The 56731-nt window shown below is 39.4% G+C and carries 63 protein-coding genes and 1 tRNA gene (2 of these 64 only partly in view); 27 read left to right on the top strand and 37 right to left on the bottom strand.

Features of this window, described 5'->3' with window-relative positions; all coding sequences use genetic code 11:
• The 6 genes from A9500_RS08380 to A9500_RS08355 form a co-directional block, all read left to right on the top strand.
• Positions 1-88, top strand: partial view of a hypothetical protein gene (locus A9500_RS08380; RefSeq protein WP_065244577.1) — the 3' portion only. It extends 359 nt beyond the left edge of the window; the window shows 88 of its 447 coding nt (coding positions 360-447); its start codon lies beyond the left edge, outside the window; the stop codon is at positions 86-88.
• 9 nt (positions 89-97) lie between these two features.
• Entirely contained in the window at positions 98-1363 is a 1266-nt protein-coding gene (locus A9500_RS08375; RefSeq protein WP_065244576.1) for a histidine-type phosphatase, read from the top strand.
• A gap of 5 nt (positions 1364-1368) precedes the next feature.
• Positions 1369-1734 carry an endonuclease domain-containing protein gene (locus A9500_RS08370; RefSeq protein WP_007523755.1) on the top strand — a complete coding sequence of 122 codons (366 nt, stop codon included), beginning with the start codon at positions 1369-1371 and terminating at the stop codon, positions 1732-1734.
• Between the two features lie 260 nt (positions 1735-1994).
• Positions 1995-2438, top strand: a complete 444-nt coding sequence (locus tag A9500_RS08365) for a hypothetical protein (RefSeq protein ID WP_065244575.1) — start codon at positions 1995-1997, stop codon at positions 2436-2438.
• Positions 2439-2456: 18 nt separating this feature from the next.
• Positions 2457-4523 carry a glycine--tRNA ligase subunit beta gene (glyS, locus tag A9500_RS08360; protein WP_065244574.1) on the top strand — a complete coding sequence of 689 codons (2067 nt, stop codon included), beginning with the start codon at positions 2457-2459 and terminating at the stop codon, positions 4521-4523.
• Between the two features lie 90 nt (positions 4524-4613).
• Positions 4614-4690, top strand: a tRNA-Ile gene (locus A9500_RS08355).
• 52 nt (positions 4691-4742) lie between these two features.
• On the opposite strand, the gene A9500_RS08350 is transcribed toward A9500_RS08355, so the two are convergent.
• Positions 4743-5468 carry a 3-deoxy-D-manno-octulosonic acid kinase gene (locus tag A9500_RS08350; RefSeq protein WP_065244573.1) on the bottom strand — a complete coding sequence of 242 codons (726 nt, stop codon included), beginning with the start codon at positions 5466-5468 and terminating at the stop codon, positions 4743-4745.
• 77 nt (positions 5469-5545) lie between these two features.
• Here A9500_RS08350 and A9500_RS08345 point away from each other — a divergent pair, with 77 nt between their 5' ends.
• Positions 5546-6601, top strand: a complete 1056-nt coding sequence (locus A9500_RS08345; RefSeq protein WP_065244572.1) for a glycosyltransferase family 9 protein — start codon at positions 5546-5548, stop codon at positions 6599-6601.
• Between the two features lie 72 nt (positions 6602-6673).
• Here the strand turns inward: A9500_RS08345 and A9500_RS08340 are convergent, their stop codons facing one another.
• Complete coding sequence (locus A9500_RS08340) at positions 6674-7018, bottom strand: carboxymuconolactone decarboxylase family protein (protein WP_005698020.1); 345 nt, start codon at positions 7016-7018, stop codon at positions 6674-6676.
• A 103-nt stretch (positions 7019-7121) separates the two neighbouring features.
• Here A9500_RS08340 and A9500_RS08335 point away from each other — a divergent pair, with 103 nt between their 5' ends.
• The 10 genes from A9500_RS08335 to A9500_RS08290 all read left to right on the top strand — a co-directional run bounded on the left by A9500_RS08335 (position 7122) and on the right by A9500_RS08290 (position 16962).
• Positions 7122-8012 (top strand): AraC family transcriptional regulator, encoded by an 891-nt coding sequence (locus A9500_RS08335; protein WP_065244625.1) that lies wholly within the window; start codon positions 7122-7124, stop codon positions 8010-8012.
• A 76-nt stretch (positions 8013-8088) separates the two neighbouring features.
• Positions 8089-9933: an ABC transporter ATP-binding protein gene (locus A9500_RS08330; protein WP_049367329.1), complete on the top strand. Its 1845-nt coding sequence runs from the start codon at positions 8089-8091 to the stop codon at positions 9931-9933.
• A gap of 133 nt (positions 9934-10066) precedes the next feature.
• On the top strand, positions 10067-10591 hold the full coding sequence (gene yceD, locus A9500_RS08325; RefSeq protein WP_005695312.1) for a 23S rRNA accumulation protein YceD: 525 nt from the start codon (positions 10067-10069) through the stop codon (positions 10589-10591).
• Positions 10592-10613: 22 nt separating this feature from the next.
• Entirely contained in the window at positions 10614-10784 is a 171-nt protein-coding gene (gene rpmF / locus A9500_RS08320) for a 50S ribosomal protein L32 (RefSeq protein WP_005544470.1), read from the top strand.
• 21 nt (positions 10785-10805) lie between these two features.
• On the top strand, positions 10806-11825 hold the full coding sequence (gene plsX / locus A9500_RS08315; RefSeq protein ID WP_065244571.1) for a phosphate acyltransferase PlsX: 1020 nt from the start codon (positions 10806-10808) through the stop codon (positions 11823-11825).
• An 18-nt stretch (positions 11826-11843) separates the two neighbouring features.
• Positions 11844-12794: a beta-ketoacyl-ACP synthase III gene (locus A9500_RS08310; RefSeq protein ID WP_065244570.1), complete on the top strand. Its 951-nt coding sequence runs from the start codon at positions 11844-11846 to the stop codon at positions 12792-12794.
• 92 nt (positions 12795-12886) lie between these two features.
• Positions 12887-13825 carry an ACP S-malonyltransferase gene (fabD, locus tag A9500_RS08305; protein WP_005699605.1) on the top strand — a complete coding sequence of 313 codons (939 nt, stop codon included), beginning with the start codon at positions 12887-12889 and terminating at the stop codon, positions 13823-13825.
• A 13-nt stretch (positions 13826-13838) separates the two neighbouring features.
• Complete coding sequence (fabG, locus tag A9500_RS08300) at positions 13839-14567, top strand: 3-oxoacyl-ACP reductase FabG (RefSeq protein WP_005695317.1); 729 nt, start codon at positions 13839-13841, stop codon at positions 14565-14567.
• A gap of 218 nt (positions 14568-14785) precedes the next feature.
• A complete protein-coding gene (gene acpP / locus A9500_RS08295; protein WP_005544465.1) occupies positions 14786-15016 on the top strand; it encodes an acyl carrier protein in 231 nt (76 codons plus the stop codon).
• Between the two features lie 278 nt (positions 15017-15294).
• Complete coding sequence (locus tag A9500_RS08290) at positions 15295-16962, top strand: anaerobic C4-dicarboxylate transporter (protein ID WP_005699616.1); 1668 nt, start codon at positions 15295-15297, stop codon at positions 16960-16962.
• Positions 16963-17010: 48 nt separating this feature from the next.
• Here the strand turns inward: A9500_RS08290 and A9500_RS08285 are convergent, their stop codons facing one another.
• Genes A9500_RS08285 through A9500_RS08200 form a run of 18 tightly spaced genes read right to left on the bottom strand, consistent with a single transcriptional unit; the run spans position 17011 to position 32199 of the window.
• Positions 17011-18255, bottom strand: coding sequence for a beta-ketoacyl-ACP synthase (locus A9500_RS08285; protein ID WP_065244569.1), 1245 nt, complete (start codon positions 18253-18255; stop codon positions 17011-17013).
• 60 nt (positions 18256-18315) lie between these two features.
• Positions 18316-19044: a 3-oxoacyl-ACP reductase FabG gene (fabG, locus tag A9500_RS08280; RefSeq protein ID WP_065244568.1), complete on the bottom strand. Its 729-nt coding sequence runs from the start codon at positions 19042-19044 to the stop codon at positions 18316-18318.
• Positions 19045-19047: 3 nt separating this feature from the next.
• The gene (locus tag A9500_RS08275) at positions 19048-19500 is read right to left on the bottom strand and encodes a dehydratase (RefSeq protein WP_065244567.1); all 453 of its coding nucleotides are present in this window, start codon (positions 19498-19500) and stop codon (positions 19048-19050) included.
• Positions 19493-20713: a beta-ketoacyl-ACP synthase gene (locus tag A9500_RS08270; RefSeq protein WP_179854569.1), complete on the bottom strand. Its 1221-nt coding sequence runs from the start codon at positions 20711-20713 to the stop codon at positions 19493-19495. The genes A9500_RS08275 and A9500_RS08270 overlap by 8 nt, the downstream gene beginning before the upstream one ends.
• Before the next feature lie 8 nt (positions 20714-20721).
• On the bottom strand, positions 20722-21222 hold the full coding sequence (locus tag A9500_RS08265) for a hypothetical protein (protein ID WP_065244565.1): 501 nt from the start codon (positions 21220-21222) through the stop codon (positions 20722-20724).
• A gap of 26 nt (positions 21223-21248) precedes the next feature.
• Positions 21249-23525, bottom strand: coding sequence for an MMPL family transporter (locus A9500_RS08260; RefSeq protein ID WP_065244564.1), 2277 nt, complete (start codon positions 23523-23525; stop codon positions 21249-21251).
• Positions 23526-23538: 13 nt separating this feature from the next.
• Positions 23539-24123 (bottom strand): outer membrane lipoprotein carrier protein LolA, encoded by a 585-nt coding sequence (locus A9500_RS08255; RefSeq protein ID WP_065244563.1) that lies wholly within the window; start codon positions 24121-24123, stop codon positions 23539-23541.
• 2 nt (positions 24124-24125) lie between these two features.
• Positions 24126-24569, bottom strand: a complete 444-nt coding sequence (locus A9500_RS08250; protein ID WP_005695327.1) for a thioesterase family protein — start codon at positions 24567-24569, stop codon at positions 24126-24128.
• Positions 24566-25504 carry a glycosyl transferase family 2 gene (locus A9500_RS08245; RefSeq protein ID WP_065244562.1) on the bottom strand — a complete coding sequence of 313 codons (939 nt, stop codon included), beginning with the start codon at positions 25502-25504 and terminating at the stop codon, positions 24566-24568. The genes A9500_RS08250 and A9500_RS08245 overlap by 4 nt, the downstream gene beginning before the upstream one ends.
• On the bottom strand, positions 25501-26229 hold the full coding sequence (locus A9500_RS08240) for a glycosyltransferase family 2 protein (protein WP_065244561.1): 729 nt from the start codon (positions 26227-26229) through the stop codon (positions 25501-25503). Before A9500_RS08240 ends, A9500_RS08245 begins: the two co-directional genes overlap by 4 nt.
• Positions 26230-26235: 6 nt before the next feature.
• A complete protein-coding gene (locus tag A9500_RS08235; protein ID WP_065244560.1) occupies positions 26236-27543 on the bottom strand; it encodes an AMP-binding protein in 1308 nt (435 codons plus the stop codon).
• Entirely contained in the window at positions 27536-28093 is a 558-nt protein-coding gene (locus A9500_RS08230; RefSeq protein ID WP_065244559.1) for a hypothetical protein, read from the bottom strand. Before A9500_RS08230 ends, A9500_RS08235 begins: the two co-directional genes overlap by 8 nt.
• Positions 28068-29753: an AMP-binding protein gene (locus A9500_RS08225; RefSeq protein WP_373554056.1), complete on the bottom strand. Its 1686-nt coding sequence runs from the start codon at positions 29751-29753 to the stop codon at positions 28068-28070. The genes A9500_RS08230 and A9500_RS08225 overlap by 26 nt, the downstream gene beginning before the upstream one ends.
• On the bottom strand, positions 29750-30001 hold the full coding sequence (locus tag A9500_RS08220; RefSeq protein WP_005695334.1) for an acyl carrier protein: 252 nt from the start codon (positions 29999-30001) through the stop codon (positions 29750-29752). Before A9500_RS08220 ends, A9500_RS08225 begins: the two co-directional genes overlap by 4 nt.
• A gap of 3 nt (positions 30002-30004) precedes the next feature.
• A complete protein-coding gene (locus tag A9500_RS08215; RefSeq protein WP_065244557.1) occupies positions 30005-30268 on the bottom strand; it encodes a phosphopantetheine-binding protein in 264 nt (87 codons plus the stop codon).
• On the bottom strand, positions 30268-31041 hold the full coding sequence (locus A9500_RS08210) for a 1-acyl-sn-glycerol-3-phosphate acyltransferase (protein WP_065244556.1): 774 nt from the start codon (positions 31039-31041) through the stop codon (positions 30268-30270). The genes A9500_RS08215 and A9500_RS08210 overlap by 1 nt, the downstream gene beginning before the upstream one ends.
• The gene (locus A9500_RS08205) at positions 31026-31763 is read right to left on the bottom strand and encodes a beta-ketoacyl synthase chain length factor (protein WP_065244555.1); all 738 of its coding nucleotides are present in this window, start codon (positions 31761-31763) and stop codon (positions 31026-31028) included. The genes A9500_RS08210 and A9500_RS08205 overlap by 16 nt, the downstream gene beginning before the upstream one ends.
• 16 nt (positions 31764-31779) lie before the next feature.
• Entirely contained in the window at positions 31780-32199 is a 420-nt protein-coding gene (locus tag A9500_RS08200; protein ID WP_065244554.1) for a hypothetical protein, read from the bottom strand.
• 155 nt (positions 32200-32354) lie between these two features.
• Between A9500_RS08200 and A9500_RS08195 the strand changes: the two genes are divergently transcribed.
• Positions 32355-32780, top strand: coding sequence for an excinuclease ABC subunit A (locus A9500_RS08195; protein WP_065244553.1), 426 nt, complete (start codon positions 32355-32357; stop codon positions 32778-32780).
• Between the two features lie 33 nt (positions 32781-32813).
• Here A9500_RS08195 and A9500_RS08190 read toward each other — a convergent pair whose 3' ends face one another.
• From A9500_RS08190 to A9500_RS08150, 9 genes are read right to left on the bottom strand one after another with little or no spacing between them, the layout of a single operon-like run.
• On the bottom strand, positions 32814-33410 hold the full coding sequence (locus A9500_RS08190) for a hypothetical protein (protein WP_065244552.1): 597 nt from the start codon (positions 33408-33410) through the stop codon (positions 32814-32816).
• Complete coding sequence (locus A9500_RS08185) at positions 33407-34393, bottom strand: beta-ketoacyl synthase N-terminal-like domain-containing protein (RefSeq protein WP_065244551.1); 987 nt, start codon at positions 34391-34393, stop codon at positions 33407-33409. Before A9500_RS08185 ends, A9500_RS08190 begins: the two co-directional genes overlap by 4 nt.
• Complete coding sequence (locus A9500_RS08180) at positions 34393-34683, bottom strand: phosphopantetheine-binding protein (RefSeq protein ID WP_065244550.1); 291 nt, start codon at positions 34681-34683, stop codon at positions 34393-34395. The genes A9500_RS08185 and A9500_RS08180 overlap by 1 nt, the downstream gene beginning before the upstream one ends.
• On the bottom strand, positions 34683-35924 hold the full coding sequence (locus A9500_RS08175; RefSeq protein ID WP_065244549.1) for an ABC transporter permease: 1242 nt from the start codon (positions 35922-35924) through the stop codon (positions 34683-34685). The genes A9500_RS08180 and A9500_RS08175 overlap by 1 nt, the downstream gene beginning before the upstream one ends.
• Complete coding sequence (locus A9500_RS08170) at positions 35918-36640, bottom strand: ABC transporter ATP-binding protein (protein ID WP_065244548.1); 723 nt, start codon at positions 36638-36640, stop codon at positions 35918-35920. Before A9500_RS08170 ends, A9500_RS08175 begins: the two co-directional genes overlap by 7 nt.
• Positions 36637-37626, bottom strand: coding sequence for a BtrH N-terminal domain-containing protein (locus tag A9500_RS08165; RefSeq protein ID WP_065244547.1), 990 nt, complete (start codon positions 37624-37626; stop codon positions 36637-36639). The genes A9500_RS08170 and A9500_RS08165 overlap by 4 nt, the downstream gene beginning before the upstream one ends.
• Positions 37627-37655: 29 nt before the next feature.
• Positions 37656-38045 carry a hypothetical protein gene (locus A9500_RS08160; RefSeq protein WP_065244546.1) on the bottom strand — a complete coding sequence of 130 codons (390 nt, stop codon included), beginning with the start codon at positions 38043-38045 and terminating at the stop codon, positions 37656-37658.
• On the bottom strand, positions 38035-39195 hold the full coding sequence (locus A9500_RS08155; RefSeq protein WP_065244545.1) for a beta-ketoacyl-ACP synthase III: 1161 nt from the start codon (positions 39193-39195) through the stop codon (positions 38035-38037). The genes A9500_RS08160 and A9500_RS08155 overlap by 11 nt, the downstream gene beginning before the upstream one ends.
• A 2-nt stretch (positions 39196-39197) precedes the next feature.
• Positions 39198-40118 (bottom strand): hypothetical protein, encoded by a 921-nt coding sequence (locus A9500_RS08150; RefSeq protein ID WP_065244544.1) that lies wholly within the window; start codon positions 40116-40118, stop codon positions 39198-39200.
• Positions 40119-40480: 362 nt separating this feature from the next.
• Between A9500_RS08150 and aroK the strand changes: the two genes are divergently transcribed.
• The 3 genes from aroK to A9500_RS08135 are packed head-to-tail and all read left to right on the top strand — an operon-like array spanning position 40481 to position 42990.
• Positions 40481-41023, top strand: coding sequence for a shikimate kinase AroK (aroK, locus tag A9500_RS08145; RefSeq protein WP_005698062.1), 543 nt, complete (start codon positions 40481-40483; stop codon positions 41021-41023).
• Between the two features lie 9 nt (positions 41024-41032).
• On the top strand, positions 41033-42121 hold the full coding sequence (aroB, locus tag A9500_RS08140; RefSeq protein ID WP_065244543.1) for a 3-dehydroquinate synthase: 1089 nt from the start codon (positions 41033-41035) through the stop codon (positions 42119-42121).
• Between the two features lie 14 nt (positions 42122-42135).
• Complete coding sequence (locus tag A9500_RS08135; protein ID WP_065244542.1) at positions 42136-42990, top strand: Dam family site-specific DNA-(adenine-N6)-methyltransferase; 855 nt, start codon at positions 42136-42138, stop codon at positions 42988-42990.
• 1 nt (position 42991) lies between these two features.
• Here A9500_RS08135 and A9500_RS08130 read toward each other — a convergent pair whose 3' ends face one another.
• Complete coding sequence (locus A9500_RS08130) at positions 42992-43312, bottom strand: DciA family protein (RefSeq protein ID WP_065244541.1); 321 nt, start codon at positions 43310-43312, stop codon at positions 42992-42994.
• A 72-nt stretch (positions 43313-43384) separates the two neighbouring features.
• On the opposite strand from A9500_RS08130, the gene secM reads away from it, so the two are divergent.
• The 4 genes from secM to A9500_RS08110 all read left to right on the top strand — a co-directional run bounded on the left by secM (position 43385) and on the right by A9500_RS08110 (position 48666).
• On the top strand, positions 43385-43702 hold the full coding sequence (gene secM / locus A9500_RS08125; protein ID WP_014064170.1) for a secA translation cis-regulator SecM: 318 nt from the start codon (positions 43385-43387) through the stop codon (positions 43700-43702).
• A 73-nt stretch (positions 43703-43775) separates the two neighbouring features.
• A complete protein-coding gene (gene secA / locus A9500_RS08120; protein WP_065244540.1) occupies positions 43776-46472 on the top strand; it encodes a preprotein translocase subunit SecA in 2697 nt (898 codons plus the stop codon).
• 87 nt (positions 46473-46559) lie between these two features.
• Complete coding sequence (gene mutT, locus A9500_RS08115; protein ID WP_065244539.1) at positions 46560-46964, top strand: 8-oxo-dGTP diphosphatase MutT; 405 nt, start codon at positions 46560-46562, stop codon at positions 46962-46964.
• Between the two features lie 22 nt (positions 46965-46986).
• Complete coding sequence (locus A9500_RS08110; RefSeq protein WP_065244538.1) at positions 46987-48666, top strand: sulfatase-like hydrolase/transferase; 1680 nt, start codon at positions 46987-46989, stop codon at positions 48664-48666.
• 30 nt (positions 48667-48696) lie between these two features.
• Here A9500_RS08110 and holA read toward each other — a convergent pair whose 3' ends face one another.
• The 7 genes from holA to A9500_RS08075 all read right to left on the bottom strand — a co-directional run bounded on the left by holA (position 48697) and on the right by A9500_RS08075 (position 55802).
• Positions 48697-49734, bottom strand: a complete 1038-nt coding sequence (gene holA, locus A9500_RS08105) for a DNA polymerase III subunit delta (protein WP_065244537.1) — start codon at positions 49732-49734, stop codon at positions 48697-48699.
• Positions 49734-50237 carry an LPS assembly lipoprotein LptE gene (gene lptE / locus A9500_RS08100; protein WP_065244536.1) on the bottom strand — a complete coding sequence of 168 codons (504 nt, stop codon included), beginning with the start codon at positions 50235-50237 and terminating at the stop codon, positions 49734-49736. Before lptE ends, holA begins: the two co-directional genes overlap by 1 nt.
• Before the next feature lie 87 nt (positions 50238-50324).
• Complete coding sequence (gene leuS / locus A9500_RS08095; protein ID WP_065244535.1) at positions 50325-52913, bottom strand: leucine--tRNA ligase; 2589 nt, start codon at positions 52911-52913, stop codon at positions 50325-50327.
• 118 nt (positions 52914-53031) lie between these two features.
• A complete protein-coding gene (gene yggU / locus A9500_RS08090; RefSeq protein ID WP_049367348.1) occupies positions 53032-53319 on the bottom strand; it encodes a DUF167 family protein YggU in 288 nt (95 codons plus the stop codon).
• A gap of 78 nt (positions 53320-53397) precedes the next feature.
• Positions 53398-53943, bottom strand: a complete 546-nt coding sequence (locus tag A9500_RS08085; protein ID WP_049367349.1) for a YggT family protein — start codon at positions 53941-53943, stop codon at positions 53398-53400.
• On the bottom strand, positions 53943-54890 hold the full coding sequence (gene corA, locus A9500_RS08080; protein WP_065244534.1) for a magnesium/cobalt transporter CorA: 948 nt from the start codon (positions 54888-54890) through the stop codon (positions 53943-53945). Before corA ends, A9500_RS08085 begins: the two co-directional genes overlap by 1 nt.
• A 312-nt stretch (positions 54891-55202) precedes the next feature.
• The gene (locus tag A9500_RS08075) at positions 55203-55802 is read right to left on the bottom strand and encodes a YajG family lipoprotein (protein WP_049364852.1); all 600 of its coding nucleotides are present in this window, start codon (positions 55800-55802) and stop codon (positions 55203-55205) included.
• Positions 55803-55886: 84 nt separating this feature from the next.
• On the opposite strand from A9500_RS08075, the gene A9500_RS08070 reads away from it, so the two are divergent.
• A complete protein-coding gene (locus tag A9500_RS08070) occupies positions 55887-56198 on the top strand; it encodes a BolA family transcriptional regulator (RefSeq protein ID WP_065244533.1) in 312 nt (103 codons plus the stop codon).
• 397 nt (positions 56199-56595) lie between these two features.
• Positions 56596-56731 carry the 5' portion of a Na(+)-translocating NADH-quinone reductase subunit A gene (locus tag A9500_RS08065; protein ID WP_065244532.1) on the top strand. The gene runs 1208 nt beyond the window's last position, so only the first 136 of its 1344 coding nucleotides appear in the window; it begins with the start codon at positions 56596-56598; its stop codon lies off the right edge, out of view.

Here is a 56731-nt window from a genome sequence, read left to right as displayed (position 1 = left end):
CAATATTGTTGCAGTATTTATGGTGTTAGTTTACGGCACCAAATATGCCTTGAATTTTTATAGCTCAATTTCAACATTAAATGATTAGGTCTCGAATATGAAAAAAATAACCCTAAAATTCACCGCACTTTTGCTTGGCTCAGCTTTAGCAAGTAGTGCGTTTGCAACAGAAAATGGTCAAACTTCCTCAAGTTCTGATTATGAATTAGAGAAAGTATTGATTTTCAGCCGACACGGATTGCGTTCACCAGTGGAAAAAGATCCGCAAGAAATGGCGAAATATTCCCCTTATGAATGGGCAAAATGGAATGTACCATCTGGCTATCTCACTGCAAAAGGGACGGTGCTAGAAACCTATTTCGGCCAATATTTAGGGCAATGGCTTGCGGATAAAGGCTTATTAACAACAGATCGTTGTGCATCGGGTGAAGGTATTTTCGCTTATGCGAATGCAGTACAACGCACAGTAGCAACGGGGCAAGCGATTGTGGCAGGTGCTTTTGCTGGATGTAATGTGCAATTACAACATCGTGGTGAAATTGGTTCAGAAAAAGATCCAATTTTTAAAACGCAAGCGCATAATCCAAGCAAAGCCTTGATTGAATCTGCAAAAAATAACGTTGATTTAACCGCTTTACAGCAAAAATTAGCGCCAAATTATGCACTATTGAGTGAAATCATTGATTACAAAAACTCACCAAATTGCTTACAAAAAGGCGAATGCGATTTAGGTGGGAACGTCGGTGAATACAGTATTAAAGACGGCAAGTCAGTCAAAATTACTGGCTCTATCAGCAAAGGAAAGAAAATTGTCAGTGCATTATTGCTCGCACATTATGTGGGCAAACCTGATTCAGAAATTGCAAACGGCCGTGTGGATAGCCAAGAAAAATGGCGTGCAATTAACGAAATTAAAAACGAATATTACCGCACGTTATTTAAAAATAACGAAGCGTTAGCACAAAATGCATCATACCCGCTATTGGCATTTATTCAGCAACAGCTAAATAGTGAAAACAAAATTAACTTATTGGTTGGACACGATTCTAATATTGTTGCTCTGCTTGCAGCACTAGGTGTTGAACCTTATGAATTAGATGATTCATTGGAAAATATCCCAATCGGTGGCAAGTTACTATTTGAAGTGTGGAAACACAAACCCAGTGGTAAGCTCAAATTTAAGTTGGATTATGTGTATCAAACCACCGATCAGCTGATTAACATCACGCCACTAAGTTTAGCGACACCACCAAACCAAACGGCATTAACCCTCAAGGGCTGTGAAAAAGATGAACATGGCTTTTGTGATTACGAGCAGTTTCAAAAGGTGTTGAGTGAAGGGATTGAGAATGGTAAGAAATAGCGTTCATGCAACCCTATGAAAAGTACTTAAAAGAGAATTCGCAAAAATTGCGAGTGGATCAAACGGATGCGGAAAGAAAGCTATGGCAACGCATCAATCGAGATCAATTATTAAGTTTTCGATTTAATCGACAAAAGCCACTTTTAAGTTATATCGTTGATTTTTATTGTGCAAAAGCAAAGTTGATTATCGAATTGGACGGTAGTCAGCACTATGAACCTGATTATCAGGAAAAAGACGCATTGCGAGATGCAGAATTAAATTCACTTGGTTTTACGGTGATGCGATTTAGCAATGATGAAGTCATGTGTGAAATTGAAGCGGTAGTCGAGCAAATTTATTTATTTTTAGAGAATGTAAGGGCTGATTGAGTATGAGGTTGGATTAGCTTCTGCCAAATCTCCCCTACCCCTCTTTACTAAAGAGGGGGATTTCTTGAGTAAGTTGATAGTAACTGACTCATTTACATTTTAATTTCAATAAAGATTAAATTACCTGCTTTCAAAAAACGTTAAAGTAGAATATAGGTATTTAATTCTGCAAAGATCCAATCCCCTCTTTAGCAAAGAGGGGGTAGGGGAGATTTGGCAGAAGTGATAACGAAGAAAATAAGACAAATTAGGAGCAGATGATGAATTATTGGTTAGTTGGGGCTACTTGGGGTGGTTCTGAAGATGCGCTTGAGGTATTCCTTAAACGAGGATATTGGTATTGTTGGGATTTAAATAAAGAAGATGTAAATCCTGATGAATTTAAAGGAGGTAACTCAATATCTCGACAATTAAGTTCATTTTCTTGCATAAAAGTTGATGATCGCATAGCTGTTAAAAGATTATGTGGGAAAGGAGCTAAGGATATGAGAATTCTTGCTCTTGGTATAGTAAAAGATATTTGCCATAAAGAACATAGGATATATGTTGATTGGATTGCAGTAACTGATAGCATAGATGCTAATTTACCAAAATTTAAAGAGAAGAAAGTAGATTTGGGTGGTTGCATATCATCAATTCATGGACCTTATAGCTTAGAATCAGAAAACGATAAAATTTGGTTACAACAAATTTTTTGTATTTAATAAATTTAGAGAAACAAAATGACAACCCAAAACTTCCTAGTAGAAATCGGCACGGAAGAGCTGCCACCAAAAGCTCTCAAAACATTAGCGACCTCTTTTGCGGATAATGTTGAAGCGGAATTAAACCAAGCGGGCTTAACCTTCGAAAAAATCGAATGGTTTGCGGCGCCACGTCGTTTGGCGGTAAAGGTGTTGAACTTAGCCACACAACAGCCAAGCAAAGAAATTGAAAAACGCGGACCTGCAGTATCAGCTGCGTTTGATGCGGAAGGTAAACCAACTAAAGCGGCAGAAGGCTGGGCGCGTGGTTGTGGTATTACTGTGGAACAAGCAGAACGCATTGCAACTGATAAAGGCGAATGGTTAGTTCATCGTGCAAAAATTGAAGGTCAACCGACCAAAAACTTGCTAAACGATATTGTGGTAAATGCGTTGGCGAAATTGCCAATTCCAAAACCAATGCGTTGGGCAGATAAAACTGTGCAATTTATCCGTCCAGTTCACACGGTAACTATGTTGTTAGGTGATGAGTTAATCGAAGGCGAAATTTTAGGTGTAGCAAGCGCTCGTACCATTCGCGGTCACCGTTTCTTAGGCGAGAAAGAATTTGAAATTCAACATGCAGACCAATATCCACAATTATTGCGTGAAAAAGGTTCTGTGGTAGCGGACTTCAATGAGCGTAAAGCCGAAATTTTGGCAAAATCTCAAGCAAAAGCGACCGCACTTGGCGGCGTGGCTGATATTGAAGAAAGCCTGCTTGAAGAAGTGACTTCATTGGTGGAATATCCAAACGTTTTAGCGGCAAAATTTGAAGAACGCTTCTTAGCGGTGCCTGCGGAAGCTTTGGTTTACACCATGAAAGGCGACCAAAAATATTTCCCGATTTATGACAAAGACGGCAAATTATTACCGCACTTTATTTTCGTATCGAACATTAACCCAGAAGATCCAACCGCGATTATCGAAGGTAACGAAAAAGTGGTTCGCCCACGTTTAACCGATGCGGAATTCTTCTTCAAAACGGACTTAAAACAAAAACTGGTTGAGCGTTTACCACGCTTAGATACCGTGTTGTTCCAACAACAACTGGGTACATTGAAAGATAAAACTGACCGCATTGAGCAACTTGCAGGCGAAATTGCAAAACAAATTGGCGCAGACGAAGCAAAAGCAAAACGTGCAGGTTTACTTTCAAAATGTGACTTGATGACCAACATGGTATTCGAATTCACCGATACACAAGGTGTAATGGGTATGCACTACGCTCGTCATGACGGTGAAGATGAAGAAGTCGCAGTCGCATTAAATGAGCAATATATGCCACGCTTTGCCGGTGATGAATTACCAAAATCACTCGTTGCAAGTGCGGTCGCTTTAGCCGATAAATTTGACACCTTAACGGGTATCTTCGGCATTGGTCAAGCCCCAAAAGGTAGCGCAGACCCATTTGCATTGCGTCGTGCGGCATTAGGCGCGTTACGTATTATCGTTGAGAAAAACTTACCACTTGATTTAGAAGATTTAGTGAAAAAATCAGCTGCACTTTTCGGTGATAAACTCACAAATCAAAACGTGGTTGCTGATGTGGTGGACTTCATGCTAGGTCGTTTCCGTGCATGGTATCAAGATGAAGGCATTGCGGTAGATGTGATTCAAGCGGTATTGGCGCGTCGTCCAACTCGTCCTGCTGATTTTGATGCGCGCGTGCGTGCGGTTTCACACTTCCGTACTTTAGATTCAGCGGAAGCGTTAGCAGCAGCAAACAAACGTGTAAGCAACATCTTAGCAAAAGCGGATGCAGCAATTGGCGAGATCAATTTGACTGCTTGTGTCGAGCCAGCAGAAAAAGCCCTTGCTGAAGCCGTACTGGCATTACGCACTGAAGTACAACCGCTTATCGCACAAGGCGATTACACCGCAGTATTAGATAAATTAGCGAACTTACGCGCGCCAGTAGACAGCTTCTTTGATAACGTAATGGTAAATGCTGAAGATCCAGCATTACGCCAAAACCGCTTAGCGATTTTAAACACGTTGCAAGGCTTGTTCTTACAAGTGGCGGATATTTCGGTATTGCAATAATGAATCTAAAAAAGGATGGTCAATTTTCCAACGACCATCCTTTTGTATATAGACTTCAAAGGATTATTTCTCTATAATCAACCGCACTTTCCCCCTTTAGCTCAGTCGGTTAGAGCAGGCGACTCATAATCGCTTGGTCGCTGGTTCAAGTCCGGCAAGGGGGACCATTTATTGAGATCGCATTAGGCGGTCTTTTTTATTGCCTTTCTCTAATGCGTTTTAGGCGTTATAACCTTTCAACAATTCAGTCCAATTTTCTTCATTGAATTGAATATTCATTCTGCCGACTTCTTTGATAAAAGAGCGGTGTAATCTTTCTAAGTTGTCTTGTTTCCAAGAATCTCCTGATTTTTGACCGCACTTATCGAAATCAATAAGCCAACATTTTTGTTCATTTCCGAGTTGTTGAACGAGAATATTGTGAGCGTTGAGATCCGTATGGCAAATTTGCAAATCATGTAACTGACGAATTAATTTACCGATGGCTTGCCAGACATCATTCGGCAATTGTTGGGTTTGTAAAAGTGCGGTCAGATCTTGGGCGTTTTCGATCTTTTCAATCAAGATATCTGCTTGGTAGCAAATACCTAATTTGCCTTTTTTAACACTCGCAGCAATTGGTTTGGGTACGGCTACACCCGCTTGATGGAGTTGATTTAACAGATGAAATTCTGCCACGCTGCGTGTTTCAGTAAATGATTGAAAACGATAGCGATCTTTGTTGAATTTCCCCCATAAACCACCGCGATAATAGTGACGAAGGGCAGTGTTTACACCAAACAGATCTTTTGTATTGAGGAAGTAGGTTGTACCACGTCCTTTGGCTGAACCGGTAATACGTTGTTGTTTTTCCCAAAAAGCCGATTCAAAAAATGAAGCTGGCTCTGTTGGTTTTTCCGTGAGATTAAAAAGAAAGAATTGATTATCTTGTTGGAATTCAAGCATTTTAGTTGAACCGAATAATAGAAAATGCCCTCATTCTACTTTAAAATAGACGGAAATTAAATGCGCGAGGAACTCAAATGTCCCATTCTCCACTTTTTACCTCTCCCCCTAAATCACTTTGTATTTTGCGTTTATCTGCTGTGGGTGATGTTTGTCATGCACTTGCTGTGGTGCAGCATATTCAACAGTATTGGCCGCAAACCAAATTAACGTGGATTGTGGGGAAAACAGAAATGGGCTTGCTTTCTGGCATTGAAGGCGTGGAACTTGTCCCTTATGATAAAAAGAGCGGTTGGAAAGGCGTGTGGAATTTATGGATGTTTTTGAAAAACAATCAATTTGATGCGCTTTTGAATATGCAGACGGCATTTCGTGCTTCGATTATCTCTCTTGGTATTCAAGCGAAATATAAAATTGGGTTTGGCAAAAAACGTTCTCGAGAAGGACAGTGGTTGTTTGTGAATCGTCGAGTTCAAGATCCTGAAACGCCTCATGTGCTAGATGGTTTCATGGCTTTTGCAGATTATCTAGGCGTGCCACCGGCGGAAATGCTTTCTTGGCAATTGGCGATCTCTGATGCAGATCGAGAATATGCCAAACAGTTTATTGATCCAATGCGCAAAAATCTGATTATTTCTCCTTGCTCCAGTAAAGCCGAGAAAGATTGGTTGGTGGAGCGTTATGCGGAAGTGGCAAATATTGCTCATCAACATAATGTGAATGTAATTTTTTGCAGCTCGCCGGCAAAACGCGAATTAGAAATGGTGAAAAAAATTACCGCACTTTGTAATTTTCAGCCGGTTGATGCTTCAGGAAAAACCAGTTTGAAACAACTTGCTGCATTAATTCATCAAGCAAATTTAGTCATCTCGCCTGATTCTGGGCCCGCTCATATCGCCACTACTCAAGGTACGCCAGTGATTGGATTGTATGCTTATCACAACCCATTGCGCACCGCACCTTATCATAATCTGGATAATGTGGTATCGGTATATGAAGAAAATGTGCAAAAAGAACAAGGAGAACCTTCAAGCGAATTACCTTGGGCGACCAAATTAAAAGGTAAAAATTTAATGGCTGAAATTCAGGTAGAGCAAGTGGTGGCTCAGATGAGAGCTTTGAATTTATTTTAAAGTGCGGTCAATTTTAGAGATAAAAAAAAGCCCTCAAATGAGGGCTAAAAGAATCATAAAGTTCCTTGCGAATTATTCGCCTTTTTGTGCGTTGTAAGCTTCTAATGCACGAAGAGAATAGGTGTAAGCTGCACCTGCATTTAATGCGATAGACATCGCTAATGCTGCTGCCACTTCTTCTTCAGTTGCACCTGCTTTCACAGCTTCATCAGCATGCACGCCAATGCAGCTTTCACAACGAGTTGTTACGGCAACCGCTAATGCAATTAATTCACGGGTTTTGGCATCTAATACGTTACCTTCTGCTGCAGCCGCACCTAATGCGCCGTAAGCTTGTAACATTTTTGGGTATTTTTTACCTAATGCACCGAATGATTTTTTAACGTGTGCTACATCATTTTTCCAATCTGCAAACATTGTTTTTCTCCTTAAATTTAGTACAAATTTCGAGAGAAATTATAAGCAGATTAGCGTATGATACTTGTCAAATTGTCTTAACTTTTAGACGGAAAATCTCATGATGGATTATTTAGATAAATTAACGCAACTGGCACAAGTGCGCGGGGAAATCAATATTCGCTGCTTGTTTCAAGGGGATTGGCAAGTTGAAAATCAGCCTGATGCAGCGGAATATCAAGGTTTATTTCATTTAATCGAGCAAGGTGACTGTTGGGTAACCTTGACGGGAAAACAATTTCATTTAAAAAAAGGCGATCTCTTTTTTCTCCCTCAAAATCGACCGCACTTTTTGGGCAATTCTCAACAAAAAAGAGAGAATAGCCTACAGCGAGCGCAATCAAATGCACTTTTTAATGTCCATCAAATAGGAGCCGGTACGCCTGATCTGAAGATGTTTTGTGGGACATTTTATTACCAAAAACCGTCATTATTAATTGATTCATTGCCAGACTATTTGCATCTTTCTCTACAAAATACGCCTGTGCAGCCCCTGGTTTCAATTTTTTTACAAGAAGCTGAGAAATCGGAGCAAGGCACAAAATCGGTGATTGATGCGCTATCAAATATATTGTTTATTTATATTTTGCGTCATGCTCAGCAAATAGGTTTGCTCAATCAAGGCTTATTGGCCGCGTTGCAGGATAAAAGACTGAATCAAGTCCTTGAAAAAATCCTGTTTTCACCTCAATTAGATTGGAATATTGAGCAATTAGCGGAGTTGGCATCCATGTCTCGTGCAACATTTATGCGGATCTTTCAACAGCAACTCGGGATGCCACCAGGAAAATTTCTCACACAAGTGCGGTTAGAAATGGCTGCAGTTTTATTGAAAAATACGCAAAAGACCATTTTGGCAATCGCTCTTGAAGTAGGGTATCAATCAGAAGCACATTTTAGCAAGGCGTTTAAAGCAATTTATGGGCTTTCACCAAGCCAATTTCGCAAAACTTAGCCCATCGTTTAAAATTTGCGCTATAATGACCGCACTTTAGGCGGCTCTGTTGCCTTTAATTTTTTAAGGTATTGTTATGTTTAATAAAATATTTTCATGGTTTGAAAACCGTTTAAATCCTTATCCGAAAAGCAATCCAACGACGCCTGAAAAAGGCTTGTTCCGTTTTATTTGGTCAAGCATTGATGGTATGAAAGGTTGGATCTTTTTACTCGCGGTATTGACGGTCGGTACTGGTGTGATGGAAGCCTTACTTTTCCAATTTATGGGATTATTGGTAGATTGGCTCGGCGCTTATTCACCAACCACACTTTGGCAAGAAAAAGGGCATTTACTCGCCGGTATGGCAGCCTTGCTTATTTTCAGTATTGTATGGTCATTTGTGGGCGTGAATGTGCGCTTACAAACGCTACAAGGGGTGTTCCCAATGCGTTTGCGTTGGAATTTCCACCGTTTGATGCTAGGACAAAGCTTAAGTTTCTACCAAGATGAATTTGCAGGCCGTGTATCGGCGAAAGTGATGCAAACCGCCCTTGCAGTGCGTGATACCGTCATGACCATTGCGGATATGTTGGTGTATGTTGCCGTATATTTTATTACTTCAGGTTTGGTGCTTGCAGCTTTAGATACTTGGTTTTTAGTGCCGTTTTTCTTATGGATTGTGGCATTTGTGACTATTTTACGTTTGCTTATTCCTCGTTTATCGAAAACAGCACAACGACAAGCCGATGCACGATCTTTAATGACAGGACGTATTACGGATGCTTACTCAAATATTGCAACGGTAAAACTATTTTCACATGATGCGAGAGAAGCGAATTATGCGAAACGTTCCATGGAAGAATTTATGGTCATCGTGCATGCACAAATGCGTTTGGCGAGTTCATTAGATACCTTAACTTATGCAACCAATATCTTCTTAACGTTAAGTACTGCGATTTTAGGTGTGGTGTTATGGCAAAACGGTCAAGTCGGTGTGGGGGCGGTGGCGACTGCAACTGCGATGGCGTTACGTGTAAATGCTCTTTCTCGTTGGATTATGTGGGAGTCTGCTCGCTTATTTGAAAATATCGGGACAGTGAATGATGGTATGGCAACGCTAACCAAACCGCATACCATTGTCGATAAGCCAAATTGTGTTGCATTAGAAGTGAAACAAGGTGAAATCAAATTTAACGATATTTCGTTTGCCTATTATCCGAATAAACCGTTGCTTAACCATTTTAATCTCACCATCAAACCGGGTGAAAAAGTGGGCTTAATTGGTCGTTCTGGTGCAGGTAAATCAACCATTGTGAATTTACTTCTACGTTTCTATGAAGCGCAAGAAGGTTCAATTACTATTGATGGTCAAAATATTTTAGATGTAAGCCAAGAAAGCCTTCGTAGTCAGATTGGTCTTGTAACACAAGATACCTCGCTTTTACACCGCTCTGTTCGCGATAATATTATTTATGGTCGCCCAACAGCGACAGATGAAGAAATGTTCAATGCAGCTAAACGTGCGGAAGCAGCCGATTTCATTCCTTATCTCAGCGATGCTCAAGGCAGAAAAGGCTATGATGCTCATGTTGGTGAACGTGGGGTGAAACTATCGGGTGGTCAACGTCAACGTATTGCCATTGCGCGTGTCATGTTAAAAGATGCGCCAATTTTACTGTTGGATGAAGCGACCAGTGCGCTGGACTCCGAAGTGGAAGTGGCGATCCAGGAAAGTCTTGATAAGATGATGGAAAATAAAACGGTTATTGCCATTGCTCACCGTTTATCCACTATTGCGGCAATGGATCGTTTAATCGTGTTAGATAAAGGACAAATTGTCGAACAAGGAACTCACGCAGAATTGCTTGAACAAAATGGCCTTTATGCTCGCCTTTGGAAACACCAAAGTGGTGGCTTCTTAAGTGAGCATGCCGAGTAAAACACAGGAAAAAATGACCGCACTTTGCAAAGGCATAAATCTAGAGAAAGTTTAGATAGCGATTGAACTTTTCTCATAATTAGTGCGAATTTCCTTTGACTATTTTATTGACAACAGGTAATATTCGCACCCTATGCAAAAGGTAAAACTACCCCTAACCGTTGATCCGGTTAAAGACGCTCAACAAAGAATTGATTATGATGGTTATTATACCGCTAGTCAGTTAGTGCGTTTAGCTGAATCTACGGGGAAAGTGCTCAGCGATGCACAGGTAACATTATCGTTTTATATTGATCCACAAAAATTAGTGGTGATGAAAGGGCAAGTACAAGTTGATGTTGAATTAGAGTGTCAACGTTGTGGCGAGCCATTCAAACAAACATTGGAATGTCATTTTATGTATAGTCCAGTGGCTAATTGGGATCAGGCTGATGACTTGCCGGAAATTTATGAGCCAATCGAATTTAATGAGTTTGGTGAAATAGATTTACTTGGTGCAGTGGAAGACGAACTTATTTTAGCTCTACCGCTTGTCCCAATGCATTCATCTGAACACTGTGAAGTGTCCGCGCACGAACAGGTTTTTGGCGAATTGCCTGAAGAATTGGCAAAAAAACCGAACCCGTTCGCTGTATTAGCTAATTTAAAGCAAAAGTAAATTAAATTTAGGAGTATAGCCAATGGCTGTTCAACAAAACAAAAAATCTCGTTCACGTCGTGATATGCGTCGTTCACACGATGCATTAACTACTGCTGCAGTATCAGTGGATAAAGCAAGCGGTGAAACTCACTTACGCCACCACGTAACTGCTGACGGTTACTACCGTGGTCGCAAAGTGATCAATAAGTAATTTCACTTATAAGGTATTCACTTGAACCGTCTAACCTTAGCGTTAGATGTGATGGGCGGGGACATTGGTCCCCGTATTACTATCCCCGCATCTCTTTCAGCGTTGGAAGCAGATCCAATGCTCTCTTTAGTGCTGTTTGGCGATAGCCAACAAATTTCCCCTTTACTGGAAAATGCACCTTCTTCCCTTTTAGAACGTATTCAAATTCATCATTGCACAAAGACTATTGATAACAATCAAGGTATTTCTCATGCATTGCGTCATAGCAAAGGTACGTCGATGCGTTTAGCTATTGAAATGGTTCAGAAAGGTGAGGCGCAAGGTTGTATCAGCGCAGGAAATACGGGTGCATTAATGGGATTGTCAAAGGTTCTCTTACAGCCTTTAGAGGGGATTCAACGCCCAGCGTTGGTATCCTTATTGCCGTCAATGACGGGTGATAAAACCGTGATGTTAGATTTAGGAGCAAACGTAGAATGTTCTGCTCAAAATCTTTATGAATTTGCCGTTATGGGCTCGATCTTTGCCGAAAACCGATTGAACTTAGTTTATCCACGTATTGCCTTACTCAATATTGGTGTGGAAGAAATTAAAGGACATCAATCCATTCGTGAAGCCGCGAATTTATTAGAAAAATCGACCGCACTTAATTATACAGGCTTTATTGAAGGTAACTTTTTATTAAATGGTGTGGCTGATGTGATCGTGAGTGATGGGTTTTCGGGAAATATTGCATTAAAAACCCTTGAAGGGGCAGCTAAGAATCTGTTATCTCTTCTGAAAGGAAAAGAAAAACAGCCTATTTTTAAATCATTTGCCAAATTTATTCTGCGTTTTTTCTTTAAGGATGCTTATCATCGCTTGAAACGCATTAACCCTGATGAATATAATGGGGCATCTTTACTCGGATTAACGGCTGTTGTGGTGAAAAGCCATGGCAGCGCAAATGTGGATGCATTTGCTCGTGCAATTGCGGATGCAGCTTTACAAGCTCGTTTGCAAATTCCACAAAAAATCTTGGCAGGTTTACAACGTTATTAATTAATAAGTTTTGATATTATGAATAGTAGAATTTTATCCACCGGTAGCTATTTGCCGAGCCATATTCGTACCAATGCGGATTTGGAAAAAATGGTTGATACTTCAGATGAATGGATCGTGACACGTTCAGGTATTCGTGAACGTCGTATTGCTGCAGCAGATGAAACTGTTGCAACAATGGGATGTGAAGCTGCCAAAAAAGCACTTGAAATGGCTAATCTTGATCCTCAAGAAATTAAGTTGATCATTGTTGCGACAACCAGTGGTTCTCACGCTTATCCAAGTTCAGCTTGCCAAATTCAAGGTTTATTAGGTATTGAAGACGCAATTTCTTTTGACTTAGCGGCGGCTTGTACCGGTTTTGTTTATGCTTTAGGCGTAGCGGATAAATTTATTCGTTCAGGCAGCGTGAAAAAAGCCCTTGTGATTGGTGCAGATCTTAACTCGCGTAAATTAGATGAAACCGATCGTAGCACTGTCGTGTTATTTGGTGATGGTGCAGGTGCGGTGATCTTAGAGGCATCAGAGCAAGAAGGCATTATTTCAACGCATTTACATGCATCGCCAGATAACAATGCGGCATTACTACTTCCACAAGCTGAACGTGGTGTGGAGAAATCTGGTTATATTGAAATGCAAGGTAACGAAACCTTTAAATTAGCGGTACGTGAGCTTTCTAATGTGGTGGAAGAAACCCTTTCTGCTAATAATCTCCAAAAAACAGATATCGACTGGCTTGTGCCACATCAAGCGAATTTACGTATTATCACCGCGACAGCGAAAAAATTAGAGATGGATATGTCGCAAGTCGTGGTAACGCTTGATCGTACAGCGAATACCAGTGCGGCGACTGTACCAACCGCTTTAGATGAAGCAGTGCGAGATGGTCGAATTCAACGCGGTCAATTGCTTTTACTCGAAGCTTTTGGCGGTGGTTGGACTTGGGGTTCAGCATTGGTGCGATTCTAATTAATTTGTTAGAATCTCGACAGAATTTTAAAAGTGCGGTTAAATTTGACCGCACTTTCAACATTTAAACGATGAAGAAATAGGAAGAAAACATGAAAAAATTCGCAATGGTTTTTCCAGGACAAGGTTCTCAAGCTGTTGGCATGTTAGCTGATCTTGCTAACGAATATCCGGTAGTCACCGAAACTTTTAAACAAGCATCTGAAGCGCTTGGCTATGATTTATGGAACTTGGTTCAACAAGGGCCAGCAGAAGAATTAAATAAAACTTGGCAAACTCAGCCGGCATTATTAGCGGCATCCGTTGCGATCTTCCGTGTATGGCAAGAAAAATACCCACAATTGCAACCAAGTGTGATGGCTGGTCACAGTTTAGGTGAATATTCAGCATTAGTTTGTGCAGGTGTCATTGATTTTAAAGATGCGATTAAATTAGTGGAATTACGCGGTAAATTAATGCAACAAGCAGTACCAGAAGGTACTGGTGCAATGTATGCGATTATTGGCTTAGATAATGAAGCGATTATCAATGCATGTAAACAAGCCGAGCAAGGCGAAGTGGTATCTGCGGTAAACTTTAACTCACCAGGTCAAGTAGTCATTGCTGGAGCGAAAGAAGCGGTAGAACGTGCAGCAGCATTATGTAAAGAAGCGGGTGCAAAACGTGCTTTACCATTAGCGGTAAGCGTGCCTTCACATTGTGCATTAATGAAACCAGCAGCAGAACAATTGGCCGTAACACTTGAAGGCATTACGCTTAATGCGCCAGCAACACCAGTATTAAACAACGTGGATGTCAAAGCGGAAACAGAAAGTGCAGAAATTCGTACCGCACTTATTCGTCAGTTATATAGCCCAGTTCGTTGGACTGAAACCGTTGAGAAAATGGCGCAAGATGGCGTAGAAGTTTTAGTTGAAATCGGCCCAGGTAAAGTATTAAACGGTTTAACAAAACGTATCGTGGCAGAATTACAAGCAACATCAGTAAATGATGCAGCATCATTAGATGCTGTTGAAGCATTATTAGCATAAAAGGGGATTAAAAATGCAAAATAAAATCGCATTAGTGACAGGTGCAACACGTGGTATTGGCCGCGCAATTGCAGAAGAATTAGCATCAAAAGGTGCATTTGTAATTGGTACCGCAACCTCTGAAAAAGGTGCTGATACAATTTCAGCTTACCTTGGTGACAAAGGTAAAGGTTTAGTATTAAATGTGGCAGACAAAGAAAGTATTGATGCCGTATTAGAACAAATTAAAGAACAATTCGGTGATATTGATATCCTCGTGAATAACGCAGGTATCACTCGTGATAACTTATTAATGCGTATGAAAGATGAAGAATGGTTCGATATTATGCAAACCAACTTAACCTCTGTATTCCATCTTTCTAAAGCAATGTTGCGCTCCATGATGAAAAAACGTTTCGGTCGTATCATTACTATCGGTTCAGTGGTGGGCTCAATGGGTAACCCTGGTCAATCTAACTACTGTGCCGCAAAAGCCGGCTTAATTGGTTTTTCTAAAGGCTTAGCAAAAGAAGTGGCATCACGTGGTATTACTGTAAACGTTGTGGCGCCAGGCTTTATCGCAACAGATATGACAGAAGTGCTTACTGAAGAACAAAAAGCGGGTATTCTTGGTAATGTCCCAGCTGGTCGTTTAGGTGAGCCAAAAGATATCGCAAAAGCGGTAGCGTTTTTAGCTTCTGACGATGCGGCTTATATTACCGGTACCACATTACATGTGAATGGTGGCTTATATATGAGCTAACCCTTTCATGGGGATATATGAGTGATTTTGTCTATAACATATAGCAAAGCAGTTTAGTTAATGATAAAATCCCAATCGCAATGTAACTTTTTCTCTGTATGTGTTTTTACATTGCCTGTTTTTTTGTGGTGCGACCACCTAAGAAATAGTTGCAACTTTATCAAAAATGCATACACTAACCGCTCTTAAATGAGTTAAAACAACAATAGGAAAAACAAATGAGTATTGAAGAACGCGTGAAAAAAATCATCGTTGAACAATTAGGTGTTAAAGAAGAAGACGTAAAACCAGAAGCTTCTTTCGTTGAAGATTTAGGTGCGGACTCTTTAGATACAGTTGAATTAGTAATGGCTTTAGAAGAAGAATTCGATATCGAAATTCCTGATGAAGAAGCTGAAAAAATCACAACTGTTCAATCTGCGATTGACTACGTTCAAAACAATCAGTAATTTTTAAGTTGGGCGATCTTTTAGGTCGCCTAATTTTTTTCTTTAAATTTCTTTTCTACATTCTTTATCTTCAAATAAAAAAATATATCTAAATCTCTTAAATTTCTGACCGCACTTTCCTTTTTTAATCTTTCTCAGATTTGCTTTTATTATTAAGTCCCTTTATTTTTTGATTTAAAACAAGATTTACCTTAAAAGTACTTATTATGAGTTAATTTTGATGCTAGTATTCGATCAAAATTTTTTCTAATTAACCATAAAATGATTCGGAGTATCTTATGGATTTTCTAATGAACCTAGGTGAAGGTAGCCAGTTTGCTATTCAGCTTGTTATTGTTCTTATCTGTTTGTTTTACGGGGCAAAAAAAGGTGGTATCGCACTGGGTATGCTTGGTGGGGTAGGCTTAATTGTTCTTGTTTTCGGCTTTGGTATTGAACCAGGTAAGCCAGCTATCGATGTAATGCTAACTATCCTTGCGGTGGTAGTGACATCGGCAACATTACAAGCCAGTGGTGGTTTAGATGTCATGTTACAAATCGCGGAGAAAATGCTTCGTCGTAACCCGAAATATGTCAGTATTTTGGCACCATTTGTAACTTGTTTCTTAACTATTTTATGTGGTACAGGTCACGTGGTTTATACCATGTTACCAATCATTTATGATATTGCGATCAAAAATGATATTCGTCCTGAACGTCCAATGGCAGCAAGCTCAATTGCTTCTCAAATGGGTATCATTGCGTCACCTGTTTCTGTGGCAGTAGTGACTTTAACCACATTCTTAGTGAATGCTAAAACACCATTAGCAGGTTTTGATGGTTATTTAGATTTATTAAAAATTACCGTGCCTTCAACCCTTTGCGGTGTATTGGCTATCGGTATTTTCAGCTGGTTCCGCGGTAAAGATTTAGATAAAGACCCAGAATTCCAAGAGAAATTAAAAGATCCAGAATTCAAAAAATATGTTTATGGTGATAGCACATCATTATTAGATAAAAAATTACCACAATCTAGCTGGAATGCGATGTGGATCTTCTTTGGTGCAATTTTAGTGGTAGCGGTATTAGGTTACTTTAAAGATTTACGCCCAGCCTTTGAAAAATCAGCACCAGCTCAAGTAGTTGAAATTGTTTCTGCCGATAAAGCAGTGAAATCTTTCAATGTTAAAGACGGTAAAATTGTTGCATTAGCAAAAGATGGTACATTAGTGCTTGATGTTAAAGACAGCAAAGCGAAAACACAAACAGCCTACAATAACGTTGCAATTTATAACGATAAAGGTGAAGTCGCTCAAACAATTACCGCTCAAGATAACAATGTTGTCATCACTGCGGGTGATAAAACTGAAACTATCGATAACGCTGCAATCGTATTAAAAGACACTGCGAAGAAAAAAGTGAATTTAAGTATGGTTCACGTTATTCAAATCTTCATGTTATTAGCGGGTGCATTAATTGTTATCTTTACTAAAACTGATGCGGGTAAAATCAGTAAAAATGAAATTTTCCGTTCAGGTATGATTGCATTAGTGGCTGTATTCGGGATTTCTTGGATGGCAGAAACCATGTTTACCGTTCACACTCCAATGATGAAAGCAGCACTTGGTGATGTGGTAAAAGCACATCCTTGGACTTACGCCGTGATGTTGTTATTAATTTCTAAATTCGTAAACTCACAAGCGGCAGCATTGGTTGCATTCGTTCCATTAGCTTTAGGTATCGGCGTTGATCCAGCTGTTATATTAGCCTTTGCTTCAGCTTGTTACGGTTACTACATTTTACCAACTTACCCAAGTGACCTTGCGGCAATCCAATTCGACCGTTCAGGCACAACCCACATTGGTAAGTTTGTAATTAACCACAGCTTTATTTTACCGGGCTTAATCGGTGTAATCACTTCATGTATCTTCGGTTACATTTTCACAAGCTTGTTTGGTTATCTATAATTAACTGCTGATAAAAGAAAAGGCTATTCGTTTGAATAGCCTTTTTTGTTACGCTTCCCAGCGTTTAAAAATGAGCGAGGTATTGACTCCTCCAAAAGCAAAGTTATTATTCATCACGTAGTTTGTTTGAATTTGTCGTCCATCACCTTGAATATAGTCTAATTTGCCACAGCGTTCGTCAATATTATCTAAATTAATGGTTGGGGCAAACCAGCCATCACGCATCATTTCAATTGAAAACCACGATTCTAATGCGCCACAAGCACCTAGGGTATGTCCTAGATAGCTTTTTTGTGAGCTAAGTGGTACTTTTCCAAACACAGCTTCCGTTGCGAGTGTTTCTGCGATGTCGCCTTGTTCGGTGGCCGTGCCATGGCCATTTACATAGCCCACTTGCTCTGGAGATAGCTGTGCATCTTTTAAGGCTAGCTCCATACAGCGCTGCATAGTATCTTTTTGTGGACGAGTTACATGAGCACCATCACTATTGGCACCATAGCCAACAATTTCTGCAATGATATTGGCACCACGAGAAAGCGCATGTTCCAGCTCTTCTAATACAAAAATACCAGCACCTTCACCAATTACTAATCCATCACGATCTTTATCATAAGGACGAGGAGTTTGTTTAGGGTGAGCATTATTTCTACTTGCAGCATAAAGAGAGTCAAATACATAAACTTCAGATGGACAAAATTCTTCTGCTCCTCCAGCAAGCATCATCGGGATTAAACCATGTTTAATTGATTCATAAGCATAGCCAATACCTTGGCTGCCGGAAGAACAAGCACTAGACGTAGGAATGATTCGGCCAGTTAGACCAAAGAAAATACCAATATTTGCTGCCGTGGTATGAGGCATCATACGCACATAGGTATTGGCATTAAAACCATCCGATTTTCCTGTCATGAGGAGTTCTGCCGCATCTCTGACATCATTTGTTGAGCCAGTGGAAGAACCACAGGCTACGCCCATTATTCCTTCTTTTAAATAAGGCAAAATAACCCCATTTTCATCTAATAGATTAGCATTTGCTAAGGCGAGTTCAGCAGCTTCAACGGCAAATTGAGAGACACGACCTAAGCTGCGAAGTTGTTTTCGATTCCAATGGGCTGGCGGGGTGTAATTATGGATTTCAGCGCCGAGATTTGCTCCTAACTCAGGATAACGTTCAGCCCATTCAGTTTTCGCTTGAACTGCATTTTGTTTGCGTTGAAAGGCGGCTTTTACGTCTTTCCATGTTTTTCCAAAGGCCGTGACTGCGCCAATACCTGTAATGACAACTCGTTTCATTTTTTTGTCTCGATTATTTATTATTAGATTAGTACAAAAAATTTTTGTACTGCAAATGTTTTAGCAAAGCCCACCATTAACAGCAATAACTTGGCGAGTAATATAAGCGGCTTTTTCATCCATCAGAAAATCTACGGCATGCGCGACTTCTTCAGGGCCTCCCATTCTTGCAACTGGAATCATTTTTAAAATTTCATCAATCGGAAGATTTTCATCTAATATATCCGTATCGATGAGACCTGGAGCCACACAGTTTACCGTGATTTTACGTTTAGCGAGTTCGACGGCAAGTGCTTTTGCTGCACCAATAATACCGGCCTTAGAGGCGCTATAGTTAACTTGGCCTCGGTTGCCAATTAGTCCAGATACAGATGTGATACAAACGATTCGACCCGCTTTACGGCGTCGGATCATTGGCATCATAATAGGATGGAGAACATTATAAAATCCATCTAAATTCGTGCGTAAAACAACATCCCAATCTTCATCAGTCAGCGCAGGGAATGCATTATCTCGTGTTAATCCGGCATTGAGCACAACGCCATAATAAGCACCGTGAGATTCAACATCAGCAAGTAGTTTTTCTGCGGTTTCGTATCGATGACTAACATCAAACTGTAATACACGAGCTTGACGACCTAATTCTCGAATTGATTGTGCGACCTCTTCAGCTTCTTCAATACGACTGCGGCAATGAACCACAATATCAAAACCTGATTGTGCAAGGCGTAAGGCGATGGCTTTGCCGATACCTCGGCTTGAGCCTGTAACTAAAATGCTTTCATTCATTTTTTATTCCTGTGATACTTGTGGTCTGAAAACGTTTAATGCACCTTCCACTAAAGGTTGCTGATTAGAAAGATCGATTAACGTACAGTCAAAAACACCAAATCCCGTTGCGTCTTCAATAGAACGTTTAATTTGAATTTGTAATAAGCTTCCTACGGAAATATCTTGACGATGTAATGTCAGTTTTCTTGAGCCGATCCAATAGCCTAATCCAATAGGTTGACCTGCTTTTACACATTTACATCCCGCCCACGCTGCTACGCCTTGAGCTAAGATTTCAGCGCCCATATAAGTAGCCAATTTACCGTCTTTTAAGAACAGACAGTCTGGCTTTACGGTCATCTCTGCGATCAAATAATCTTCGCCAAATTCAGTGATTTTATCTAGCATGACCATTTCCCCACTATGAGGGATTAATGGTGAAATATCAGTAATAGGACAGGTTAAATCAATCATTCACTTCCCCTAAAATAAGTACTGAATTATTACCACCAAAAGCGAAAGAGCTACTTGCACCAATGCGTCTTTCGGATTTCCAAGAACTCATGTGATCAGTAATGGCAATTGGTGGCATTTTTTCATCGGCTTGTTTATCCCATAATTGTGCAGGAAGTTTACCTGTTGGATTAAAAGTGCGGTCAATCATCCCCCATAAAATAGCCGCCTCAATAGCACCCGCTGCGCCTAGCGTGTGTCCTGTATAAGGTTTTGTTGTTGTGCAAGGCGTATCGTGACCAAAAATATGGTGAATTGCTAAGGCTTCCATCTGATCATTATGGATGGTGCCGGTGCCATGTAAATTAACCCAATTAATGGCTTCTGGAGCTAGTTGTGCCGAGTTTAATGCAGCTTGGAAGGCTTTAATCGCACCCTCGCCTTCAGGGTGTGGTGATGACATATGATAGGCATCACTGCTGGCCCCATAGCCTAATAGCGCCACATTATGATCATCTAATTTTTCTTTGCTCATCACAAATACAGCGGAACCCTCACCTAGATTGATACCTTGGCGATTAGCTGAAAAAGGATTGGTTTGTTCAGCAGATAAAACAGAGAGAGAGTTAAAGCCAACTAAGGTTAATAGCGATAAAGTATCGACACCGCCGCAAATTACTGCATCGCACAAGTTCGCATTCAATAGACGAGCTGCACTAATTAATGCTTTCGCACCTGATGTACAGGCAGTTGAAATGCCATAGATAAGATTGGTTAAGCCATATTGATGGGCAATAAAATCAGCCGGAGCAGAAAAATATTGTTGTTGTTGATTAAATTCAGCACCAGACCAATCCTCATGTTCTGCAGCATATTTAAATACAGGTAAATTTTCATCTACACCTGTGGTAGATGTACCGATAACTACTGCAATACGATGGCGACCAAAACGTGAGATAGCTTTCTGAATGGTTGGTTCAATTTGTTCTAAGCTGTGCCAGAGTAATTGATTGTTTCGGCTGTGATGTTTTTTTGGTAAATCAGCTGGAAATGCCCGCAAGGATGTGTTGACTTCACCCAGAGTATTACATTTACCCTGCAAGCCATTTTCTTGGAAATGTTTGTTAGAAAAAGTCAGTGGCGAGTCACTACCTTCCAATAAAGTTTGAACATGTTGAGATAGACTATCGCCAATGCTACTCAAAATGCCTGGTTGAGAAAGAAATAATTGCACAGAGATTCCTAATTGTTAAGTTCTTCAATTTGCCAACGACTGCCATCTGCTAGCTGAATAAAATATTGATTTGATTGTTTGCGAACGTTCCATAAAAAACGACCATTCTGTTGGTAAATCACCGTATTTTGTTGATGCGATACATCCACATTCATTAATGTTAAGTGTTTTGCATCGGGTTGTTGTTCTGTAAATGCAGTTGCCAGCGCTAAGAACAAGCCTTGTGCTTGTTTATTCGGCATCACAAAGCCGTCATTTTTCCAGCCTTGTTTCGTTAATAATAATCGAGCAATGGGTGAACCTAGAGGATCGGTTTGAACCCATCGCCATTGCTCAGGCTGGAACTGAACAGTCAGCAAGCTTGTTTGTTTAACTTGCTGTTCTGCAAGTTGCTCTACTTTAAAGGTTCGGCTGTCTGTTTTTACTTCCGGTAATGCCTCAATATTAGGTAAAGTTGAGCAAGCTGTCAGTAATGTTAATGTCCATAATAAAAGATATTTTTTTATCATAAAGTGCGGTCATTTTTATGCGTTTTTTAGCGCATGAGTTTTAATGTGGTTAAAAGGCTTATTATAACACCAATACTGACACTTATACCAAATGTCGCCACTGCTGGTGTGGAGCTAATGGCGAGCAGTAAAAATGAGATTAATGTGGTACAGGCAGCTAATGTCAGTGTAATGCGTTTATGAGATAGCTCTTCATGTACGGTTTTCATATAAACGGCGTAGTCAATACCAATGGCTGAAACCAGTAATAATCCAAACATCGAAAATAAACCAATAGGCAAACCAATCCAACCCAAAATAGCAACCGTTCCTAAGATTGCTATACAAGGAATGAACAAGATTCGAATACTTGTTTTGGTTTCAAATACTTTCCATAAAAGCAATCCAGCGATAGCAAAAGAAATGATTTTTAGCCAAGCAGCTTGCTCTTTTGCTTCTTTAAAGGCTTGATTTAAATAAGCTCGTTTATCTTGCCAGAAAATATCTTGATTATTTGCCAATACTTGCATTGTTGCACTATCCGCTTGAGATATTTTTATGATACTCGCCACTTGGTTAGGGGCTAATTCACCTAAATAAAGTATCTTCCACGCTTGTCCAAGTTGCGTATTAAGCGCTTCAGATAAGGTCAATGGCTTACGTTGAGAAAGTGCGGTCAAATTTTGCTGAATTTTTTCAGTTGGCACACCAATATCATTTAAAACAGCATAATCATCAGCAGAGATGTGTTGAAGGTGTTCTGCGAATTGCATCTGTTCTGTGAGGGGCAAAATCCACTGGCTTAATGATTTAAATGTGATGTTACGTTGAGCTAATTGCTTGCTTAACTTCGCATCTTTTTCAAGTAGTAATGTCTCATTTTCAGCCGTCAATAAAAAATATTGGCTTCCTAAATCAACACCAGTGAGTTCACCGATAGTTTGGGCTTCATTTAGCATGGATTGAGGCATGGAGACCCATTGTCGGATATCGTCATGCCATGAGGATTTAATACCGCCTCCTAAAACTAAAAGAGAGATAATAAGAAGTGTACCTTTATTAAAGCGTTTGTTTGCAAAGATATTTAATCCTTTTTGTATGGTATTAAATGTTCTTCTCTCGGGTAATAATATGGTTGGCTGATACCGATAAAATAAATAAGGTAAGAATAGCTGTGTCGCAAGTAATGCAGTACTCAAGGATACGGCGGAAAAAAGAGCAGTTTGCTGCAAGATAGGCAGATGGGTAAAGGCAAGTAGTCCATACCCAAGTAAGGTAACTAACAAGCTGATGAAAAAGGTAAAACGCAATTTTTGCATCGCAAGAAGTGGCAACCATTTTCGGTCAAAAAGAGATCCTGCAAGCCAGTGAAGAGGGAAGTCAATTAATACACCGACGAGACTGGTCCCAATAACAAGGGTAAGAATATGAATTTGACCAAATCCCCACACGGTTGCAACGACACCTGAAAGCATTCCAATTAGAATCGGCAAAAATAGCCATAAAATACGAGGAGTACGAAAGACAATCAGTAATAATAATAACGTTAAACTCACGCCGAGTACGCTCATTAATGTGCTTTCTTTTTCGGCTTTTTGTTTTGCATCAGCGGCAAACAATGCACTACCTGTAATTTTAAATTGTGCACCAGATTGAGTGAGATATTGGCGATTTTCCGTTAGAAGTGCGGTTAAATTTTCTGATGGATTGATGAAATCATTTTGTTGCAGTTCAGCACGTAATAAAACCCAAGTCATATTACCTTGGTTGACAGTGAGCATGCCATTTTCGGCGTGCCATTGTACATTACCTTGTTGTGTTTGCTGGGCAAAACGTCCAAAACCGAGCCAATCTTGTTCTAGTGAGAGTAAATTATTTCGCTTAAATGGGTTAACGATGTCCTCTGCATATTGCTGAAAATAGCCTTTAGGATCATTAATCAACTGTTCACGAACGGCTTGTGGCAAAGTGGCAAATGCGACAAGCTGAATATCTTGTTGTAGCTGAGTAAGGTTAGGCTGAATGCGATCGGTAATATGAGAGAAAAGTTTGCTACTACGCCACGTTTGCGCAATATGGTCTGTCAGCTGAAAAGCCTGTTTTTCGTCAGGATGTCCGATAAGCGCAATAATTTGGCTGTTTAGCTGTTTTTCTTGCTGTTGGTCAGCGAGAACTTGAATATCCGCCCATTCTTGTTGAGATGGAAGTAATGTGTGTAAATCTGTTTGTAGCCAATTTCCTTGTTTGACAAAATAGCCAAACAATAGGGAAACAAACAAGATAAATACAGCATATAACAAGGAAAGTTCGGTTGTTTTTTTCATCTTTTACAATAGTTTATTCCAGCGCTGAACGGGCAAACTGACTTAATGGCTGATTAAGCTGGATTTGCTTAAATTCAATTTGTGTGCGATCGCCTTGTTTTTCATTTAAGGTTAATTTTTTCACAGTTTGATCGCCTGAAATTTCAATGGTTGTGAAGATTTGCTGCATTAATAATGAATTAGGCGTTAAGGTCAGTTGCCATTGGTTAGCATTGCCGGATAATGCAAAATCAAATTGAGATTTAAGTCCATCAATATTGCCGGATAATAAACCTAAAAAAAGACCAATTTGCTCGTTTTGCCCAACATTACCGCTATTAACCCATTGGGTCCCATTCCATTGTTGAATCCCCTTAGGCGTCACTCTTAAGTTGTTATTAAACGGTTTCTCAAGCTGCCATAATAGCCCTTTTTGAGCTAACAAGGAGAATTGACCTTGCAGTTCAATTGGCTTATTTAATGCCTTTAAATAGCGATGTTGGATAAAGTTTCCTTGAACGCTTTGAGGTTGCTGGAGTTGTTTCACCAAATCAGCTTCAGAAAAAGCGAAGCTCACGCTGCTTAGGAACAAACCTAAGATGAAGATCATCAATCGCATTATTATTCCCCTTCAGATACAAAAGTAGGATGAGTTTTGACCGCACTTTGCCAACATGGTGGCGTTTGTAATTGCATTTCGCGTGTTTGCATACTAACGGCTACTTGGGTTGTACTTGCCGTGGTTAATTTTTGATTGGTTTTAGCATCAAAAATAACATAATCAATGCGCAAGCAAGTTTCATATTCGACTACTTTTAATTCAATTCGGATTTTTTGACGAAATAATGCAGGGTTAACATATTTAATGTTAAGTTGAACGATTGGCCAACCAAACCCTTGTTTCTTCATAACGTCATAGGTATAGCCAATTTCCTCTAGAAATTGACAACGTGCCATCTCAAGGTATTTAACGTAATGTCCATGCCACATAATATCCATAGAATCGACATCAAAGAATTGCACTTCGAATTCAGAATTATGACGGCAAAAAACGTGCTTTTTCATTTTTTATCATTCCAAAAGTTATAAAAATTAAACCAAAGTAAAGGATTTTCTGCACATTCTTTGGCAAGTAAGTCCGCATATTGTTGCATGACCTGTTTAATATTTTCTTCTCGCGCTTTGCCACGCCCACTAATTGGGGGAGAAAAATGGCGCAATTTCATTCGATATTGTCCTTTTTCTTTAAGGCAGAAAATTGTATTTAAAGGCGCTTTTAAAATACTTGCAAGCAACCACGCACCTTGAGGAAATTCAGCAGAGTGACCAAGGAAATTGACTGATTGTGTTTTATCGCCACGAATAGGTACGCGATCAGCTGCAATCGCAATCCATTCACCTCGTTCTAAGCGTTGAGAAAGCTCTAACATTTTTTGCGCATCTAAATCTTCAACTTGAATAAGAGGTAAGGCGTCAGCACCAGCTTCAACTAATGCTTTGTTAAATGCTTCAGCATTTTTGCTATGTACTAATACATTCAAATGAAAGTCTTCATGTTGTCCACTATCAACTAATGCACGACAAATCTCGATGTTACCAAAATGCGAGCAAACAAGAATCTGACCTCGTCCACCTTGATCTACATCGCCATATAAATTATCAGCATCATCGATAATTAAATCCTTGTAATGGATTTTACGTTGCCAAACCGCAAAGTTGTCACAAATGATTTCACCAAAAAAGAGAAATTGACGAAATACAGGGAATGAGGGGAGGTGACAATGCGGAAATTGTTGTTTAAGACGATATTGATAAGTCTTAATGTTGTTTCGCGCTTTTCGGGCAGTAAGATAAAAATAACAAACCACCACAAATGTGGCGATTTTAATTAACCATAATGGGCAATATTTTACGATTAATCGTGTGAGATTTAAGAAGAAAGCATTTCCTCGTTCCGATTGTTTCGCCCAATGTTGACTATTTTCATTTGGTTGACTCATAGAGGCTTTCCAGTTAGTAAGCGTTTTAACATACCAAAAAATAAATACATGTGCATTTTACTGATTAATACATTGTCTTTCCAAGCGTTGAAATGTGAGACGCCGTTTTTATCATAGGAAACGGGGGTATCAACCCAAATTAACGGAATTTGGTACCAATGAGCTTTGATGATAATTTCAATATCAAAATCCATGCGATTCCCAATATGTTCGTTATCGAGAATTTCAATGGTACGATTCAATGGATATAAGCGAAAACCACACATGCCATCTTTAATATCGAGAGAAAGTGTATGAATGGCATTCCAAAAATCCGTAATTTTTCGCCCATAAAGTCGAGATTTAGGTGCGTCATCACCGTATATAGGGTTACCACAAATAAGTGCGGTCGGATTTTCTAGCATTTTTTGCAGCATTAAAAGAGCATCAATGAGATTATGTTGACCATCAGCATCTACTTGTAATGCATGTGTGAATCCTTGCTCAAACGCTAACCTAAAGCCTACTTTCATTGCACCACCTTTACCTTGATTTTGTGAGCAATAATGAATATGCAGATTGTCTTTTTCAGAAAGAGAAGATAACGTTTTTTTATGCTGTTCGGATGAGCCATCATCTACCACTAATACAGGCAAATTTAGCTTGTGTAATTGGTTAATTACATTGCCAATTTTGTCGGAATGATTGTAGTGCGGGATAATCGCAATAAGTTTAGGTTCCATCATAGCAATTTAAAATTGTTCTTCTTTTTCGTGCAAGAATACAGCATCAAAATCAGCACGGCTAATCTTGAATTGGCTATTACGTGGCAATCTGTTAGTAAATCGCCAAAAACGAGGTAACCCTGAGTGTTCCTGCGTTTTGCTTAAGTAAAGACGGAGTTGTTTTAATAACTCAGCTCGTCCTTTTTGTAGGTAAAAGGAGATTCCCTCCTCATTCAATTCTACCCAAGCTGCTGGGCGTAAATGATTAGGGTGCTGTGCAACATAGCAATCTCGAATATAAGTGTGTTTCAGTAGGTCTTGCTCAATTCGAACTAAAGAAATACGTTTATCGCCAAATTTAACAATGCGATCAATGCGTCCTAATAAGTTAAATTGATTACCAATAATTTCAACGCCATCAGCTGTTTGCTCACGCTGTTCAAGCCAAGGTGATTCAACCCATAATGCATTTTCTTCATTAACCCCAATTTTAGTTACGGGGGTAGGGGTCCAAAGTCCGGCTTGTTCACGAAACGCAATGACGCCAGTTTCTGTACTACCATAGCCTTCAATTGTTTTAGTCTTAAGTTTTTTGCGCATTGCCGTTGCGGTTTCTTCTGGCAACATCCCACCAGAAGACAGAATCCCTAAAATACGACATTGATGAAGTTGAGGTTCATCTAAATTTAAATGGGTCAGTAATGCTGGGCTGCTAATCCAGATAGATTGTTTCGCAATAAGGCTTTCTGCAATCATATATTCTGGATAAGGGAGCTGTTTGCGACCAATTGACCAGCCCATTGTCAGCGGTAACATGACTCGATAGGATAAACCATAGTGGTGTTGTGCTGAAACGCTTGAAACAACATGGATGTCATGTCCTTCAGGGAAAGGGAGTGACTGACTAATTGCTTCAGATTCTTGCCACATTTTTTCCGCTGTTTTCAGCATAATTTTAGGTTGACCACTACTTCCTGATGTTTTTAACCAAATTTCGGTTTGACAATGTTTATCAATGAAGAAATCTTTTTTATCAACAACTTGTGAAATACCATAGGTGTTGAATTTATTATCATCAAATAACATATCAGCATTATCACGAATCCATTCTTGATTTTCATCTAAAAGGTTTGGTGGAAGTAAAATTCGGGTTTTAGCATCAAAACAGGCAAGCATTGCACAGGCATAGTTTGCCGCATCTTCAAACCAAAATGCCGCACTTTGAATGTTATCTTGTTGAAGTTGTTGGCTAATTTGTTGACAGCGATAAGTAAAATCTTGCCAGCGCCATTCTGGATTTAATGCAATAAGTGAGTTAGGTTGATGTTTATTCATAGTGATTCCGTTTTACGCGTTGACGAATGAGCCATTCAATACTCATAACTAGGCCCATAATAATGTAAGAAATAACCCCAGTATAAATTGCCCAATATTCTAATAAGTCGAATGCAACGAAGAGAGTTGAAAGCAAAATATTTAAACAAAATACACCACACCAGACTTGGGTTACTCGGCGAGTATATTGAATAGCTTGAGCATTGAGATTAGGCGTTTGTAAACGTGCTAATCTTTCAACCAATGATTGAGATTGGAATAGACTTCCGCCAAATAACACCAACATAATTCCATTCATTAAAATAGGATACCAATACATCATATCGAGTGAACGTTGCCACCCCACAAGAAATAATAGGGCGGCCATGCTCAATGCAAAAATTCTTTGTCCCTTATTTGGCTGTATTAGGCTTTTAATCAACCATAATAAACTCATTACATAAGGTAACGTATGCAAGAGTTGTTCTACTTGAAAGAAAAGCCAAATAATCGGGTAAGCGATGGCTGTCAGCGCAAGCAATATATTAACAATCAGTAGGGTGATCTTCATGCTCTATGATGGCTAATCCAGTACAGCAAGTTTCATTATTGGCAAGTAATTGAAATGCCATTCTATTTTTTGATGAATCCCATTTTAATTGAATATCAAAGCGATCATTCGGTCGTAAGAATGTTTGATACTTCAGTTTATCGAATGAACGGATAATGACTTCTTTACCAAAAAACGTCTTTATTTTTTCCGAAATCCATTGTAATTCAATGACGCCAGGGACTAATGGAAATTCAGCGAAGTGATCTTTTAGATACACTAAATCAAGCGGCACAATACCGGTTGAGATTTGTGAATTTTCATTTTTGCTTTGTTCAAGCCAAATCGCATCCTTACAGGTTTCTAAACAAGTGCGATTAAATTCCAGCTTATTTATTTTTGACTGACTATTACGTGGTAATTGATAAGTGAATCGCCAAAAACGAGGGATAGCTGCTTTTTCTTGTGAATGCTCTAAGAAAAGTTTTAGCTTATGAATAAGCGCTCTTCGCCCTTTCTCTCTAAAAAATTGAATGCCTTGTTCAGTTAATCCAATCCAGGCAGCAAGACGAGATTTCTCAGGATGTTGAGCAATATAACAATCTTCAATAAATTCGTGTTTATTCAATGCTGTTTCTACACCTAGTAAGGAAATTCGTTTATCCCCTATTTTGACAATGCGATCCGCTCGTCCTAATAAACGGAAACCATTTTCTTCAAACTCAACCACATCTGCGGTTTGTTCGCGTTTGGCAAGCCAAACACCTTCAATCCATAACTCGCCTTGCTCATTGCTGCCAAGCTGGCTATTAGGTAATTGTCGCCAAAGGGAAATATCATCCCGAATAGCAATTGGACCTGTCTCAGTACTGCCATAAATTTCGATAACAGGATGGTGAATTTTTGCTCTAATTTGCTCAGAGAGCTCTTCAGCTAATGCGCCGCCAGAAGAAATAATACCTACAATATTTTCAGCAATTTTCATTTGCTGCCAGTCTATGCCAGAAAGCATCGCTGGACTGCTTACAATAACTGCCGATTGTGATTTATTGGCTTCTTGCATGATGCATTCAGGGTAGAAAAGTTGTTTCCGACCAATTTGCCAACCGTTAACCAGTGACATCATAATATGTACTGTTAAGCCGTAAATATGCTGAATGCTCACAGTGCTAATTGCAGTAATATTATTTTCAGCAGTAAATGGTAAACCTTCGGCTAATACTTCTCCGCCTAACCACATTTGTTCTGCTGTTTTAATGATGGTTTTGGCCTCGCCAGTGCTACCTGATGTTTTCAACCAGATTTCAGTTTGGTTACTAAAGTCAAAGAGCGGTCGATTTTTAGCAATTTTTTCCCAATCTTGTGTAATACCAAATTGAGAGATTTGTTCGCATTTTTCGAGTTTAATATCACGATCAGTGAGCCAAAGTTCAGAATAATCATTTGCCCACTGAATACTTTCTTCAGTGAAATTAGGTGGAAAAAGAACACGAACATTAGCATGCCAAGCACCTAGCAGCAGGCATGCCAACGTTGCACCATCTTCTAGCCATACTGTGACAGAACGAAGTTGACGCTGTTGCAATTCAGCTGAAATTTGAAATGCTCGGCACTCAAAATCAGCATAGTGCCAATTTGGGTGCTGAGCAATAAGAGAAGTCGGTAAGTAAGGAGTCATTATTGTGCGTTTTGACTAAGTTTAAGAACCGCCTGAACCACGTCATCTACAGTACGCACATTACGGAAATCTTCTGCTTGAAGTTTATGCCCTGTTTTACGTTTAATATGATCAATTAAGTCAATAGCATCAATACTATCGATCTCTAAATCTTCATAAAGATTTGTTTCTGGCTTAATTCTTTCTGGCTCAATCTCAAATAATGATTCCAGAGCTTCCGTTAATAAGTCTCTGATTTCCTGTTCAGTCATGAATTATGCCTCACCTTTTTGTGTGCGAATAAAGTGAGCAAGCGTGGCTACACTTTCAAAGTAATCTCTTAATTGAGTTTGTTCGCCATCTAATTGTAAACCAAATGTTTTTTGAACAGCTAAGCCTAATTCTAAGGCATCAACTGAATCTAAACCTAACCCTTCAGATGAAAAAAGAGGCATGTCAGTTTCAATATCTTCGATACTGATGTCTTCTAATGCTAGGCTGTCAATGATAAGTTGTTTTAATTGTTGTTCAAGTTGCATTATTGCGATCCTTTTTGTGAGGTTTGAGAATTAAAATAATCTTCTAAATATTTCGTTAAACGGCGAGATGCCATTGGGATAGATTGATTTTCTATCCATTCTTTTGGATCTATATCATCGCCAACTGATAGTTCATAATGAATTTGTCTATCGGGTATTTTATACCATGGATGACCCTTTTTTAGGCTTAATGGATTCATCTTGATGGTAATAGGTGTAATCACTTTTGCGCTACGTAATCCAATTGAAACGGCACCACGATTCAATTTAACAATGCCATCCCAGCCAGTTCTTGTTCCTTCAGGAAATAATAACAGGCTTTCTTGTTGTAATACACGTTCACAATGATCTAAGAGTTCTAGAGACTCAGTATTGGGAATAAAACCACAAGCAAGAATTTGATTTCTCATCGTGGGATTGTGTAAAAGATCTTTTTTCACAATACAGTTAAGTGAAGGTGCTTTACTGAGAATCAATACAACATCAAGCAACGATGGGTGATTGACTACAACTAATTGACCAGGGCGTCCCAATTTTTCAAACCCTTGGTAAGTCACTTTTAAGGCGCCCGCACAAGACAGGTAGCGAATAAAATAGTACCAAATCCCGCCGACAAAACGACGAATTTTTAGCTGTGTAGATAAATTAGTTTGCTTTCCTTTTTTGGCAAAAGGAAGTAAAACAAGTTGTAATAATGTACCCGCCACAGCCCAAAATAAAAAGGCAATGGCGGTAGCCAGCCAACGTTTAAGAAAATCTAATTTTTCTGCCATAGCCAAGTTCCATTTGAACTACTTGGTGTACGCCAAGCACGACTCTCAAGATGTTGATGAGAAACCCAAGTTAGTGCATTATCTGCGATATCATTATTAAAAGAGGAATCGGTAAGCGTTAATTGATATTGCTTTCCTTTAGTAACGACTAAAACCAAGGCGTAGCCTAAAGGAGTACGAATGACCGGTTGAGCATTGTATTTTGCCTCAAGAGGTGATTCTGCAATAACAACAAGCACTTGTTCATGCTCTTCATTAAGCAATAATGTTGCTTCCAATAGTGCGGTTTCAAGATTGTCCACTCGGGCCATAATCGAAGTGGTTTCTGATTTCACTTGACGTAATTCAGACCATTGTCCAATTAATGCATTATGAACTGATAGGCTAAAAGAGGTAGGGGAAACATCCCCTTCTTTCAATAATGAATGCCATAACGCAAAATTGCGGTTCATTTCACTGTTTGATGAAGCATAAACCACTGGCATATCTGCATTTTCTCCTACCAAATCCCATGCAGCCTCAAAAAAGAGACGTGCAGAATCACTTAAGCGACGGCGTTTAAGTGGTGGTAAAAAAGCTAATTTAGGTGCAAAGTCTTCAAATGTTTCACTTTGGTTTCGTAAATAAGCATAGCCTTGTTTCCAATCATCTGCTGCTAAGTATTTATTGCAGACAATATTCCACCCCTTAAGTGAAAAAGAGAAATTACAGATTTCAGTCATGTTATATTGTTAAAAATTAATTGTTTTTGAATAATTCATTAATCATTAAATCTGTTTGGCCTTGTAAACCAACTTGTTTTACACGATCAGCTTCATCACCGCGATGTTTATAAGAAACAGAGCCAAGAGAAAGTTTATTTGAATCTCTTAAATCCAATCTTGCTCTTGCAATAATTTTAGAGTTACCTTTTACGCTGAAGTGTAAAATATGACTACAGCCTTCATCTTTTTTAACAAGTCTTGCTGCGATATGTTTTTGTTTTAAACTTTTCGTTAAAGCCTCTACAATTTCATCTGGCGCTTTACGAATAGATCCTTTCAAGCATACTTCTTTGATATTTTTAGCTTCTACTGGTTTTACATCATTAACACCTGATGAACAAGCTGAAAGAATAAATGAGCCAAATAAAAGTGAGGAAAGTAATAGTTTTTTCATGGGTTGGTACCTTAAGTTATAAATAAAAATTTTTAAGATTCTACACTACTTCTATTCACAATAAAATAGTCGTAGATAGGTTAAAATTTGATATATTACTCATCTCTATGTTATAAAGGGAAATATTTATTTCATTCAAATCAAAAGGAGTCAAAATGAAATTAGTATCTAAATTAAGTATTGTTGCTACTGCTATGCTTATGGCTGCTTGTGCACCAAGAGATACAACGCATTATTATTCTATTCAGGATGCGTTAAATTCTTCAGAAGCAAAAGAAATTATTGACCCATCGGTTAAACTTTATTTTGGCAAACCAGCACCAGGCAGAGTAGTTAAAGCAGGTTTGGTAAGTAATAAGAAAACGAATGCGGCAAATAAATCAGATGAAAAATCTTGTCAGTGGGCATTCCTTTCTACGGTAAAACAATTCCAAGATAGAGCAAAATCACAAGGTGCGAGCAAAGTGGGTAATATCGTCAGTTATTACAAAAAGAACACTTTCCAAAGCACAACGCAATATGAATGCCATGCGGGTAACTTAATGAGTGGTGTGGCATTAAAAGGCGATATTGTTAAGTAATTGTTTATTAAATAACACCTTAGTTGATATCAATTAAGGTGTTATTTTTTTGATTTGAGAAAGAAAATCTAAGCTTTCAGACATTGAATGCTCAAGAGAGAAGAGATCAAGTTTTCTTTCCGAATTTTCCCCATTTTTAGAAATAAGCCAAAACACGGCCCCTTCAGTTTGTTCAGAATGCTCACTTTTTTCTAGCGTCCAACCGATTAATGCAGATGATATTTCATCGTTTTCAAGATCCAATAAGGCGAGTTTTAGTGGCTGCCAAATGGTTTGATGGTTAATCGCTAAAAATACGGAGTTGGCTGAGGTTTGTAAGGTTTGAGTCAGTTGAAACGTCGCTGCGTTATTGATATTTGCCATAAAATCTAAAGGGCTAGGCAAATTTTGCTCCATCAGTTGATGAAACATTTTATCAAACTTGCTTGGTGAATTAAAAAGCGATCCTAAATAAATTCCTGTATTTTCATCAATATAGGGGTTTAATGGTATCGCACCAAGCAAAGCAAGTTGAGTAAAACGACTTAAACGACGAGCATCGAGACCTTGTTCTTTGAGTTGCTGGCGTAACGTTTTATCATCCACGCCATTGGCGATGAACTGATTAGTTTGTTTTATATAAAATGTCATTCACTCACCTTTAAAATCCATGCAATATTGCTACCGCCAAAACCTAAAAAATAATTTAAAAAGTGACCGCACTTAACATCAGTTTTTTGTAAGTGTTCGATTAAAAATGCGGTTTCTAATGCACCACTGGCACCAAGCGTATGCCCCATATAGGGTTTTACTAAAATGGTTTCGGTATTCGGGAAGAGTTCCTGTAAAACTGATTGTTCCATCTCATCGCTATTCCCCCCTACACCATGCACTTTAATGCCTTGAATGTTTTCTGTTTTTAGATTTGTTTTTGCTAAACAGTTGGTGAGTAATTGACGTAATGCCGTTTCGCTACTGTTGGTCAGATTTTCATTATCTGTGATTGTTGTTATCCCCAATATTTCACATGGGAATGACACGTTTTTTTCTGTTGATAATGCGACACACCCAACGCCTTCGCCTAATACAATGCCCGTAGGATTGATGAAAGGGTGATATTCATTGGCTTGTGATAATAGGTTCATGGATTGGAAATGTTCAAAAGTAAGACGATTAAACATCTCAAAACCAACTACTAGGGCCTTTTTATACATACCAGTTTTCAGCATTTTGTATGCATAACCAATGGCTTGTGCCGAAGATGTACAAGACGTGGCAAAACTAGATACTTCTGTCTGATAGCGATTTCCTAAATTCTCAGCGATGGCAGTAAGGTTATATTCTTTCGGTAATGCTTGGTGATGAGCAATGCGAATTTCACAGTCACTGATCATATAAGCGGTAGAACCAAGTAGAATGGGGATGTTTTTTAGATCAGATTTATCCCAACCCGCACGTTGTAAAGTGCGGTCGATTTCAATATCAATATAGTGATAGAGCTGCTCTAATGACAGCAGCGGTTCCTTAAATGCGTTGAAATAAGGAAAGCTAAGCGGTTGGCCTAGCATATTGGAAGCTCGTTGACCAAGCTTTTCAGCAAATCGAGCAGAAACAGCATTGAGATAAACGTTCATTAGATTTTACTATGTTGTTCACGGATAAAAGCCGCGAGATCACGTATGTTCATCATGTGTTTGCGCACCATGCGATCACCTTGTAAACGCACACCAAAATGAGCCTGTAGTGCTACAACAACTTGTAACGCATCTAATGAATCTAATTGAATACGGCTTTGTTCGCCAAATAGCCATTCATCATCACGAATTTCGGCAGGATCAAATTCATCTTTTTCCGTTTCTTGAACGATGAGTTTTTTGAGTTCCAGCTCAAGTGCTGGCGCTTCCAGTGTAAAAGTATAAGCCATTAGAATCTCGCTTGTTTAGTTAATTGTCGTTGATAAATGAAAGTAGCTAAAAGTAATGTGATTGCCCCAAATCCACTTAATAAATAGAGTGGTTGTTGTATTTGGTTAAGGTGATAGTGATTTAATAATAAATTTTGGAAACCACTTAATGCCCAGCCCATAGGCGAAAATTGCGAAATAGTTTGCATGATTTCTGGCATCACATAAACAGGCACCATAATACCGCCAATGGCTGCCATGATAATAATACCACCTCCGCCTAATACGACCGCATGTTCAGTGGTTCTCGCTACTACACTAATTAACAAACCATACCCTAGTGCCGCAAGACTTACTGCACTGGATAATACGATGTAGGGTAACCAACTTCCAGAGAGTGTAAATGCGGGCATATCAAGTGCAGGGAGGACAAAATAACCAAGCGCGACCATGCCGACGAATTGTAACTGGTTAATCAAAAAATAAGGAATTAATTTGGCAATAATCAAGCTCAATGCAGAGGCTCGCGCCATGCGTAAACGGGTTAGCGTATTGGTTTGACGCTCCATTGCCATCACATTAGATAGAGGAATCATAATAAAGAACATGCCAAAAATCAGCCAAGCCGGTACACTATGTTGCACGGAGCTTGGTTTGCTCACTTCCTTTCCATGACGATTGACATAAATTTCTTGCCACAAATCTTTAGAAAGATAATCATTAATTTGAGCAAATTTGCTATCCAGCTCTTTATTGACTTTATTCTGAATTTCTTTAATTGGTTTGCGTTTATTATTTTCTAATGTGATGTGATTATCAGCTAAATAATCGTTTAAACGTAGTTGTGAATAATGTTTTTGCAATACGCCTTTCACACCCAGTAACCAACTGCGATCTACACTAGGATTCAACCAAAGTTGTAAAGCCTGTTCTTCCGAAAGTGCGGTCTGTTTTTGATTAGGATTTAAAACCAATAGGTCAAATTTACCTGTTTGTAAATCAGCTTGATATTGAGTTAATTCTGATAATGGAGCTTGTTTAACCGCAAGATTTTCTTTCTTGAGTTGAGTGAGAAAATCATCATTTAGCTGATTTTTTTCACTTAATAGTACAATCTCTGACCGATTGCTTAATGTATTATCATTACTCAATGCCGCCGACATAATCAACATAAACAGAATTGGCATAATGAATAACACAGCAACACCATGCAGATCACGGCTTAATAGGCGCATTTCTTTAAAAATCGATGCAATTAACATGTTTTTCCCGCCTGATTTAAAAAATCTAAATAAAAACGTTCCAAACTTTGTCCTTCTTCTAAAATGCCTTGCACGGTGCCTTGATAAATGAGATTGCCTTCATTTAACAGCACTAACTTATCACATAATTGCTCTATTTCTTGTAAATAATGAGAGGTATAAATTACCGTCACACCTTGCTCTTTCAGCGCCGCTACGCTATCTAAAATAAATTGGCGGGATTGTGGGTCAATACCCACTGTGATCTCATCTAGAAAAATCACTTTTGGGCGATTAATTAAGCCAATAGCAAAATTTAAACGGCGCTTTAACCCGCCGGATAAATGTTTCGCAAGCTTATTTTTATCAGAGGTTAAATCTACCTTAGCGAGTAGTTCTAGTAAATAACCTTTATCTCGAACATCATACAATGACGCAAAAAATCTCAGATTTTCCAAAACCGTGAGCAAGGGATAAAATGCAAAATCCTGTGGCACCAAGGAAATCTGATGGCGCTGTTTTTTGCTTAGTTTTGCAAAAGGTACACCGTCAAAATAAATTTCTCCTTGTTGCACAGATTGCAACCCAGCAAGTAGAGACATTAATGTCGTTTTACCTGCACCATTCGGACCTAAAAGTCCAATCGTGGAAGCTGATTCAATATCAAAATTGACCGCACTTAATGCATTTTTTTCAGCGTTAGGGTAGAGATGGCTAAGATTATTTATTTGAATCATAAATTACGTAATGTTTGCCAAATTTGTTGTTCTTTATTTGCAATGTCACGCAAATATTCAGCTACGGTGTGATAACCTTTATTTGTTGGTTTCTTGCATTGTTTCACACATAATCCCGCAAATTGACGCCACATATCGCCAATTTCAGTCATTTGTTCGGAAGTCTGTTTGTATTTAGGTTCTTGGCAGATATCAGAGGCTTGTTCGAGAAAATAGGCATATAAATAGCGAAAACCTGCACCACCAGTGCCGATTTCTTCTTGCATACGCACGATGTGACCCAGATATAAGCGTTTGTATTTGTCCGAAGGATGCGTTGCCAGTTTTTCAATTTTTTTGGCTACAGTACGGATACCTTTTACACCGACGAAAAAGAGTGGAGCCAACATTTGTTTGGCATTTTTTCGAATAGCTTTACGGGTAATACTTGGTAAATCAATCTTCGCTAAGTCTGGTTGGCTTTCAAAGTAATACATCAACCCTTTTGGCGCCAGTACACCTTTCACAAAACGCGCGCGTTGTAAATCTTCAGCAGCACAATGCTGTACCGTTTCAAAAACGGGATCGCTAACTAAGTAGTCATTGTGCTCTTTGCCGTACACAATTAAATTGTGGGCATTAAAATGGAAACGCATTTCTGGTGGGAAATAAGGCAACCAGAAAACAGAGGTTTGTAAACCAACTAATTTATTTTCGGTCAATGCGAGATCGAGTGCTTCTTGTCCAGCTTGTGGCGAACGAAACTTTTGTATGTTTAACCGCACTTTTAAACGTTTTGCCACATTTTTAATGATTGATTTTGGGGGCATGCGGTAGGATATGAGTGGCATTCCATTGACTTTAACTAATGGAATATAAACAAAGGTCAACGCTGAGGCTAAGCCGAAAACCATCGCCTCGTTAAAATCGACACCTTGTGCTTTCAACATAGTGGACATGACACCACTTTCGCAGTGAGCCGTGTGCTGATGCTGGAAATTGTTCATAGGAATTAATATATAACTGTGATTTTTATTTAGATCGTTTTTAATGTTGAAGTTGACACGCCAAATGCTTCTGCATATTTAGCCAATACATTATCCGACAGTTTCTCAAAGACACTTGGTTTAAAATGTCGTTTAATTTGCCACTGCCAAAGCCCTGTTGTTTGAGCAAGTGTTGGCAGGTCAAAACGATAACGATACATATAATAAAAGAGCGGTGATTTTTCACCGCGTTTTACCGCATCTAAGGCTTCATTTGTCAGTTGGTTAAATTCTTCAACCGCTTGTTCGGTGACAAATGCTTCTGTATCCCAACCTGTTGTTGTGCCAGTTTTATAATGACCATTTTGAGTGGCATAAATGACTTTCTTTTGCCCACGAAAAATTTTACTGTCGTCTTGTGGGATTTCATTAATGTCCATTCACGACCTCAAGCAACATAAAACAAGAGGAGAAACGACCGCTCTCTGGAATATAGCACAATACTTTTTGCCCATTTTGGAGCGGGAATTTCTCTAGAAATTCTTGCAAAATGATGTAAATAGATGCAGAGCCTGTATTCCCTTTACTTTCAAGATTGGTGAACCATTTTTCTTGTGGGATCTCAAAATTAATATTTTTCAGTCCATCTAATAATTTATCTCGGAAAAAGCCTGAAGAATAATGAGGTAAGAAATAATCAATCTCGTCTGCTTTTAAGTCATATTTATCAATTAAGCGTAATAGCGCATTTTCAACCGTGCAACGCACAATATTTTCATTGAGTAATTTGACATCTTGCTTAACAGCCATCAGGCTACGCGCTTCACGCTCTTCTTTAGTGACGTTTTTCCAACTCACAAATTGTTCGTCACGAATCTCTGCACCTGCATACATACACACAGGCATTTCATTGGCGTAAGAAATAAGGTCAATCCAGTGGATCTTTAAGCTAAATCCATGCTGATTGGGCTGATTACTTAATTGTACGGCACCAGCACCGTCAGAAAGCATCCAACGTAGAAAATCTTTTTCAAAACCAATTTCCGGTTTAGCTTCATCTAATTGTCGTTGCTCAATTTCTGCTTGAAAATGTTCACCACGCATGATGGCGGATGCCGCTTCAGATGCCACGGCAATTGAACTTTGATGTTCACCAGTACGAACTGCATTGTAAGCATGTTTCATTGCTGCCATACCCGCTACACAAACACCCGCGGCAGTCAGGACTTCATAAGGTGGTGCATTGGGGATTAAACCATGCACCATGACACCTTGGCCCGGCATAATTTGATCGGGGTAAGACGTACCGCATGCCAAGCAACTCACCTCATTGACATCCATCCCTTGGCGAATTAAATCATTAATGGCTTCTACTGCAAGCTCAGTGCTGGTATGTGTTGTTTCTCGGGTTTCCGGATTAATTGCATAGTGACGCGTTTTTATCGCATTCGAACGTAAGATCATTTTACGTACGCGGGATGGTGTCTTACCAATCATACCGAGCACTTGTTCCATTTGATCATTTGTTACGGGTTCATTTGGTAAAAATGCAGCAACTCGATTAATATAAACATCATGTAGTGAAGTCAAAATTATTCCCCTGAAGGTTCAGCAAAATAGCGCTTTTGGCGCGCCAGTTTTTCTTTTAATAATGGTTTTAATAGGCGTTTTACCACGGCTGAAAGTGGTACAACAGTGAGAATTAGTATAATCAAAAATACGATATAAAAATAGAGCATGGCTTGACGAAAAACAGGCGAAATTTGACCGCACTTTAACAGCAATTTTCCCCAGATATAAAAGCTGCGATGACCGACTTTTTCGCTCATCATTAATTTTTCATCAATTTTGACGGCGCCCATGTTTTGGAAAAGTGATTTATCTAAAGGTTGATTTTCGTTCAGAATCTGTACTAAACGATATCCAAAACGTTGCATATCTTGCATATCTGCATCACTAATTCCTGCACTCGGCAGCCATGAAAAATAACGTTTTTCTCCACTAAGCATCCATGCAGGAGTTGTAATAAAGCTTGCCCAAGCATTGGATTGATCCGTTTTAACCACATTACCAATTAAGTTAGCATCAAGTGCGGTCAGCATTTTTTTCATTTTTTCTTGCGCCATCAACCACATATTACGGCAGCCAATCAGTGTAATGACAGGCGTGTTTTTTAAGATTTTAGCCTGTTCAGATTGTAAAAATGCCGAGATAGGTTGTGAAGGCGATAGAAACCACACGCTGTAAGCGATGATGACTAAATCATATTTTTCGCGTTGTAATATTGGCGTTTCAATCGGTGCCGGTTTGAGATGAACTGATTCTGGAAATTGATTAAAAAAGGGAATAAATTTCCAAGGAAAAGAGTAGGGTTGAATCGGTTCAATTTGGCATTCGTCAATAACAATATTTTCTTGTTGCTTCAATGGTTGAAGAAAATGCTGAGTCAGCTCATTCAACTGCCCCGTTTGTGAATAAGAAATAACTAAAATGTGCTTTTGAGATTGAGACATAATTAAACGTAAAATGTAATTTAGCGCGCCATTATATATTATTTAATGCCTAATTTATAGCCTGTTTAAAGGCGCTATCTAGAGCAGTTTTAGTTGAAAATAAAGGTAAGCATCATGCTTAAAAGGTTAGTTTAGTGGCGATTTTAGAGGCGAGTATTAGTCTAAACATAAAAATCCCTCAAAAACTGACCGCACTTTTGCGCTTCTTAAAATAAATTCCCGCTAAAGGTTGAAACATAGGGGGATTTATTGCGATAATCTTCATTATTTTTTGGGTGATCTTTCGGGCTGCCATTTTTTCAGGTGGCCAGTTTTTATTAGGAAAGATTAATTTGAACATTATTTAAGTTAGAAGAATAACAATGGCTGAAAAACGTAATATTTTTTTAGTAGGTCCAATGGGCGCGGGTAAAAGCACCATTGGCCGTCAGCTTGCGCAACAATTGAATATGGATTTTGTCGATTCAGATGCCGTAATTGAGGAACGTGCGGGAGCAGACATTAGCTGGATTTTTGATTTAGAAGGCGAAGAAGGCTTTCGTAAGCGTGAAGAACGTATTATCAATGAATTGACTCAATTACAGGGCGTCGTGCTTTCCACTGGTGGTGGAGCAGTGATGTCAAAAGAGAGTCGTAATTATCTTTCTGCTCGTGGTATTGTCATTTATTTAGAAACCACGGTAGATAAGCAATATCAACGTACACAACGTGATAAAAAGCGCCCATTATTACAAGGGGCTGATGACCCTCGCCAAGTGCTTGAAGATTTAGCTAAAGTGCGTAATCCGTTATACGAAGAAATTGCGGATATTACTTTGCCAACAGATGAGCAAAATGCCAAAGTAATGGTTAATCAAATTGTTGATTTAATTGATAATCTAAACGGCTTAAACGGTTCACTCTAAGGATTAAAAATGTTGTGCGTAAATGTTGAATTAAAAGAACGTCGTTATCCCATTTACATTGGTGAAGGTTTATTAAAAGATGAAACCTGTTATCCGCTGAAGAAAGGGGATAAAGTGATGATCGTGACTAATCCAACCGTCGCACAATATTATCTTGAAACCGTTATACAAACGCTAGAAAAAATCGGCTGTCAGGTTGAATCAGTATTATTGCCTGATGGCGAAAAATATAAAACGCTCGATTCTTTAAACCTCATTTTTACCGCACTTTTAAAACATAATCATGGGCGAGATACTACCATTATTGCATTAGGTGGTGGTGTGATTGGTGATGTGGCAGGTTTTGCTGCAGCAAGCTATCAGCGTGGCGTGCGTTTTATTCAAATTCCTACCACATTATTAGCCCAAGTGGATTCTTCTGTTGGTGGCAAAACAGCCGTTAATCATGAATTGGGCAAAAATATGATTGGGGCGTTTTATCAACCTTCTACGGTGATCATTGACACCCTTACACTCAATACCTTGCCAAAACGTGAGGTGAATGCGGGACTTGCGGAAGTCATTAAATATGGGGCGATTTTAGATTATGCCTTTTTCGAATGGCTTGAAGCACATATTGATGAATTAGTTGCGTTAAATCAAAGTTCACTTCAGCATTGTATTGCGCGTTGTTGCCAAATTAAAGCGGATGTCGTTGCGCGCGATGAAACTGAAAAAGGTGATCGTGCATTATTAAATCTCGGCCATACTTTTGGACATGCGATCGAAACACATTTAGGTTACGGAAACTGGTTACATGGTGAAGCTGTTGCAGCTGGAACTATGATGGCTGCGGTGTTATCTGAACAATTAGGCGATCTTTCTTTTGAAGATGTTGCACGTTTAGAAAAACTTTTAGCGCGTGCTAATTTGCCGACCGTTTCGCCTGATGCTATGCAACCAGACGATTATTTACCGCACATGATGCGAGATAAAAAAGTACTGGCAGGTAAGTTACGTCTTGTGTTGCTAAAAGCGCTTGGTCAAGCCTACGTAGCGACTGATACCGACAAATCTCTTGTGCTAAACGCGATTGAGCGTTGCACACAACATGACTAACTGTCATTGCTCTCATGTTGCGTCCGAAAAATAACAAAACGAAACCTCGAATTAAACACCGCCCATTTTTGAAATGGGCGGGCGGTAAATTTCGTTTAACGGACGATCTCAACCGAGTCTTTCCAAAAAGAAAACAGTGTTTGATTGAACCCTTTGTTGGCGCGGGTGCTGTTTTTTTGAATTCCTATTTTGAACGTTATATTTTGGCAGATATTAATCCTGATTTGATTAACTTGTTTAATATCGTCAAAGACAATGTGGATACCTATATTGAGGCTTGTAAGCCAATTTTCTTTGCAGAGAATGCCAATACAGCCGACTATTATTACGCACAGCGTGAAGCCTTTAATCAATCCACCGATTCTTTCGAGCGTTCGGTGTTGTTCCTTTATTTGAATCGTTTTGGGTTTAACGGATTATGCCGTTATAACAGTAAAAATGAGTTCAATGTGCCCTTTGGGGCTTATAAAACCCATTATTTTCCCGAAGATGAATTACGCTATTTCGCCCATAAAGCGCAAAGTGCGGTCTTTTTATGTGCTGATTTTCAACAGACATTTGAATTAGCGGATAAACACAGCGTGATCTACTGTGATCCGCCTTATGCACCGCTTCCGCAAGATACTAATTTTACAGGATATGCGGGAAATGCTTTTGGTCTTGAGCATCAAAAGAATTTAGCGGAATGTGCAAAGAAAGCACAAAAAGAAAAGCAAATTTCCGTCGTGATTTCTAACCACGATACGAAATTTACGCGTGAGATTTATAAAGGGGCAAAATTCAAACGCGTTAAAGTACAGCGCTCGATTAGCCAATCTTCAGAAAAACGAGTTAAAGTAAAAGAATTAATCGCTATCTTTAAAGGTTAGTTTAGTAGGTTAATTCTGGGTTGATTTTAATCTCAAAGCCTTTTACTTCTGGATAGCTCGGTTGAATTGCAGTGAGTAATTCGCTTTGTCGAAATAAAATTCCTTGGCGAACGACCGCACTTTTGACTTCAACAAAGAGTTTTCCATCCTTGATAGAGCCTAAACGGAAGAGCCCTTTGAATTCTTGTGGAAAAAGGCGACTGATGTTTTGGTTCAGTTCATTCAACATTAAGCCTTTCTGCATGATTTTGACAAATTGTGATCCCTCTAGCACATCAATAATATTCATGGCTTTTTGATAACGCTCATGCTTGTTTTCCACAAAAATACCCCAATAATGACTTTATGTTGAATTTCCGATACAATACACACAAATTTTGTCAGAGACAATAAGATGATGAAATCAAATAAAGGTAAAACAAATTTCTGGTCGCAGTTGCTGTTAAGCATGATTGCGATTTTTGCTTTACCTGTTGCTCAGGGATTGGAGGCTCAGCCTTCGTCAAATATGAGTGGCGAAAATTATCAAACATCATCTGAACAACATATGTTGATTGCGGTGCGTGAAATTCGTCAAGCATTGCAGGTTCAACCTCAGCCAACAAATCACAAAACCCATTCCAATCAAAAACACGAAAAAATTCAACCGCACTTTATTGCGGCAGAATTCCCTGTTTTTGCCCCTATTCGTGCCGGCCCAGCCATCATTTAATTTTCTTTTATCTTTGAACGAGCCGATTTTTTAATCGGATGATCCTTTTTATTTTTTATTTGAAAGAGAAATTATGAGTTTTTTAACAAAAATTTTTGGTAGCCGTAACGATCGTATTTTACGTAAATTAAGAAAACAAGTTGCGAAAATCAACAAAATGGAGCCGGCTTTTGAAGCATTGAGTGATGATGAATTAAGAGCAAAAACTGACGAGTTCCGTAGCCGTTTAGCTAACGGTGAAACCTTACAACAACTTTTACCAGAAGCCTTTGCAACCGTGCGTGAAGCAGGTAAACGTGTACTCGGTATGCGTCATTTCGATGTGCAATTAATTGGTGGTATGGTGCTAACAAACCGTTGTATCGCAGAGATGCGTACGGGTGAAGGTAAAACCTTAACCGCAACCTTGCCTTGTTATTTAATGGCATTGGAAGGTAAAGGCGTACATGTTGTGACAGTGAATGATTACTTGGCACGTCGTGACGCGGATACCAACCGTCCATTATTTGAATTCTTAGGTATGACTGTTGGGGTGAATATCCCTGGCTTACCGCCTGAAGCAAAACGTGAAGCTTATGCGGCTGATATTACATACGCGACAAACAGCGAATTAGGTTTCGATTACCTTCGTGATAACTTAGCGCATTCTAAAGAAGAACGTTTCCAACGTCATTTAGGCTATGCTTTAGTGGATGAGGTGGACTCTATCTTAATCGATGAAGCACGTACGCCGTTGATTATTTCTGGTCAAGCGGAAGACAGTTCTGAGCTTTATATTGCGGTAAATAAATTAATTCCGAATTTAATTAAGCAAGAAAAAGAAGATACGGAAGAATATACCGGTGAAGGCGATTACACCTTAGATCTTAAAACCAAACAAGCGTATTTAACTGAACGTGGTCAAGAAAAAGTAGAAGAGTGGTTAATCGCGCAAGGTTTAATGCCAGAAGGTGATTCACTTTATTCACCTGCGCGTATTGTGTTGTTACACCACGTTATGGCGGCATTACGAGCAAACACCTTATTTGAGCGCGATGTAGACTATATCGTGAAAGATGGCGAGATCGTGATCGTGGATGAACACACTGGTCGTACTATGGCGGGTCGTCGTTGGTCTGATGGCTTACACCAAGCGATCGAAGCAAAAGAAGGGGTAGAAATTAAGAGTGAAAACCAAACTGTTGCCTCTATTTCTTACCAAAACTACTTCCGTCTTTATGACAAATTAGCGGGTATGACAGGTACAGCTGATACCGAAGCCTTTGAATTCCAACAAATCTATGGTTTAGAAACTGTCGTTATCCCAACCAACCGTCCAATGATTCGTGATGATCGTACAGACGTCATGTTTGAGAATGAAGAATACAAATTCAATGCGATTATTGAAGATATCAAAGACTGCGTTGCTCGCAATCAACCAGTTCTTGTGGGTACCGTATCAGTTGAAAAATCTGAAATGCTTTCTCAAGCGTTAGATAAAGCGGGCATCAAACACAATGTATTGAATGCAAAATTCCACGCACAAGAAGCGGAAATCGTTGCTGAAGCGGGGGCACCAGGTGCAGTAACCATTGCAACCAATATGGCAGGTCGTGGTACTGATATTATTCTGGGCGGTAACTGGAAAGCTCAAGTGGCAAAATTGGATAATCCAACACCAGAGCAAATTGAGGCAATCAAAGCTGAGTGGGAGAAAAATCACGAGATCGTAATGCAAGCCGGTGGTTTACATATTATCGGAACAGAGCGTCATGAATCCCGTCGTATTGATAACCAGTTGCGTGGTCGTTCAGGTCGTCAAGGTGACCCAGGTTCTTCACGTTTCTACCTTTCTTTAGAAGATGGCTTAATGCGTATTTATCTGAATGAAGGTAAATTGAATATGATGCGTAAAGCCTTCACTCAACCAGGTGAAGCGATGGAGTCTAAGCTGCTTGCTAAAGTGATCGCATCAGCGCAAGCGAAAGTAGAAGCGTTCCACTTTGATGGTCGTAAAAACTTGCTTGAATACGATGATGTGGCTAATGACCAACGTCATGCGATTTACGAACAACGTAATTACTTGCTCGATAATGATGATATTTCAGAGACTATCAAAGCAATCCGTAGCGATGTATTTAATGATGTGATTGACCAATATATTCCACCACAATCGTTGGAAGAACAATGGGATATTAAAGGCTTAGAAGAGCGTTTAGCGCAAGAGTTTGGCCTTGAGTTACCAATTGAACGTTGGTTAGAAGAAAATAACAATCTTCATGAAGAAAACTTGCGTGAGCGCATTATTCAAGAAGCCGAAGATGAATACAAAGCCAAAGAAGCGCTTGCGGGTGAAGAAACTATGCGTCATTTCGAAAAAGGCGTGATGTTACAAACCCTTGATGAACTCTGGAAAGAGCACTTGGCTGCAATGGATTATTTACGTCAAGGTATCCATTTACGTGGTTATGCGCAAAAAGATCCAAAACAAGAGTACAAAAAAGAATCTTTCCGTATGTTTACTGAAATGTTAGATTCTTTAAAACATCATGTGATTACGACACTCACTCGTGTGAAAGTACGTACGCAGGAAGAGATGGAAGAAGCAGAACGTGCACGTCAAGCAATGGCTGAGCGTGAAGCTCAAACGCATCATCCTGTAGGTGAAAACACAGAGCAAGCTCAAAGCGAGGACTATTCAGATCGCCATATTGGTCGTAATGAACCTTGTCCTTGTGGGTCCGGTAAAAAATACAAGCATTGTCATGGCAATAAAGCCAGATATGCTTAGTTAAGAAAAAGAGCGGTTAAATTTTTGCGTGTTTTAAAATACCGCTAAAAATGACCGCTCTTTCTACTTTTGAGATAAGGAAAAACGATGAGTAAGCCTATCATTCAAGTTGCGGCAGGGATTATTCGTAATGAATTTGGGCAACTATATTTGACCCAGCGTTTAGAAGGGCAAGATTTTGCACAGGCATTAGAATTTCCAGGCGGTAAAGTTGATGCAGGTGAAACCCCTGAAGAAGCCTTAAAAAGAGAATTGGAAGAAGAGATTGGCATTCATATTTTAAATGCTGAACTGTACGAACGTTTTCAATTTGAATATCCAACCAAAATTTTAGATTTTAGTTTTTATTTGGTCACTGAATGGATCGGCGAGCCTTTTGGACGAGAAGGCCAAGAAGGTTTTTGGCTTGAACAACGTGAGCTTGATGCAGGGCAATTTCCACCAGCCAATTTAAAGCTGATTCAGCGTTTAGTGGCTGAAAGTGTCAAATAACATTTAATCAAATTTATTTATTATGATTCCAAGTATTTTTCTGAGCTTATTTTTTATTGCAACGGTGATTTTTATCGTCAATTCGCACTATCGTTGGACATATTTTTTTGCGATAGCATTATTCGTTTTATTGTTTAACTCAATGTTTGCGATAACTGGTCAATGGCAACGCGGATTGAATTTTGCGTCCGTACTTTTTGTGGTGTTGATGTTATTCCATCGAATGAAAATCCATTACTACAAACAACCTTTACTCATTTCAGATTTTTGGCTTGTGACAGACTGGCGAAATTGGGAAACCCTTTTACATTATAAAGGCGCAATTTTCGGTGTATTAGGGCTATTAGGCCTACTTGGCTATGCTGTCTTAGGTTGGTCAGATGTAGAAAGTGCCTCAACTGGATTTCGTGTATTCGCAGCAATACTTGCAGCAACGAGTGTTGGTTTAATGTGGCATTATTCTAAAGATCCGGATGCGACAAAAGTCTGGTTAGACTCATTGCCAGATGATGGTCGAGATGTTTTCTTAAACCTGCCTATGTCTTGTCGTGGCGTATTCTTTAAAGTGCCAGAATTTGAAGGTAATAGCCAAAAATTTAAAGAAAAAATGACCGCACTTTTAAGTGAAAAGGCTGAGAGTAAAACTGAAAGTGCAGAAAAGCCAGACGCAGAAAAACCAGACATAGTGGTGTGTCTACAAGAATCAACCTTGAACCCTCATCAATTTGATTTTGATGCAGAAATCATCCCACCATTTTCAATGTTTAATAAGCAGGAAGATACTGCATTTGTGAGTCCATTGCGTGTACATACGGTGGGCGGCGCAACGTGGAAATCTGAATTTGCTTTCCTTGCAGGGGTGCCTTCAACCGATTTTGGCGCTTTAGCAAGTGGGGTGTTTTATTCTGTTGTGCCACACTTACAGACAGGTTTTATTAAAAACCTTCGTGAGCAAGGCTATTTTTGCGTGGCATTATCACCTTTTACGAAAGGTAACTACAACGCAAAACCTGCTTATGACCACTTTGGTTTTGATTTGATGTTGCAACCACAAGATTTAGGCTATCCCGCATCAATCAGCAAAAATCTCTGGCATATTAGCAGTGAAGAGATGATGTATTACACCAAACTGATTTTGCAGAAACAGCATCCATCATTGGAAAATGTACAACAGCCAATGTTTGTTTATGTGCTCACCATGAAAGAGCACGGCCCTTACAACACGAATATGCCAAACCATTTTAATTTGGCGAGTAAGCGTTTAGGGGGAAAAGCGATTTCTTGCTTGAACGATTATATTGATCGTATTGATAGCCTTAATGAGGCAATCGAAGGCTTGAATGATTATTTAAAATCGCGTGAAACACCTTATGTATTCGGTTATTTTGGTGATCACCAAGTCGCTTTTGATAATCAGCTTCCACCGAAAAAAGGTAACTTTGAGAATCCAGATTATGTGACTCAATTTGTGGTTAGAACTAATCGTAAGACTGACTTTGTTCAACAGCAAGATTTCTTAGATTTAGCCTTTGTTGGTGGTGTATTACTTGAGGTGGCAGGTTTATCACCGAAAGATGACTTTATGCGAGCGAATATCGCTATGCGTCAGCTAAGCCAAGGTAAGCTCGAAGATGCAGCGGATATGGATTTAGTGAATAGCTATCGAAATTATCTGTATCAAGATTTAAAAATTGCGCAATAATAAAAAATCTCGGTTAACGCCGAGATTTTTTTATAAGCAAAATTTAACCGATAAGTCTGCCAATTTTACCCACACGTCTTGACCATATTCTTGCTTGGTTGTGCGCTCAATATCTGCCAATTCTTGTAATATTTCAAAGAGCTTTTGATAAGTCAGTCGTTGTATCGCTGCCGTATAAAGATGACGACGATTCTGCCAAATTTTGAGACGGTCAAAATCCGCTTTGAGTGTCTGTGTTGGCAAACTCGTGTTAAGAGAGGGATTACGCAGCTGTGGTTTTGTTAATTCTAACAAGGTGAGCAGTTCACGTTGTAAAGTACGCAATAAAATAACTGGCTGCACATCTTCAGCTTGTAAACCTCGCAAAATTCGCTTTGAGCGATTTGCCTTGCCTGACAACAACGCATCAATCCATTGGAAAGGGGTAAAGACAGAAGATTGCTCTACGACTGATTTAACGCGGTTATACGTGAGTCTGTGATCAGGATAAAGCAAATCTAAAAGCTGTAACGCTTGTTTCAATGCCAGTAGATTATTTTCATAGCTGTAACAAAGTAGTTGAATGGCTTCCTCATCAGCTGATAATCCCATGTTTTTTGTACGATGCTTCACCCAACGAGAAAGTTGTTCTGAATTCGGTGTTTGGCAGTTAACAATAACAGCTTGTGGATCTAGTTGATTTGCCTGAATAAACCACTCTTGTTTTTCGGCTGCTTTAGACAATTTAGGCAAGGTGAGGACAAATAAGCTATCTTCATTTAATCCATTAATAAATTGCTGAAGGTTTTTCTGCAAAAGTGCGGTTAAATTTTCGGGTAAAGTGAGAATGAAAATTTGCTTATTAAAGAAGAGCCCCATAGATTGGCTGGCCTCAATTAATGCAGGCCAGTCAGTATTAGTATCTATGGTGATTTGATTTTTTTCATCAAAACCTTGAAGAAGGGCTGCTTGATGAATGAGATCTTCACTTTCACTGAGCAACAGGGGATCTGTCCCAACCAAAAAATAGACTTTTGCTAAATGGCTGTTCAGGTTAGAGGCCAGTTGCTCAGGAAAAATGCGGTTCATTATTTTCCTTGAACTTGATGTTGCAAGGCGGCCATTTTATTAATTAACTGGCGAGCCGCTTGTTCGCGCATATCATTCCAAATCACATCGCGTTCAGCTGATTTTGCTAATGCAGCACGTGAGTTATCAAAGAAAGTGCGGTTGATTTTTGCAGAGATTGGATAGGTTTCCCCATTTGCTAAACGCACGCTAGCCTCAACATCAAAGGTCAGTACTTTTTCTGCTTCACGACCTTGTTTAAAGACAGACGCCACTTTATCGCTTGAAGTCTGTTTATTTAAACGCAACACTGGCACACCTTGTTTTGCAGGAACAAGGTTTACGTTGTTGCTAAGCAGTTGCTTACGCATTGCCATTGACATTTCACTGTATGGGTCACCGCTTTCAAGGGCCATTGTTTTTAATTCTGCAGGAACAGCAGCACCATTATCGAAGTGCCAACCACAAGCAGTTAAAAAGGCTGTTGCCCCAACTAAGCAGATCGTTTTGATTGATTTCATCATAAAAATTACCTGTAAAATTCACCGCACTTTATTTTGTTTAATAGTCGTTTATGCAACGCTTGGAATAAAATGCGGTTATTTTATGGATTATTGCGGTTTAACCACCACATTTAACAATTTACCTGGTACATAAATCACTTTCACGATTTGTGTATTGTCAGTAAATTTCTTCACATTTTCATCTGCAAATGCAACAGTTTTCACGGTTTCTTCATCAGCATCAGCTGCAACGGTCACTTTACCACGTACTTTGCCGTTGACTTGTACCACGATAAGTTTTTCGTCTTCTACCATCGCCGCTTCATCAGCTTTCACCCATTCTGCATGGTCGATATTGCTTTCGTTGCCTAAAGCTTTCCATAATTCAAAGCAGATATGTGGTGTGATAGGGTAAAGCATACGCACCACAGCGCTCAATGCTTCCGCCATAACCGCACGATCCTGTTCGCTTTCTAATGGCGCACGGGTTAATTTGTTCATTAACTCCATCACTGCTGCAATAGCCGTATTGAATGTTTGACGGCGACCAATGTCATCGCTCACTTTTGCGATTGTTTTATGAACATCACGGCGAAGTGCTTTTTGATCTGCAGAAAGTGCGGTCACATCTAAAGCGGTTTTTGCAGGATTTTGGCTGTATTCATACACCAAATTCCATACACGACCTAAGAAACGTTTTGCTCCTTCTACGCCAGATTCTTGCCATTCAAGTGTCATTTCTGCAGGAGACGCGAACATCATGAAAAGACGCACGGTATCTGCACCGTATTTTTCCACCATCTCTTGTGGGTCGATACCGTTGTTTTTGGATTTCGACATTTTGGTCATACCGGTATGCACCAATTCACGGCCTTCCGGATCGGTTGCTTTGATAATACGACCTTTTTCATCACGCTCAAGGGTCACTTGCGTTGGGCTTACCCAAATACGCTCGTTGGTTGGACTGGTGTAGTAGAATGCATCGGCTAACACCATACCTTGGCATAATAATTTTTGTGCCGGTTCATCACTCGTGACGAAACCTGCATCACGCAATAATTTATGGAAGAAACGGAAGTAGAGCAAGTGCATTGTCGCGTGCTCGATACCACCGATATATTGATCCACCGGTAACCAATAGTTGGCTTCATCTTTATCTAACATGCCTTCAGCATAGCTTGGTGAAGTGTAGCGTGCGTAGTACCAAGACGATTCCATAAAGGTGTCAAAAGTATCCGTTTCTTTTAACGCAGGTTCACCGTTGAAAGTGGTTTTCGCCCAGTTTGGGTCTGCTTTAATTGGGCTTTTCACGCCGTCCATGACCACATCTTCTGGCAGGATAATCGGTAAATCTTCGATTGGTGCCGGTACGGTTTCACCGTTTGGCAAGGTCAGCATTGGAATTGGTGCACCCCAATAACGTTGACGTGAAACACCCCAGTCACGTAAACGATAATTAACTTGGCGTTTACCTACACCTAATTTTTCTAATTTATCCGCGATACCGTTGAATGCACCATCAAAATCTAAACCGTCAAACTCAGCAGAGTTCACTAATTTACCGTGCTCAACAAAAGCTTGTTTGGTTAAATCAATTTCTTCATCAGCAAGCGGTGCGATCACTTGTTTAATTGGTAAATCGTATTTTTGAGCAAATTCAAAGTCACGTTGGTCATGTGCTGGAACCGCCATTACTGCGCCAGTACCGTAATGCATTAATACAAAGTTAGCGACCCAAATCGGTAATTTTTCACCGGTTAATGGATGAATAGCGAATAAGCCGGTTGCCATCCCTTTTTTCTCCATGGTGGCAAGGTCTGCTTCCGCCACTTTGGCATTTTTCGCTTCACGGATGAATTCGGCTAATTCAGGATTCTTTTCTGCCGCTAAGTCCGCTAATGGATGCGCTGCTGCAATACCTAAATAACTTACACCATAGAAGGTATCTGGACGGGTCGTATAAACCGCAACTTTTTCTGCGGTATCTGCCACATTAAAAGTAATTTCTACCCCTTCAGAACGGCCAATCCAGTTGCGTTGCATGGTTTTTACCATGTCTGGCCATTGTGGAAGTTGGTCTAATCCACCTAATAATTGTTCTGCATAATCAGTGATTTTAATAAACCATTGAGGGATCTCTTTTTGTTCTACTGGAGTATCACAACGCCAACAACAACCGTCGTGCACTTGTTCGTTCGCCAACACAGTTACATCGTTCGGACACCAGTTTACGGTTGAGTTTTTTTTGTACACTAAGCCTTTTTTGTAAAGCTCAGTGAAGAACCATTGTTCCCATTTGTAGTATTCTGGACGGCAGGTCGCAATTTCGCGATCCCAGTCATAACCAAAGCCCAACATTTTGAGTTGGTTTTTCATGTATTCGATGTTTTCGTAAGTCCATTTTGCGGGTGCAGTTTTATTTTTAATTGCAGCCCCTTCAGCCGGTAAACCAAATGCATCCCAACCAATCGGCTGTAACACATTTTTGCCGTTCATACGTTGATAACGAGAAACCACATCACCGATAGTGTAGTTACGCACGTGGCCCATGTGTAAACGACCAGATGGGTAAGGGAACATTGAAAGGCAGTAATATTTTTCTTTAGACGTATCTTTGATTGCTTTGAAGACTTTATTTTCAGCCCAATATTGTTGAACTGCAGGTTCAATCAAATCGGGACGGTAATGTTGTTGCATAGAAAATCACCTTAAATTTTGACCGCACTTTGCGGCATGTTTTGATTTGTAAAATGTGATATAGGATAGCGTAAAACAGGGAAAATTGGTAGAAAGTGCGGTGATTTTTTTGCTGATTTTATAAGAGATTTTGAATTTCAGATGGAATTAATTTAGGCGAAGGAATCCAAACTTGTTTATGTCGGTTTAATTCACCTTTTTCAAGTATGATTGCACTTTTAGGTACTTTGAATGCTTTACTCAAAAATTTCATCAAGTGAGCATTTGCTTGACCATCAACAGGTGGAGCCGTAATCGTGATCTTGAGTTCATCATCATGCAATCCCACAATTTGATCTTTACTGGCTTTGGGTTGCAAAATGATTTTAAGGCGTAGTCCTTCAGATGTTTGTTCGATTGCTGACATAACTAAATTTACTCACCACATTTACAATAAGGGCTGGAAAATCCAGCCCGAAAAAATAATGTTATTTTTGACCGCACTTTAAGCGGCGATTGCCCATAAAACCTGGAAGTAGTCGTAAAAGAGATTATTCAAAAATAACAGGATAATAGCGATAACCATCGGTGAAAAATCAATCACGCCCACAGTTGGTAAAATGCGTTTAATGGGTTTCAATAATGGTTCGGTAAGTTGATATAACGCATAGAATGCAGGATTATTGCCACGATTAAACCAACTTAAAATTGCACCGGCGATTAACACATAGAAAATGGCTACACCGATATTTTTAATTAGTCCTAATATGCCCAATAGCAAGAAGAAACTGAGATTTAATCCGCCAAAGAGAATCGATTTTAGTCCGCAAAGCAAGAAGACTAAAAACAGTGCCGCAGTTTCCACTTTTTTCACCACAGGAAAAACTTTACGTAATGGCGCAATAACCGGTTGGGTAAATTTCAGTGTAAATTGAGAAATAGGATTGTAATAATCCACGTTCGCTAAGGGAAGCCATACGCGTAAAATTAACACTAAACAATACAGATCGATAATCGATCCTAAAAATAATGCAGTTTGGGAAATTTCCATTATAACCAACCTTTCCGTTTAAAATAGATATAAGGCGTAAGTGCCGCGCCAATCATTAATCCAATAGCCATTGGGTAACCATATTTAAAATGGAGCTCCGGCATAAATTCAAAGTTCATCCCGTAAGTAGATGCCACAAGCGTTGCCGGTAGGAACATAACCGATACCACCGAGAAGAATTTCATGATTTTATTCTGCTCGATATTAATGTAACCCATTGCTGCCTGCATTAAAAAGTTTACTTTTTGGAACAAAGACTCATTATGCGGTTGCAAGGATTCAATATCTCGTAAGATTTCTCGTGCTTGTTCTAACTGGTTTGGCGGTAAGCGCGTTTTACGTACCAAGAAGCCCAATGCACGTTGTGTATCCATCAAACACAAACGCACTTTAGAACTGGTATCTTCTTGTTCTGTTAGGGTATTTAAGGCTTCATCGAAAGCTTCATCTTGCGTACCGTTTAAAATTACGCGACTTAATTTTTCCAAATCGGCATAAACGTTTTCGATAACATCGGCTAATTGCTCAATTTTGGTTTCAAATAAGTCGAGTAAGACTTCATACGCATTACATTCGAATAAGCGCTGGCTACGGGAACGCATACGATATAAACGGAATGCTGGCAATTCACGATCACGCAAGGTAAATAGGCGGCCATCACGAATAGTAAACGCTACGCTCGCGAGGTCAGCGTAGTTTTCTTCATCTTCACAATAAAAGAATGAGTGCAAGTGCAAGCCGTCTTCGTCTTCAAAGAAACGCGCGGATGCTTCGATATCTTCTAATTCGAGGAATGAGGCGAGACTTTGTCCTAAGCCTTCTTGCAACATTTCACGTTCTTCCCCAGTCGGTTCCAGCAAATCTAACCAAATGGCAGAGCTAAGATCGGCTGGTTCGTCATCAATACGAAGCAAGCGGGAATCGTTAATGGCAAAAGCGTTAATCATTGGTCATACTCCTTTTGGGATTATGAAGATCCAACTGTGAACAAAAAAAGATCAAACGAAATTGGCACTAGAGAAAAGTGCGGTTAAATTTTTGTATGTTTTAAAAATGGGGTTCGTTCGATAAAAGATGCCGAAGAAAGGTAAATTGATTACCAGCGAACTCTCGCTGATAAGAGGCGAGAGTCTAAAGCGATATTCGGTATCGACTATGACTGTCCAAAGTGTGTGTCCTTCTCGTTAAAAAATCGGGCGAATGTTACGCTTGAAAGGCGCTTTCGTCAAGTATTATTGAAAAGGACACATTACTTTTAATTAATTAGTATATTGATTAATTGCGTTAGTAACTTCTTGATCTTGATAAATATTATTAACAATATCTTTGAAGGTTTCGCCTAACACTTTTTGAATTTCATCATTGCTCGCATTAAATGCGCCAGATTGTGAACGGGTTGCATTAAAGGTTTTGTTGTATTGTCCGCGTGGACCTTGTACATAAACAACCGCTTGAATTTTACTGTTCAAGGTATAACGTAAATTACCTTGCTCCACTTTAGCGTTGAATTCTTTTACATCAACAGTTACGCCAGCATTCGCATTATTCGCTTGTCCAATACGGAAACCTTTACTAACTAAATTTTGTTGCATCACTTGTTGGAAAAGTTGAGTAACGCTTGGTGAGGCGTTTAATTTAATCAGCTCACCTGATTTAGTATAAGTTGCAATTTCTTGTTGTGGACGAGAATCGCGAGTATTAACTGTTACCACTGCGGATTGGTTAATATTCATTGATGCAGTCGGTGATTGAGGCGCAAAAGTTAAGGTATTAGATTGTGCTTGGCAACCTGCTAAAAATAATGTTGCAGCCGCCAACGTCATTGTTGATAATGCTTTGATTTTGTTTGTTACTTTCATAATTTCCTCATTGAATTAGGTTAATTTGTGTTATTCTTACAAACTTAACGCTGAATGTATAGCAAAAAGTTAGGGAGTTTATTTATGTCAAAACAACAAGAATTATTAGAGAGAATTCAAGTCGAATTTCAACCGCACTTTGTTACGGTAGAGAATGAAAGCCATATGCACAGTTCCGGTCGAGGGGCTGATTCTCATTTTAAATTAGTGATTGTCAGCGATGCTTTTGAAGGTATGCGCAAGGTGCAACGCCACCAAAAACTTTACCAACTTTTTGCCGATGATTTAAAAAATGGCATTCACGCATTAGCGCTTCATCTTTATACAAAAAGCGAATGGGAGAGCCTAGGTGAAGCATTTCCAAAATCACCAAATTGTCTTGGTGTTGGACAGTAAGTATTCCCTTACGTTCCCTATATTAGATTTTCATAAGAAGAGAGAAGGCGATAAGCGTTCTCTCTTCTTATTTTGATGGAGATTTATTTTTACTCCAGATAAATATCTGTCTAAAAAGTTCACAAATATTTCACAAAAAATGGGGGGGTAAAGTGGAATAAAAGCCCATTTTCCGATAGAATAAGGCGCTTTTAATTTTCGAATTTCAATTTCTGGATGTGTGAGTGATTCCTTACTCGTCGAGAAATCAAACAGATTTGAGTTTTTAAACTTATGTGTCAGTTAATAATGCTTTGATCTCAAAGTGTTTTCTGTCACGCTCAATCGCGAGATTGCTCTTAAGGCATAGGCTTTGATTGCAATCGTGTTTTTAACCTAGAAAAGTAGTGCAAACAGTATGATTACAATCAAAAAAGGCTTGGACCTTCCTATTGCAGGAAAACCAGCACAAGTAATCCATAGCGGTAACGCTGTGAATCAGGTTGCGATTCTTGGTGAAGAGTATGTGGGTATGCGTCCTTCTATGAAGGTAC

It is taken from the genome of Haemophilus sp. CCUG 60358 (genome assembly GCF_001679485.1).
GTDB lineage: Bacteria > Pseudomonadota > Gammaproteobacteria > Enterobacterales > Pasteurellaceae > Haemophilus_D.
Note: the sequence above shows the minus strand (reverse complement) of the source record. Positions and strands in the feature narration are given on the sequence as shown.

Coding starts and splice junctions, on each gene's coding strand:
- A9500_RS08375 (WP_065244576.1), top strand. CDS start 98: ATGAAAAAAATAACCCTAAAATTCACCGCACTTTTGCTTGGCTCAGCT.
- A9500_RS08370 (WP_007523755.1), top strand. CDS start 1,369: ATGCAACCCTATGAAAAGTACTTAAAAGAGAATTCGCAAAAATTGCGA.
- A9500_RS08365 (WP_065244575.1), top strand. CDS start 1,995: ATGAATTATTGGTTAGTTGGGGCTACTTGGGGTGGTTCTGAAGATGCG.
- glyS (WP_065244574.1), top strand. CDS start 2,457: ATGACAACCCAAAACTTCCTAGTAGAAATCGGCACGGAAGAGCTGCCA.
- A9500_RS08350 (WP_065244573.1), bottom strand. CDS start 5,468: ATGCTTGAATTCCAACAAGATAATCAATTCTTTCTTTTTAATCTCACG.
- A9500_RS08345 (WP_065244572.1), top strand. CDS start 5,546: ATGTCCCATTCTCCACTTTTTACCTCTCCCCCTAAATCACTTTGTATT.
- A9500_RS08340 (WP_005698020.1), bottom strand. CDS start 7,018: ATGTTTGCAGATTGGAAAAATGATGTAGCACACGTTAAAAAATCATTC.
- A9500_RS08335 (WP_065244625.1), top strand. CDS start 7,122: ATGGATTATTTAGATAAATTAACGCAACTGGCACAAGTGCGCGGGGAA.
- A9500_RS08330 (WP_049367329.1), top strand. CDS start 8,089: ATGTTTAATAAAATATTTTCATGGTTTGAAAACCGTTTAAATCCTTAT.
- yceD (WP_005695312.1), top strand. CDS start 10,067: ATGCAAAAGGTAAAACTACCCCTAACCGTTGATCCGGTTAAAGACGCT.
- rpmF (WP_005544470.1), top strand. CDS start 10,614: ATGGCTGTTCAACAAAACAAAAAATCTCGTTCACGTCGTGATATGCGT.
- A9500_RS08310 (WP_065244570.1), top strand. CDS start 11,844: ATGAATAGTAGAATTTTATCCACCGGTAGCTATTTGCCGAGCCATATT.
- fabD (WP_005699605.1), top strand. CDS start 12,887: ATGAAAAAATTCGCAATGGTTTTTCCAGGACAAGGTTCTCAAGCTGTT.
- fabG (WP_005695317.1), top strand. CDS start 13,839: ATGCAAAATAAAATCGCATTAGTGACAGGTGCAACACGTGGTATTGGC.
- acpP (WP_005544465.1), top strand. CDS start 14,786: ATGAGTATTGAAGAACGCGTGAAAAAAATCATCGTTGAACAATTAGGT.
- A9500_RS08290 (WP_005699616.1), top strand. CDS start 15,295: ATGGATTTTCTAATGAACCTAGGTGAAGGTAGCCAGTTTGCTATTCAG.
- A9500_RS08285 (WP_065244569.1), bottom strand. CDS start 18,255: ATGAAACGAGTTGTCATTACAGGTATTGGCGCAGTCACGGCCTTTGGA.
- fabG (WP_065244568.1), bottom strand. CDS start 19,044: ATGAATGAAAGCATTTTAGTTACAGGCTCAAGCCGAGGTATCGGCAAA.
- A9500_RS08275 (WP_065244567.1), bottom strand. CDS start 19,500: ATGATTGATTTAACCTGTCCTATTACTGATATTTCACCATTAATCCCT.
- A9500_RS08265 (WP_065244565.1), bottom strand. CDS start 21,222: ATGATAAAAAAATATCTTTTATTATGGACATTAACATTACTGACAGCT.
- A9500_RS08260 (WP_065244564.1), bottom strand. CDS start 23,525: ATGAAAAAAACAACCGAACTTTCCTTGTTATATGCTGTATTTATCTTG.
- A9500_RS08255 (WP_065244563.1), bottom strand. CDS start 24,123: ATGCGATTGATGATCTTCATCTTAGGTTTGTTCCTAAGCAGCGTGAGC.
- A9500_RS08250 (WP_005695327.1), bottom strand. CDS start 24,569: ATGAAAAAGCACGTTTTTTGCCGTCATAATTCTGAATTCGAAGTGCAA.
- A9500_RS08245 (WP_065244562.1), bottom strand. CDS start 25,504: ATGAGTCAACCAAATGAAAATAGTCAACATTGGGCGAAACAATCGGAA.
- A9500_RS08240 (WP_065244561.1), bottom strand. CDS start 26,229: ATGATGGAACCTAAACTTATTGCGATTATCCCGCACTACAATCATTCC.
- A9500_RS08235 (WP_065244560.1), bottom strand. CDS start 27,543: ATGAATAAACATCAACCTAACTCACTTATTGCATTAAATCCAGAATGG.
- A9500_RS08230 (WP_065244559.1), bottom strand. CDS start 28,093: ATGAAGATCACCCTACTGATTGTTAATATATTGCTTGCGCTGACAGCC.
- A9500_RS08220 (WP_005695334.1), bottom strand. CDS start 30,001: ATGACTGAACAGGAAATCAGAGACTTATTAACGGAAGCTCTGGAATCA.
- A9500_RS08215 (WP_065244557.1), bottom strand. CDS start 30,268: ATGCAACTTGAACAACAATTAAAACAACTTATCATTGACAGCCTAGCA.
- A9500_RS08210 (WP_065244556.1), bottom strand. CDS start 31,041: ATGGCAGAAAAATTAGATTTTCTTAAACGTTGGCTGGCTACCGCCATT.
- A9500_RS08205 (WP_065244555.1), bottom strand. CDS start 31,763: ATGACTGAAATCTGTAATTTCTCTTTTTCACTTAAGGGGTGGAATATT.
- A9500_RS08200 (WP_065244554.1), bottom strand. CDS start 32,199: ATGAAAAAACTATTACTTTCCTCACTTTTATTTGGCTCATTTATTCTT.
- A9500_RS08195 (WP_065244553.1), top strand. CDS start 32,355: ATGAAATTAGTATCTAAATTAAGTATTGTTGCTACTGCTATGCTTATG.
- A9500_RS08190 (WP_065244552.1), bottom strand. CDS start 33,410: ATGACATTTTATATAAAACAAACTAATCAGTTCATCGCCAATGGCGTG.
- A9500_RS08185 (WP_065244551.1), bottom strand. CDS start 34,393: ATGAACGTTTATCTCAATGCTGTTTCTGCTCGATTTGCTGAAAAGCTT.
- A9500_RS08180 (WP_065244550.1), bottom strand. CDS start 34,683: ATGGCTTATACTTTTACACTGGAAGCGCCAGCACTTGAGCTGGAACTC.
- A9500_RS08175 (WP_065244549.1), bottom strand. CDS start 35,924: ATGTTAATTGCATCGATTTTTAAAGAAATGCGCCTATTAAGCCGTGAT.
- A9500_RS08170 (WP_065244548.1), bottom strand. CDS start 36,640: ATGATTCAAATAAATAATCTTAGCCATCTCTACCCTAACGCTGAAAAA.
- A9500_RS08165 (WP_065244547.1), bottom strand. CDS start 37,626: ATGAACAATTTCCAGCATCAGCACACGGCTCACTGCGAAAGTGGTGTC.
- A9500_RS08160 (WP_065244546.1), bottom strand. CDS start 38,045: ATGGACATTAATGAAATCCCACAAGACGACAGTAAAATTTTTCGTGGG.
- A9500_RS08150 (WP_065244544.1), bottom strand. CDS start 40,118: ATGTCTCAATCTCAAAAGCACATTTTAGTTATTTCTTATTCACAAACG.
- aroK (WP_005698062.1), top strand. CDS start 40,481: ATGGCTGAAAAACGTAATATTTTTTTAGTAGGTCCAATGGGCGCGGGT.
- aroB (WP_065244543.1), top strand. CDS start 41,033: ATGTTGTGCGTAAATGTTGAATTAAAAGAACGTCGTTATCCCATTTAC.
- A9500_RS08135 (WP_065244542.1), top strand. CDS start 42,136: ATGTTGCGTCCGAAAAATAACAAAACGAAACCTCGAATTAAACACCGC.
- secM (WP_014064170.1), top strand. CDS start 43,385: ATGATGAAATCAAATAAAGGTAAAACAAATTTCTGGTCGCAGTTGCTG.
- secA (WP_065244540.1), top strand. CDS start 43,776: ATGAGTTTTTTAACAAAAATTTTTGGTAGCCGTAACGATCGTATTTTA.
- mutT (WP_065244539.1), top strand. CDS start 46,560: ATGAGTAAGCCTATCATTCAAGTTGCGGCAGGGATTATTCGTAATGAA.
- A9500_RS08110 (WP_065244538.1), top strand. CDS start 46,987: ATGATTCCAAGTATTTTTCTGAGCTTATTTTTTATTGCAACGGTGATT.
- holA (WP_065244537.1), bottom strand. CDS start 49,734: ATGAACCGCATTTTTCCTGAGCAACTGGCCTCTAACCTGAACAGCCAT.
- lptE (WP_065244536.1), bottom strand. CDS start 50,237: ATGATGAAATCAATCAAAACGATCTGCTTAGTTGGGGCAACAGCCTTT.
- leuS (WP_065244535.1), bottom strand. CDS start 52,913: ATGCAACAACATTACCGTCCCGATTTGATTGAACCTGCAGTTCAACAA.
- yggU (WP_049367348.1), bottom strand. CDS start 53,319: ATGTCAGCAATCGAACAAACATCTGAAGGACTACGCCTTAAAATCATT.
- A9500_RS08085 (WP_049367349.1), bottom strand. CDS start 53,943: ATGGAAATTTCCCAAACTGCATTATTTTTAGGATCGATTATCGATCTG.
- corA (WP_065244534.1), bottom strand. CDS start 54,890: ATGATTAACGCTTTTGCCATTAACGATTCCCGCTTGCTTCGTATTGAT.
- A9500_RS08075 (WP_049364852.1), bottom strand. CDS start 55,802: ATGAAAGTAACAAACAAAATCAAAGCATTATCAACAATGACGTTGGCG.
- A9500_RS08070 (WP_065244533.1), top strand. CDS start 55,887: ATGTCAAAACAACAAGAATTATTAGAGAGAATTCAAGTCGAATTTCAA.